This window comes from Actinoplanes sp. NPDC026670 (assembly GCF_040638175.1).
Taxonomy (GTDB): domain Bacteria; phylum Actinomycetota; class Actinomycetes; order Mycobacteriales; family Micromonosporaceae; genus Actinoplanes.
On record NZ_JBEZXU010000063.1, the window covers coordinates 1 to 55,967 of the forward strand.

General features: G+C 70.5%; 52 protein-coding genes (1 of these 52 running past the window's edge). 22 read left to right on the plus strand and 30 right to left on the minus strand.

From position 1 onward, the window contains the following. Window positions 1-544 precede the first annotated feature (544 nt). The 12 genes from AB0E94_RS40715 to AB0E94_RS40770 all read right to left on the minus strand — a co-directional run bounded on the left by AB0E94_RS40715 (window position 545) and on the right by AB0E94_RS40770 (window position 13,970). A complete protein-coding gene (locus tag AB0E94_RS40715; RefSeq protein WP_360337675.1) occupies window positions 545-1,234 on the minus strand; it encodes a class I SAM-dependent methyltransferase in 690 nt (229 codons plus the stop codon). A gap of 276 nt (window positions 1,235-1,510) precedes the next feature. Then, entirely contained in the window at window positions 1,511-2,338 is an 828-nt protein-coding gene (locus tag AB0E94_RS40720; protein WP_360337678.1) for an intradiol ring-cleavage dioxygenase, read from the minus strand. Between the two features lie 105 nt (window positions 2,339-2,443). After that, complete coding sequence (locus tag AB0E94_RS40725; protein ID WP_360337681.1) at window positions 2,444-3,469, minus strand: GNAT family N-acetyltransferase; 1,026 nt, start codon at window positions 3,467-3,469, stop codon at window positions 2,444-2,446. A 14-nt stretch (window positions 3,470-3,483) separates the two neighbouring features. Next, complete coding sequence (locus tag AB0E94_RS40730) at window positions 3,484-4,716, minus strand: FAD-dependent monooxygenase (protein WP_360337684.1); 1,233 nt, start codon at window positions 4,714-4,716, stop codon at window positions 3,484-3,486. 10 nt (window positions 4,717-4,726) lie between these two features. Next, on the minus strand, window positions 4,727-5,737 hold the full coding sequence (locus AB0E94_RS40735) for a GNAT family N-acetyltransferase (RefSeq protein ID WP_360337687.1): 1,011 nt from the start codon (window positions 5,735-5,737) through the stop codon (window positions 4,727-4,729). 22 nt (window positions 5,738-5,759) lie between these two features. Further along, a complete protein-coding gene (locus AB0E94_RS40740; protein WP_360337690.1) occupies window positions 5,760-6,896 on the minus strand; it encodes a hypothetical protein in 1,137 nt (378 codons plus the stop codon). After that, entirely contained in the window at window positions 6,893-8,065 is a 1,173-nt protein-coding gene (locus tag AB0E94_RS40745) for an O-antigen ligase family protein (RefSeq protein WP_360337693.1), read from the minus strand. Before AB0E94_RS40745 ends, AB0E94_RS40740 begins: the two co-directional genes overlap by 4 nt. Then, window positions 8,062-9,327, minus strand: a complete 1,266-nt coding sequence (locus AB0E94_RS40750) for an NAD(P)H-quinone oxidoreductase (RefSeq protein WP_360337696.1) — start codon at window positions 9,325-9,327, stop codon at window positions 8,062-8,064. Before AB0E94_RS40750 ends, AB0E94_RS40745 begins: the two co-directional genes overlap by 4 nt. Then, on the minus strand, window positions 9,320-10,849 hold the full coding sequence (locus AB0E94_RS40755; RefSeq protein WP_360337699.1) for a polysaccharide biosynthesis tyrosine autokinase: 1,530 nt from the start codon (window positions 10,847-10,849) through the stop codon (window positions 9,320-9,322). The genes AB0E94_RS40750 and AB0E94_RS40755 overlap by 8 nt, the downstream gene beginning before the upstream one ends. 12 nt (window positions 10,850-10,861) lie before the next feature. Further along, a complete protein-coding gene (locus AB0E94_RS40760; protein WP_360337701.1) occupies window positions 10,862-12,088 on the minus strand; it encodes a glycosyltransferase family 4 protein in 1,227 nt (408 codons plus the stop codon). Window positions 12,089-12,094: 6 nt separating this feature from the next. Further along, a complete protein-coding gene (locus AB0E94_RS40765; protein WP_360337704.1) occupies window positions 12,095-13,213 on the minus strand; it encodes an aminotransferase class I/II-fold pyridoxal phosphate-dependent enzyme in 1,119 nt (372 codons plus the stop codon). Further along, window positions 13,206-13,970, minus strand: a complete 765-nt coding sequence (locus tag AB0E94_RS40770; RefSeq protein WP_360337707.1) for a polysaccharide deacetylase family protein — start codon at window positions 13,968-13,970, stop codon at window positions 13,206-13,208. The genes AB0E94_RS40765 and AB0E94_RS40770 overlap by 8 nt, the downstream gene beginning before the upstream one ends. 229 nt (window positions 13,971-14,199) lie before the next feature. On the opposite strand from AB0E94_RS40770, the gene AB0E94_RS40775 reads away from it, so the two are divergent. Both AB0E94_RS40775 and AB0E94_RS40780 read left to right on the plus strand, forming a co-directional pair. Then, the gene (locus AB0E94_RS40775) at window positions 14,200-15,207 is read left to right on the plus strand and encodes a GNAT family N-acetyltransferase (RefSeq protein ID WP_360337710.1); all 1,008 of its coding nucleotides are present in this window, start codon (window positions 14,200-14,202) and stop codon (window positions 15,205-15,207) included. A 213-nt stretch (window positions 15,208-15,420) separates the two neighbouring features. Then, window positions 15,421-16,149: an ATP-binding protein gene (locus tag AB0E94_RS40780; protein ID WP_360337713.1), complete on the plus strand. Its 729-nt coding sequence runs from the start codon at window positions 15,421-15,423 to the stop codon at window positions 16,147-16,149. On the opposite strand, the gene AB0E94_RS40785 is transcribed toward AB0E94_RS40780, so the two are convergent. From AB0E94_RS40785 to AB0E94_RS40795, 3 genes are all read right to left on the minus strand, one after another. Then, window positions 16,139-17,167 (minus strand): LuxR C-terminal-related transcriptional regulator, encoded by a 1,029-nt coding sequence (locus AB0E94_RS40785; protein WP_360337716.1) that lies wholly within the window; start codon window positions 17,165-17,167, stop codon window positions 16,139-16,141. The genes AB0E94_RS40780 and AB0E94_RS40785 overlap by 11 nt on opposite strands. A gap of 298 nt (window positions 17,168-17,465) precedes the next feature. Continuing rightward, window positions 17,466-17,813 (minus strand): STAS domain-containing protein, encoded by a 348-nt coding sequence (locus AB0E94_RS40790; protein ID WP_360337719.1) that lies wholly within the window; start codon window positions 17,811-17,813, stop codon window positions 17,466-17,468. Window positions 17,814-17,939: 126 nt separating this feature from the next. Beyond that, complete coding sequence (locus AB0E94_RS40795; RefSeq protein ID WP_360337722.1) at window positions 17,940-18,602, minus strand: NAD(P)-binding domain-containing protein; 663 nt, start codon at window positions 18,600-18,602, stop codon at window positions 17,940-17,942. Window positions 18,603-18,768: 166 nt separating this feature from the next. Between AB0E94_RS40795 and AB0E94_RS40800 the strand changes: the two genes are divergently transcribed. Next, window positions 18,769-18,954 carry a zinc-ribbon domain-containing protein gene (locus AB0E94_RS40800; RefSeq protein ID WP_360337725.1) on the plus strand — a complete coding sequence of 62 codons (186 nt, stop codon included), beginning with the start codon at window positions 18,769-18,771 and terminating at the stop codon, window positions 18,952-18,954. Window positions 18,955-19,821: 867 nt separating this feature from the next. Beyond that, a complete protein-coding gene (locus AB0E94_RS40805) occupies window positions 19,822-20,064 on the plus strand; it encodes a hypothetical protein (RefSeq protein ID WP_360337728.1) in 243 nt (80 codons plus the stop codon). Between the two features lie 218 nt (window positions 20,065-20,282). Here the strand turns inward: AB0E94_RS40805 and glpK (AB0E94_RS40810) are convergent, their stop codons facing one another. After that, on the minus strand, window positions 20,283-21,776 hold the full coding sequence (glpK, locus tag AB0E94_RS40810) for a glycerol kinase GlpK (protein WP_360337731.1): 1,494 nt from the start codon (window positions 21,774-21,776) through the stop codon (window positions 20,283-20,285). Window positions 21,777-21,825: 49 nt separating this feature from the next. After that, window positions 21,826-22,578 carry an IclR family transcriptional regulator gene (locus AB0E94_RS40815; protein WP_360337734.1) on the minus strand — a complete coding sequence of 251 codons (753 nt, stop codon included), beginning with the start codon at window positions 22,576-22,578 and terminating at the stop codon, window positions 21,826-21,828. A gap of 124 nt (window positions 22,579-22,702) precedes the next feature. Between AB0E94_RS40815 and AB0E94_RS40820 the strand changes: the two genes are divergently transcribed. From AB0E94_RS40820 to AB0E94_RS40835, 4 genes are all read left to right on the plus strand, one after another. Continuing rightward, window positions 22,703-23,545 carry an MIP family channel protein gene (locus tag AB0E94_RS40820; RefSeq protein WP_360337737.1) on the plus strand — a complete coding sequence of 281 codons (843 nt, stop codon included), beginning with the start codon at window positions 22,703-22,705 and terminating at the stop codon, window positions 23,543-23,545. Beyond that, the gene (gene glpK, locus AB0E94_RS40825) at window positions 23,538-25,040 is read left to right on the plus strand and encodes a glycerol kinase GlpK (protein ID WP_360337740.1); all 1,503 of its coding nucleotides are present in this window, start codon (window positions 23,538-23,540) and stop codon (window positions 25,038-25,040) included. The genes AB0E94_RS40820 and glpK (AB0E94_RS40825) overlap by 8 nt, the downstream gene beginning before the upstream one ends. Window positions 25,041-25,042: 2 nt before the next feature. Further along, window positions 25,043-26,740 (plus strand): glycerol-3-phosphate dehydrogenase/oxidase, encoded by a 1,698-nt coding sequence (locus AB0E94_RS40830; RefSeq protein ID WP_360337743.1) that lies wholly within the window; start codon window positions 25,043-25,045, stop codon window positions 26,738-26,740. Between the two features lie 83 nt (window positions 26,741-26,823). Continuing rightward, the gene (locus AB0E94_RS40835; protein WP_360337746.1) at window positions 26,824-27,483 is read left to right on the plus strand and encodes a hypothetical protein; all 660 of its coding nucleotides are present in this window, start codon (window positions 26,824-26,826) and stop codon (window positions 27,481-27,483) included. A 9-nt stretch (window positions 27,484-27,492) separates the two neighbouring features. Here AB0E94_RS40835 and AB0E94_RS40840 read toward each other — a convergent pair whose 3' ends face one another. From AB0E94_RS40840 to AB0E94_RS40865, 6 genes are all read right to left on the minus strand, one after another. Beyond that, a complete protein-coding gene (locus AB0E94_RS40840; protein ID WP_360337749.1) occupies window positions 27,493-27,816 on the minus strand; it encodes a hypothetical protein in 324 nt (107 codons plus the stop codon). 108 nt (window positions 27,817-27,924) lie between these two features. Beyond that, window positions 27,925-30,126 carry a carbohydrate-binding module family 20 domain-containing protein gene (locus AB0E94_RS40845; protein WP_360337752.1) on the minus strand — a complete coding sequence of 734 codons (2,202 nt, stop codon included), beginning with the start codon at window positions 30,124-30,126 and terminating at the stop codon, window positions 27,925-27,927. A gap of 161 nt (window positions 30,127-30,287) precedes the next feature. Continuing rightward, entirely contained in the window at window positions 30,288-31,136 is an 849-nt protein-coding gene (locus tag AB0E94_RS40850) for a CDP-alcohol phosphatidyltransferase family protein (protein ID WP_360337755.1), read from the minus strand. Between the two features lie 155 nt (window positions 31,137-31,291). Next, complete coding sequence (locus AB0E94_RS40855; protein ID WP_360337758.1) at window positions 31,292-31,849, minus strand: hypothetical protein; 558 nt, start codon at window positions 31,847-31,849, stop codon at window positions 31,292-31,294. Then, window positions 31,822-32,601 carry a hypothetical protein gene (locus AB0E94_RS40860; RefSeq protein WP_360337761.1) on the minus strand — a complete coding sequence of 260 codons (780 nt, stop codon included), beginning with the start codon at window positions 32,599-32,601 and terminating at the stop codon, window positions 31,822-31,824. The genes AB0E94_RS40855 and AB0E94_RS40860 overlap by 28 nt, the downstream gene beginning before the upstream one ends. After that, window positions 32,598-33,308, minus strand: a complete 711-nt coding sequence (locus AB0E94_RS40865; protein WP_360337764.1) for an ATP-binding cassette domain-containing protein — start codon at window positions 33,306-33,308, stop codon at window positions 32,598-32,600. The genes AB0E94_RS40860 and AB0E94_RS40865 overlap by 4 nt, the downstream gene beginning before the upstream one ends. 340 nt (window positions 33,309-33,648) lie before the next feature. Here AB0E94_RS40865 and AB0E94_RS40870 point away from each other — a divergent pair, with 340 nt between their 5' ends. Continuing rightward, on the plus strand, window positions 33,649-34,497 hold the full coding sequence (locus AB0E94_RS40870; RefSeq protein ID WP_360337767.1) for a histidine kinase: 849 nt from the start codon (window positions 33,649-33,651) through the stop codon (window positions 34,495-34,497). Between the two features lie 134 nt (window positions 34,498-34,631). Then, window positions 34,632-35,285, plus strand: a complete 654-nt coding sequence (locus AB0E94_RS40875) for a response regulator transcription factor (protein ID WP_360337853.1) — start codon at window positions 34,632-34,634, stop codon at window positions 35,283-35,285. A gap of 3 nt (window positions 35,286-35,288) precedes the next feature. On the opposite strand, the gene AB0E94_RS40880 is transcribed toward AB0E94_RS40875, so the two are convergent. Further along, complete coding sequence (locus AB0E94_RS40880; protein ID WP_360337770.1) at window positions 35,289-35,921, minus strand: DUF4360 domain-containing protein; 633 nt, start codon at window positions 35,919-35,921, stop codon at window positions 35,289-35,291. Window positions 35,922-36,203: 282 nt separating this feature from the next. On the opposite strand from AB0E94_RS40880, the gene AB0E94_RS40885 reads away from it, so the two are divergent. From AB0E94_RS40885 to tuf, 4 genes are all read left to right on the plus strand, one after another. Continuing rightward, entirely contained in the window at window positions 36,204-36,551 is a 348-nt protein-coding gene (locus AB0E94_RS40885) for a nuclear transport factor 2 family protein (RefSeq protein ID WP_360337772.1), read from the plus strand. Between the two features lie 91 nt (window positions 36,552-36,642). Further along, window positions 36,643-37,230 carry a redoxin domain-containing protein gene (locus tag AB0E94_RS40890; protein ID WP_360337775.1) on the plus strand — a complete coding sequence of 196 codons (588 nt, stop codon included), beginning with the start codon at window positions 36,643-36,645 and terminating at the stop codon, window positions 37,228-37,230. A gap of 32 nt (window positions 37,231-37,262) precedes the next feature. Next, window positions 37,263-38,411 carry an alpha/beta hydrolase-fold protein gene (locus AB0E94_RS40895; RefSeq protein ID WP_360337777.1) on the plus strand — a complete coding sequence of 383 codons (1,149 nt, stop codon included), beginning with the start codon at window positions 37,263-37,265 and terminating at the stop codon, window positions 38,409-38,411. Window positions 38,412-38,630: 219 nt separating this feature from the next. Then, window positions 38,631-39,821: an elongation factor Tu gene (gene tuf / locus AB0E94_RS40900; RefSeq protein ID WP_360337780.1), complete on the plus strand. Its 1,191-nt coding sequence runs from the start codon at window positions 38,631-38,633 to the stop codon at window positions 39,819-39,821. A gap of 31 nt (window positions 39,822-39,852) precedes the next feature. Here tuf and AB0E94_RS40905 read toward each other — a convergent pair whose 3' ends face one another. After that, window positions 39,853-40,314 carry a sigma factor-like helix-turn-helix DNA-binding protein gene (locus tag AB0E94_RS40905; protein WP_360337783.1) on the minus strand — a complete coding sequence of 154 codons (462 nt, stop codon included), beginning with the start codon at window positions 40,312-40,314 and terminating at the stop codon, window positions 39,853-39,855. A gap of 127 nt (window positions 40,315-40,441) precedes the next feature. Between AB0E94_RS40905 and AB0E94_RS40910 the strand changes: the two genes are divergently transcribed. Beyond that, a complete protein-coding gene (locus tag AB0E94_RS40910; protein ID WP_360337786.1) occupies window positions 40,442-42,781 on the plus strand; it encodes a LuxR C-terminal-related transcriptional regulator in 2,340 nt (779 codons plus the stop codon). A 126-nt stretch (window positions 42,782-42,907) separates the two neighbouring features. Here AB0E94_RS40910 and AB0E94_RS40915 read toward each other — a convergent pair whose 3' ends face one another. Genes AB0E94_RS40915 through AB0E94_RS40925 form a run of 3 tightly spaced genes read right to left on the minus strand, consistent with a single transcriptional unit; the run spans window position 42,908 to window position 46,266 of the window. Next, entirely contained in the window at window positions 42,908-45,121 is a 2,214-nt protein-coding gene (locus AB0E94_RS40915) for a heavy metal translocating P-type ATPase (RefSeq protein WP_360337789.1), read from the minus strand. Continuing rightward, entirely contained in the window at window positions 45,114-46,013 is a 900-nt protein-coding gene (locus tag AB0E94_RS40920; RefSeq protein ID WP_360337792.1) for a hypothetical protein, read from the minus strand. The genes AB0E94_RS40915 and AB0E94_RS40920 overlap by 8 nt, the downstream gene beginning before the upstream one ends. 40 nt (window positions 46,014-46,053) lie before the next feature. Further along, the gene (locus tag AB0E94_RS40925) at window positions 46,054-46,266 is read right to left on the minus strand and encodes a heavy-metal-associated domain-containing protein (protein WP_360337795.1); all 213 of its coding nucleotides are present in this window, start codon (window positions 46,264-46,266) and stop codon (window positions 46,054-46,056) included. Window positions 46,267-46,395: 129 nt separating this feature from the next. On the opposite strand from AB0E94_RS40925, the gene AB0E94_RS40930 reads away from it, so the two are divergent. Both AB0E94_RS40930 and AB0E94_RS40935 read left to right on the plus strand, forming a co-directional pair. Further along, the gene (locus tag AB0E94_RS40930) at window positions 46,396-46,692 is read left to right on the plus strand and encodes a metal-sensitive transcriptional regulator (RefSeq protein ID WP_106325209.1); all 297 of its coding nucleotides are present in this window, start codon (window positions 46,396-46,398) and stop codon (window positions 46,690-46,692) included. An 83-nt stretch (window positions 46,693-46,775) separates the two neighbouring features. Further along, window positions 46,776-47,708 carry an alpha/beta hydrolase gene (locus AB0E94_RS40935; protein ID WP_360337799.1) on the plus strand — a complete coding sequence of 311 codons (933 nt, stop codon included), beginning with the start codon at window positions 46,776-46,778 and terminating at the stop codon, window positions 47,706-47,708. A gap of 59 nt (window positions 47,709-47,767) precedes the next feature. Here the strand turns inward: AB0E94_RS40935 and AB0E94_RS40940 are convergent, their stop codons facing one another. Further along, entirely contained in the window at window positions 47,768-48,940 is a 1,173-nt protein-coding gene (locus AB0E94_RS40940) for an RNA-guided endonuclease TnpB family protein (RefSeq protein WP_360337802.1), read from the minus strand. Between the two features lie 158 nt (window positions 48,941-49,098). Between AB0E94_RS40940 and AB0E94_RS40945 the strand changes: the two genes are divergently transcribed. Beyond that, on the plus strand, window positions 49,099-50,016 hold the full coding sequence (locus AB0E94_RS40945) for an aminoglycoside phosphotransferase family protein (RefSeq protein WP_360337805.1): 918 nt from the start codon (window positions 49,099-49,101) through the stop codon (window positions 50,014-50,016). Between the two features lie 76 nt (window positions 50,017-50,092). On the opposite strand, the gene AB0E94_RS40950 is transcribed toward AB0E94_RS40945, so the two are convergent. Next, window positions 50,093-51,145, minus strand: a complete 1,053-nt coding sequence (locus AB0E94_RS40950; RefSeq protein ID WP_360337808.1) for an XdhC/CoxI family protein — start codon at window positions 51,143-51,145, stop codon at window positions 50,093-50,095. A gap of 121 nt (window positions 51,146-51,266) precedes the next feature. Here AB0E94_RS40950 and AB0E94_RS40955 point away from each other — a divergent pair, with 121 nt between their 5' ends. The 4 genes in view from AB0E94_RS40955 to AB0E94_RS40970 are tightly spaced (at most 17 nt apart) and all read left to right on the plus strand, a layout consistent with a single transcriptional unit that may run on beyond the window. After that, a complete protein-coding gene (locus AB0E94_RS40955; protein ID WP_360337811.1) occupies window positions 51,267-52,142 on the plus strand; it encodes a xanthine dehydrogenase family protein subunit M in 876 nt (291 codons plus the stop codon). A 2-nt stretch (window positions 52,143-52,144) separates the two neighbouring features. Continuing rightward, complete coding sequence (locus tag AB0E94_RS40960) at window positions 52,145-52,639, plus strand: (2Fe-2S)-binding protein (protein ID WP_360337814.1); 495 nt, start codon at window positions 52,145-52,147, stop codon at window positions 52,637-52,639. After that, complete coding sequence (locus AB0E94_RS40965) at window positions 52,636-55,038, plus strand: aerobic carbon-monoxide dehydrogenase large subunit (protein ID WP_360337817.1); 2,403 nt, start codon at window positions 52,636-52,638, stop codon at window positions 55,036-55,038. Before AB0E94_RS40960 ends, AB0E94_RS40965 begins: the two co-directional genes overlap by 4 nt. 17 nt (window positions 55,039-55,055) lie before the next feature. Then, a protein-coding gene (locus tag AB0E94_RS40970; protein ID WP_360337820.1) for an XdhC family protein crosses the window boundary here: on the plus strand, window positions 55,056-55,967 show its 5' portion. Its footprint extends 81 nt past the window's final position; the window shows 912 of its 993 coding nt (coding positions 1-912); the start codon lies at window positions 55,056-55,058; its stop codon lies beyond the right edge, outside the window.

Genomic DNA, 55,967 nt, shown 5'->3' on the forward strand with positions numbered 1-55,967 from the left:
CAGACCCACTTTCAACGCCACCCACCGGACCAACCGGGATGCTCATGCAACCCCAGGACACCGGACTGATCAAGTACCGGAGTTCCTTACATGACCCGCCCCCCACTCCCCGCCCGTCACCGAGCACGGGCCACCGCCGAGCCCACCCGATCACCGGCGCTCCCGAAGTCACCCGGTACCCGGCCGTCGTTCGGTGCGGCGCAACAGCCGCCCCGGCCGGCTGGAGGTCCCAGCGCGTTGCCGGAGACCGTTCGCAACCTGTCAGTCAGGGCCAAGACCGCCAGCCGTCGCTGAGCGCTGGATTGTGGGCGGTTTGGGCGTGGTGAGCGACGGCTGAGGCCGCGAGCCGTCGCTGGGCGCTGGAATGTGGGCGGTTTGGGCGTGGTGGGCGACGGCTGGGACCGTGAGCCGTCGCTGGGCGCTGGAATGTGGGTGGTTTGGGCGTGGTGGGCGACGGCTGAGGCCGTGAGCCGTCGCTGGGCGCTGGAATGTGGGCGGTTTCAGCGTGGTGAGCGACGGCTGGCGGTCGATGCGGTTGGCGGGATCAGGGGAGACGGTGGGCGATCACGTAGGCGTGGGGGCGGCCGGGGCGTGACGGCGGCTCGTAGACGCTGGTCAGCATCGTGCGGAAGCCGGCCTCGGTCAGCAGATTCGTGACCGTCTCCGGGCGGCGGCGGTGGATGGTCAGGTTCACGTCGTGGTCCCAGGCGTGGGTGAAGTGTTTCGGCTCGTCGCCGGCCTGGAACGCCAGCAGCAGCGGCGCTCCCGGTTTCAGGACCCGGTGGAACTCGCGGTAGACGGCCGGCAGTTCCGGGGTCGGGAAGTGGATCGTGGAGTAGAAGGCGACCAGGCCGGACAGGCTCTCCGCGGGGTGGTCGAGATCGGTCATCGAGCCGACTTCGAAGTGGAGTTCCGGGTAGGTGGCGCCGGCCTGGGCGATCATGCCAGGGGACAGGTCCACGCCGAAGACGTCGAGACCACGGCCGCGCAGGAAGGCGGCTACGTGTCCAGGTCCGCAGCCGACGTCGGCGACCCGTCCGGGCCCGGCCGGAGTGAGCCCGGAGCCGTCGTCGGCGAAGACGTTGCCGGGCGCGGTCACCAGGTCCGCGAAGAGCGTCAGGACACTCCGCAGCATCGGCTCGTCGGCGAGTTCGTCGTTGAAGAGGGTGGCGTAGTGGGCGGCGACATGGTCGTAGGACGACCGGACCGCATCGAGGTAACCGGGATCGCGCACGCGCCGGAGCCTATCGGCAGCGCCCATCCCCGAGTTCCGCCGACCGTTCCCGCAGAGCAGCGGCGCGGGGGGCGAGAGGGCGAGTGGGCGAGTGGGGGTGGGCGACCGGGTGCGCGTGAGAGGGCGAGGGCGAGTGGGCGAGTGGGCGTGGGTGACCGGGTGCGCGTGAGAGGGGGAGGGCGAGAGGGTGAGGGGCGGGCTGGCGGGCGAGGCGGGGTGAGCGGCCGCCACCGAGAGAGGAGGAAGGCGGCGGCCGCTCGGCAATCAACCCGGAGGCTACGGGACTGTGATCGTCAGGTTCGCCACGTAGCCGGCCGAGACCGAACCGGTGACGGTGGCCATCTGGGTGGCGGCCAGGTCGTCGCCGAACACCATGTCGCTGGCCAGGGTGATCCGGCTCAGGTTGGTGACGCTCTGCGAGTACCCGGTGGCGCTGGCGTAGACGGTCCGGGAGACCGACTCGGGCAGCGCGATCTGTGACGTCTTCTTGATCAGCCCGGATGCGCTGGTGGCCGCGGCCAGCGACGAGTACACCTCGAAGTGGATGTGCGGCCACCGGCCCGCGTAGCAGCCGGGGTAGATGCTGGTGAACGTCACCGTGCCGGACGAGTTGGTCACCTGGATGCCGCGCAGGTAGTTCTGGTTCGTCACGCCCGACGAGTACAGCGAGTAGCGCCCGGCCCGGTCACAGTGCCACGCGTAGATCGCCGCGCCCACCGTCGGTGTGCACGCCGAGTTGAGCACGGTCAGCGAGAACTGGAGCGGGACGCCGGGCGCGGTGGTCGTCGACGTGCCGAACGACGACCTGATGTCGCTGCGCACGATGCCGGAGAGCACACGTACGTTCGGCCCGTTCGAGCCGTCCGCCGGGTACGGTCCGGCGGTCTCCGAGTCGACCTCGGCCGCACAGGCCGCGAGTGCCGGGTCGGCCGAGCCGCCGAGCAGGGCGCCGCCTGCCACGGCCAGCGCCCCGGCACCGCCGACCGCGGTCAGCATCCGCCGCCGGGTCATCACCGGAAGGTCGTAGGCGAGACCTTTGTCGTGCACCTCGCGCACGAACGCGTCGTTGTCCGACTGGATGGGGTCCTCGATGGGGTCCTGCATGATGGCTCCTCCTTCTGCCGTTGGGGGAGCCCGCAGCAAAACATCGAAGTCTATGAATGACCTGTGGTTGATCTACCCGACGTCATACCGGGTGGGTCATCGCGCCTACCGATAGGGCGGGAAGCGGCCCGACATCATCGCGTCGGTGGGCACCCCGCACAGCTTCTCGACGGCCAGTGGATCGGTGACCACCCGCCAGGTGTGGAAGTCCTGCCGGCCGGCCGCGAACGCCGCCTTGTAGCGGAACAGCGAGTCGTCCGCCCCGCCCACCCCGCCACCGATGTGGTGGACCAGGTGTCCCCGGTCCCGGCCCCACAGCCGTACCTCGTGGTAGAGCAGCTTGTCGGCCCACCAGATCTGGCCGTCCCGGGTGGACTGGAGATGAGTCTGCATGATCCCTTGATGGGCGAAGAACAGGTTTCCGCCCAGCACCTCACCGTCCCGGACGGCCGCCGCCAGATGGATCTGATCGGGCAGGAGTGAGCGCATCCGCTGGAAGTGGTCCAGCCCGAAGAAGTAGAACTCGGTCGCCCCGACCCGGCGCATCGTCGCGTGATAGGTCGCCACCCACGACTCCAGCAGATCCCAGTCGTCGACGACGACCCGTACCCCGGCCCGTTTCGCCTTGTTGATCTGGTTGCGATGGGTGCGGTGCGTGTCCTGCCACAGTTGCTCGGGGGTGAGCGTCAGGTCGGCCGACACCGTCTCGCCGTGCCGCACCACCGCCCCGGCGCCGGGAAGTGCCGTGGCCAGGGCCGCGACCGGCGCCGGGAGCAGCGGGTGCAGCCGGGCGAAGACGGTGATCACGTCATGGGTGCGCAGCAGCGCCGCCATGTGCCGGGCGGCCCGCGTCCAGAAGCCGGTGTCCGACGGTGGCACGTCACTGACCGGGCCCGGGTAGCCGTAGGGGGAGACCGCGTCCCGCAGCCCGGTGCCGGGGACCGGCCGCAGCACCAGTGGCAGCAGCAGGACCTGGCCCATCTCGTCGTACCGGAACGCGACCGGGTCGCCCCCGGCCAGGCGGGCGTCGAGAGTCACGTACCCGGGCAGGTGGTAGACGTCGTGGTGGACGCGCCGCAACGCGTCCGCCCACGCCGGGTCGCCGGGTTCCAGCAGGGCGCCTTCGGCCATCGGCCTTCCTCTTCTCAGGCGGTGTTGGGCAGGATCGCGTGCCCGTGGGTGACCTGACCGCCGTCGGTCCGGCGGCGGGCCCGGCTCCACCGGCGGGCGCTCAGCGTCCACCGCAGCAGGGTGCGCGGGATCGACGTCTGTGTCGCCATGTGCAGCAGGTAACGCCAGGTCGGGTATTCGCCGCGGCGGTTCGACAGGGCGTACGAGAACCGGCCGGCCGGCAGGTGGGCGTACTCCGGCATCTTCTCGAACCAGGCGCTGCTCGCCCGCGCCGCACGCTGCAACGGCGCCATCGCGGCCTTGCGCCGGTGCTCGTACCGTTCCAGGGCCACCGCCAGATCGTCGCCGGAGGCGACCGCGTCGGCCAGAGCCATCGCGTCCTGCATGGCCAGTTTCGTGCCGGACCCGATCGCGAAGTGGGTGGTGTGCGCGGAGTCGCCCATCAGCACCAGGTTGCCGTGGTCCCAGCGGTGCGCGGTGACCCGCCGGAAACTCTGCCAGCCGGTGCGCCCGACCTCGGCCCGGTGGTCGATCAGCTCGGCGCCGTCCAGATGGGACGCGAAGATCTGCCGCAGCCGCGCGGTGCCGTCCCGCGCGTCGAGGGTGTCGAAGCCCAGCTCGGACCAGGTCTGCGGGGTGCACTCGACGATGAACGTGGAGGTCTTGGCGTCGAACGGGTAGGCGTGGAACCAGATCCAGCCGGCCGGGGTCTGCTCGAACCCGAACGTGAACGTGTCGAACACCTTGGGCGTGCCCAGCCAGATGTACTTGTTGCGGGCCACCTCCACCTCGGCGCCGAAGTGCTCGGCGTGCGCCTCCCGGATCCGGCTGCGCGCCCCGTCGCACGCCACCACCAGGTCGGACGGTGGCAGGTCGGCCAGGTCGGTCAGCTCATCGGACCAGGTGATGTTCACCCCCAGCTCGACCGCCCGCTCGGAGAGGATCTCGAGCAGCTTGTGCCGGCCCAGGCTGAAGCCGTACCCGGGCAGGTGGCTGGTGGGTTTGCCGGTCGCCCGGACCTCGTACTCGTCCCACTTGTAGGCGGCCTCCCAGATCCGGTCGGCGCTGACCGGGTCGTACCGGAACAGGTCGTCGAGCAGGTCGTCCCAGAACACCACCCCCCAGCCCCAGGTGACGCCGGCCGGGTTCCGCTCCACCACGGTGACCTCGTTGCCGGGGTCGGCGAGCTTCGCCAGCGTCGCGAAGTACAGTCCGGCCGGCCCTCCGCCGACACAGGTGATCCGCATGACGGGGCTCCTAACGGTAGGCCGGGAAGGTGGCGGTCAGGTCGGCCGGATCGGCGTCCGGGCGGCGGTCGTGGACCAGCCGCTGGTAGGCGCCCGGGTCGGTGATCACCCGCCAGGTGTGGAACGCGTTCCGGCTGGGCGAGAACCCGGCCTTGTACGAGAAGAGCGAGTCGTTCGCCCCGCCCTTGCCGCCGCCCAGGTGGAACACCTTGTCGCCGCGGGACTTGCACCAGCGGCGCACCGAGTCGTAGAGCAGCTCGTCGGCGTACCGTTTCGGGGCACGGCGGGTCGACGACACGTAACCGGTGGCGATCCCGTCGTACGAGAAGAAGGTGTTGCCCCCGACGACCTCGCCGTCCTCCAGCGCCACCACCAGGTGCATCTTGTCGCCCACCGCGTCGTGCAGCGCCGACAGGTGCTCACGGGTGAAGAAGTAGTACGAGGTGGCGCCGACCCGCCGCATGTTGTCGTGGTAGACCTCGACCCACTCGCCGAGCCGGTCCCAGTCGTCGAACACGATCTCGGTGCCGGCCCGTTTGGCCCGGTTGATGTGGTTGCGATGGTCGGCGCGGGTCTGTTTCCACATCTCGTCCTCGGAGACGGTCAGATCCATCGACACGGTCTCGCCGTGGTACACCAGTTTCCCGTGGTCGGCGAGGACCGGGGTGGGCAGGAGCGGGTGCAGGCGGACGAAGGCCGAGACGACTTCCGAGCCGGACAGCACGTCGATGAAGGCCGAGCAGGCGGCGTCCCAGAACGCGGGATCGTCAGTGGTGCCGACGGGGCCCGGGTAGCCGTACGGTGAGATCGCGTCCTTGAGGCCGGTGCCCGGGATGTCCCGCAGGATGAGCGGAATGAGCAACCGCCGCCCATCCTGTTCGAAGTGGAACGCGGCGGGCACGCCGCCGTAGAGCCGGGCGTCCAGGACCACGTAGTCGGGCACGTGATACATGTCGTGGCTGACCTGCTGGAGCGTCTCCTTCCACTCGCGTGCCGCCGGTTCCAGCAGCGATGCCGTCATCTCGTCTTTTCCCTTCCGGTGCTCAGGCCCGCAGCAGGCGGGCGTTGAGCGCCATGTTCGCGGCGAACTGATCGTTCACCACCTGGTGTTTCTCCAGCCGCAGTTGCACGGCCGGGTCGTAGCGGCCCAGCTTCACGAAGCCGTCGGACCACCAGCCGTTGTCGGTGCCGGTGCCGTCCACATAGGCGTGATACGTCGTCCCGCCCGGCCAGATCACCTTGGTGAGCAGCGACGAGAAGGCGGCCAGGTCGGCGGCCGACCAGCCCTGGTTCCGGTCCCGGGCCTCGACCACGTACGTGACCACGCCGTTGCCGTGGCCGACGTCCTGGCCCGGCCGTTTCGCCGAGTCCCACACGTCGCTCCAGAACCAGGCGGTCGGCTCGGCCGGGTTACGGCGCAGCTGCTGGCGCAACTGGGTGCTGATCTGGTCAACGACCGTGTTGCATCGGGCCTTGCGTGACTGGTCGGCGGTGAGGTGGGCGATGTTCATCGCGATCATCGCCCAGTGCGCGGCCATGTGGGTGCGCTCGCGGTAGATGTAGCTCTTCGGGCCGCGGGTGTACCACTTGTCGAAGACGTCGACCTCGGCGAACCCCAGCAGCCGCTGGTAGCGGGCCTTGTACCCGGCGTCGGTGAGGTCCTTCATGGCGACCAGCAGGTTGGTGCCGTACCGCCACAGATACGACTCGTAGAGCGGCACCTCGTCGCCGCCACCGCCGGCCCGGCTCGACCCCCAGCCCTGGAACCGGTCGGCGAACGAGCTCTTCGCCAGCGACGCCGACGGCGCGGCGGCGGCGACCACGTTCTCCATCCAGATCAGCGCCCGGTCCAGGTAGCGGCGCTGGCCGGTGGCCCGGTACATCGCGGTGCACGCGTCGACGTCGTACGCCAGGTCGTAGTGGTCGCGGCTGTCCTTGGACCGGCTCAGCGGGGTCGCGTTGCCGTACGCGAACTCCCAGCTCTTCATGAAGATCCCGGTCCAGTACGCGACCGGCTTGATCTTCGCCACCTGCTCCACCGCGGGCGGCCCGGCCGGCATCGGATCCCGCACCTCGGGGACGTCGTCCTCGGCGCCGGCCCCACGGACCAGGTGCAGCCCGGTCGCGCCGGCGGCGAGCGCCCCGCCCAGCCCGGCGGCCAGGATCGTGCGCCGCTTCATCGGGCCATCACCGGTATCCGGTTCTCCGCGGGCACCAGGGCCGCGGCCGCCGCCAGCCCGGCGAACATCCAGGCCAGCCGGGAGTCGTAGTAGTCGCCGGAGAACAGGCCGGACAGCGCCACGAAGACGGTCGCCGCCACGGTCAGGCCGGTCAGCTGAGGGCGGGCGCCGCCACCGCGGACGATCCGGGTCCACAGCAGAACCGAGGCGGTGAGCAGCCCGAGCCCGGCCAGCCCGCCCTCGGCGGCGACCGCCAGCACGTAGTTGTGCGGATACTCGACGGCCTGGTTGACGCCGATCAGCCCGTAGAAGCCGTCCACGCCGGAGCCGGCTATCGGGTAGTCGATGAACATGTCAGCGGCGGCCATCCAGATGTCGGTCCGCCCGGAGAGATATTGTTCCTGCACGGTCTGTTCAACGAACCGTTCCTGGAACAGATCGGTGAACTCGGGTGGGGCGAAAGCCCAGATGGCGCCTACGGCGACCACCGCCACCAGCCCGGCCGCGGCGATCGCCGAGCCGCGCAGCCGGTGCCGCAGCTTGAGCAGCGCGGCGAAACCGACCACCCCACCGGCGACGAGCGTGCCCCGCGACCCGGACAGCACCGTGGCCAGCAGGAACAGCGGGATCACCAGCAACGGCAGGATCCGGCCGGTCAGCATGAACAGGGCGACCGCGCTGATCACCCCGAGCACCTCGATCCGGGCGAACACGTTCGGCCCGCCCCCGAACGCCGAGTAGCGGCCCTGCTCGCCGGGACCGCTGATGAAGATGGCGGCCAGCGCGTAGACGATCGCGGCCACGAAGAACAGCTGGAACGTCAACCGGGCGACCATCTCCGGATCGGCGAGCGAATACCGGTAGAAGGCCAGCACCAGCACGCCCAGCAGCACCAGGTCCAGGACCTGCGGGCCGACCCGGGCGGCCGGCGGCGCCCACAGCGCCGACGCGATCTGGAACAGGAAGAACAACAGGGCGGCGAGCAGCCAGCCCTCTCTGGTGACGGTCGGGTGCTTTCCGAGCCCGGTGTGGATCCCCAGCGCCACCAGCGCCATGATCAGGCCGATCACCCGCAGGTCGACCCAGGCCAGCTCCAGCAGGCCGGCCCGGTCCAGGGTGTAGCGGCCGCCGATCGCGACGAGGATCAGCAGGACACCGGGCGTTCTCAACGTCGGCCCACGATCCGGCTCGCCGCCATCGCGAACACCAGGCAGGCGCCGTAGCCGGCGAGCGAGCCGTAAGCCGCGCCGAGGATGCCGAGCTTGGGGATCAGCAGCAGGTAGGCGGCGAAACTCACCACGAACCCGGCGATCTCGGCGGCCGACACGAGACCGCCGTGTCCCTTGGCGATCAGCAGGCCCAGGCTGATCCGGGACACCGCGTACAGGCCGGCCGCCGCCACCAGCGGCAGCACGATCACCTTGGCGTCGGCGTACTCGTGCCCGAACAGCGGCTCGATCAGCAGATACAGGCCACCGGCCACCAGCGGCACCACCACCAGCACGTAGACGGCCGCGGCGGCCACGATCGGCGCCGCACGCAGGCCGCCCTCGTTGTGCGAGGCCCGCCATTTGCCGAGCCGCGAGTCGGCGTACGCCCGGATCGGCCAGGCCAGCAGCTCGGTCATCGTCGCCACCGACGTGTAGTGGCCGAGCGCCGCGGTCGACGCCAGCGCCGGGATGACCAGCCGGTCCACCCGCAGCATGGCCATGTTCGACAGGGCGGCCGGGAACAGCGACAGCCCCTCCCGCCGTACCTGCCGGTTCTGCTCCGGACGGACCGGGCCGGCGTCGGCGACCACCGGCAGCCGCAGCCAGATCGCCAGGTAGACGATGGTCGGTGTGGCCCCGGCGATCAGGTAGGCCAGGAACCACCACTCCGGGTGGCTGGCGTGCCCCACATAGAGCCCGACCAGCATGGTGAACAGCAGCAACGCCTCGATCACCCGGGCCAGCAGGAAGTCCCGGACCCGGCCCACCGCGATGGCGATCGACCGGGTGGCCAGGCTGGTCGCCTCGATCAGAGCGAACCAGGCGAGCATCGCGACGATCAACGGGCCCGGCGTGAGATGCGCGGGCGCGGCGATCTGCCAGATCACCGCACCCCCGAGAAACAGCAGGCATGGTACGGCGAGCAGCCGCGCATACGCACGGACGGCGGGAGCGGGCGACACGTTGTGGTACGCCGCCACGAAACTGCGCTCGGTGCCGAGCAGCAACAGCTGGGTGGCGAGATAGACCACCTGGAGCAGCAGCGCCACCTCGCCCCGGTTGGCCGGGCTCAGCGACCGGACCATCAGGATGTTCGCCGCCATCGCCACCGCGCCGGTCAGCACCTGCGACGCGAGCAGCTGGACGGATGGCTCCCGCAGCACCTTTCCGGCGAGGGCGATCGGGCCGGCCTCCCGGATCCCGATCCGTAGGTCACTCACTGCGCTGTTGCTCCTCGTCGGCGTCGTCGTCGGCGCCGCTGCGCTGGGCCGGCACATCAGGGGCTTGGTCGTTCTCTGCGTCGGCCACCTTCGCCCGGCCCCGGGCGGTCCCGACGACCGGCAGCGACACGAACGTGTCGTCGAGCCGTGGCGACTGCGTCGGGTCCAGCCCGAAGACCAGGTCGGGGCTGTCCACCCCGGTGCTCACCTCGGCCGGGCCGTGCCAGGAGCCGTTCTCCGGCAGCCTGCGCGGCAACGCGTTGAGCACCGCGCCGGCGAGTTTCGCGCCGACCCGCTGGAGCAGGTCGATCGACTTCTCCACGTCCGCGGTCCGGGTCCGCCCGGCCCGCACCACCAGCAGCGCGCTGTCGGTGACCTGCCCGATCACCGTGGCGTCGGCGACGCCCTGCAACGCCGGGCCGTCGACCAGCACGATGTCGTAGCGTTCGGTCAGCGTGCGCACGGTCGCGCCCAGCCGGGGCGAGGCCAGCAGCTCACCCGGATCGGGCGCGTGCTCCCCGGCCGGCAGCACGGTCACCCGGCCGCCGAGCGAGTCCTGGAGCACGTCGGGCATCCGGGCGGTGCCGGCCAGCACCTCGGCGAGGCCGGGCGCGGCGTCCAGCGACAGATAGCGCCCGATCCCCGGCGTCCGCATGTTGGCGTCGACGAGCACCACCCGCGCCCCCGTTTCGGCCATCGCTATGGCCAGGCCGCAGGTGACGGCCGTGGTGCCCTCTTTGCGGCTCGCGCCGGTGAGCAGCAGCGAACGGCCGCGTGCCGGGACCGCCGGGGCCGGGTGCTCGGCCAGCACCGGCAGCAGGCTGCGCAGCCGGCGGAACGCCTCGGCGAGCGCCTGATCCGGATGATTGTCCCGGGAGCGGCTGCCGATCGAGATGGTCCCGACCGCGTCCAGGCCGAGCCGCCGCAGGTCGTCCTCCTCGGCGACGGTACGGCCGGTGGCCTCCTTCACGGCGACCGCGGAGGCCCCGATCAGCAGGCCCAGCGCCGCGGCGAACCCGGCGTTGCGGGCCAGGTCGTCCGGCTCCTCGACGGTGACCGCGTCCTGCACGATCGACACCTGGGCAGCCGGCCCGGCGTCCGGGTCGGCCGGCGCGCCGATCTGCCGGGCCAGCCCGACCAGCACCGACGCGGCGGTCGTGACGATCTGCTTGCTCTGGTCGGCGTCCTGGGCGACGGCGGCGATCTCCAGCAGGTCGGTGCCCTCACGGATCTGCGCCGACAGGCTCTTCTGCACCTGCTCGACGGTGATCTCCGGGCCCATCCGGTCGACCACGGCCTGCGCCACCCGGGGGCCGGTCAGCAGTGCGATGTACGAGTTGAGCCGCCGCGCCCCCGAGTCCGGGTCGGAGTTGCCCGAACTGACGTACAGCACCATCGACGACTTGTGGCCCGGCGCGCCGGCCATGGTCAGCCCGGCCGCGATGCCGGCGGCGACCAGCACCGGCACCAGCAGCCAGAGCCATCGGCGCCGGCAGGCCCGGACGTACGCACGCAGTTCCACTGTTCCCCCGAATCAGGTGTTGGCGGGTTCGAGCTGTGCCGACCGGTTCAGCACCGCCTCGAACTTCTCGAAGAGCAGGTCACGGGAGAACTGCTCCACGGCCAGCCGGTGTGCGGCGTCCCGGGCCTGCTTCAGCCACGACTCGTCGCGCAGGTGCCGGGCCAGCTCGGCGCCGGCGGACTCGGTGTCGACCGGGTCCAGCACCAGGCCGGCCCCGGTCTGCCGGAGCAGGTCGGCCTGCCAGCCGCCGTAGTTGATGGCGATCGGCCGGGACGCGGCGAGCGCGTCGAAGAACTTGTTCGCCGAGTTGTTCCAGAGACCGGGGATCGGCCGGACCGTGCTGCTGGACATGGTGGCCGCGCCGAGGATCACCGGCAGTTGCGACTTCGGCACCTTCTCCCACATGTGCACGACCCGGTCCAGCAGGCCCAGTTCGGCGGCGAGCGCTTTGGTCGGCTCCCACTCCTTGCCGTGCCCGACGATCAGGAACCGCAGCTCGGGATCCACCTTGGTGGCCGTGTGCATGGCCCGGACCAGGTACTCCACGCCGTTCACCGCCCCCAGCGCGCCGGTGTAGACGATCAGCGGACGGTCGCCCAGCCAGTCGTGGGCGGCACGGAACCGCCGTACCTCCTCCGGGTCGACCCGGAACAGATCGAGGTCGGCGGCGTTCGGGATGACGGTCGTCGGGGTGCCCGGCCGGCGGGCCACCACACCGTCGGCCATGCCGGGGGAGAGGGCGATCACCTCGGACGCGTTGCGGTAGGCGAAGTCGGCCAGCCCGCCGGCCACCTTCCGCAGCACCGGGTTGCGCAGCGCGCCCATCTCGATCGGCACCTCGGGCCACAGGTCGCGGACCTCGAACACGAACGGCACCCGGCGCAGCTTCGCGGCGATCACCCCGGGCACCGCCACGGTCAGTGGCGTGCTGGTGGCGAACACCAGGTCGGCGCGCAGCTTCGCCGCCTTCGCGGCGGCCAGCACCATGAACTCGGCGAAGGCCCGCAGGCGGCGGGCATACGACATGTCGTTGTTGTACGGAACCTTGAACCAGTGGACCGTCACGCCGTCCTCGACGGTCGTGGTCCAGCCGGCCTGCCGTGCCCCCGGGGTGATGTCGGTGGTGATCACGTCGACCGTGTGCCCGCGCGCGACCAGCCGGCGGGCCTGCTCGTACGAGCGGATCCCCCCGGCCATCTGCGGGTTGCAGTAGTACTGGTGGATGTAGACGATGTGCATGGCGTCTCAGCCCTCCCGAACCGCGTCGACGACGCGTCCCCGGTCGTGGTCGGTCAGAGCGGAACCACTGGGCAGGCACACCCCGCGGCGGAACAGATCGGCGCACACCCCGCCACCGCGCGTGACGCAGTCCTGGAAGACCGGCTGCAGATGCATCGGCTTCCACGCCGGCCGGGCCTCGATGTCGCGGCCGTTGAGCGCGGCCAGCAGCCGGTCCCGGTGCTTCTCGTCGCCGGCCAGCACACAGGTCAGCCAGTAGTTGGGTTCGCCGTAACCGGCGATCGGCATGAAGGTGAGGTCCGGCATCTCGGCGCGGTAGAAGTCGAACGTCGCCTTCCGGGCCGCGATCATCTGCTCCAGGCGCTGCATCTGGCCCCGGCCCACCGCGGCGAGCAGGTTGCTGAGCCGGTAGTTGTAGCCGACCGCCCGGTGCTCGTAGTGCGCGACCGGCTCACGGGCCTGGGTGGACAGGTGCCGGGCCTGCTTGGCGACCCGGCTGTCGTCGGTGACGAGCATCCCGCCACCACCGGTGGTGATGATCTTGTTGCCGTTGAAGGACAGCACCCCGGCCAGCCCGAACGACCCGGCCGCCCGGCCGCGATAGGTGGCGCCGAGGGCTTCCGCGGCGTCCTCGATCAGCGGTACGCCGTACCTGTCGCACGCTTCGAGAAGCGGGTCGTAGTCGGCGCACTGGCCGTACATGTCGACCGCGATCACCGCCCGGGGCAGGCTCCCGCGCTCGGCCCGGACCCGCAGCTCCTCGGCCACCAGCTCCGGGTCGACGTTCCAGCTGTCCGGGGTGGAGTCCACGAAGACCGGCCGGGCGCCCAGGTAGACCACGGCGTTCGCGGTCGCGGCGAACGTGAACGACGGCACCAGCACGGTGTCGCCGCGCCGCACCCCGGCCGCGATCAGGGCCAGGTGCAGCGCGGCCGTGCCACTGCTCAGCGCCACCGCGTGCCGCACGCCGACCCGCTCGGCCACCTGCTCCTCGAAGGCGTCCAGGTCCGGGCCGACCGGGGCCACCCAGTTCGAGTCGAACGCGTCCAGCAGCAGCTTGCGTTCCAGGTCGGTGACGTCGGGTGGGGACAGGTAGATGCGGGCGCCGGTTCGGGTGTCAGTCATGGACGCGGGTCCTCACGGCCAGGATCGGCCAGGCCGGGTGCAGACCCTGCCGGCGGATACACATCGGGGAGTCGCCGGCGTGCATGGCCGGGCGCAGGGTGCTGGAGAAGCTGCGGTACCCGGCCTCCCGGGCGACCGTCACGTCCCGTTCGCGGAAGTCGACCGCCGGGTGGCCGTACGGCGCCGCGAAGTCCCGGACCTCGACGCCGAGCTCGTCCTCGATCTCGCGTTTCGAGTCGATGATCTCCCGGGCCGCGGTCTCGTCGTCCTGATCGGACAGCCGGTGGTGGGTGACCGTGTGCGAGCCGAAGTCGAACCCGGACGCCACCAGGCCGCGGCAGTCGTTCCAGCTCAGGTTCCCGGGCCGGCCGACCATGCCGGAGGTCAGGAAGAACATCGCCGGGACCTTCATCTCCAGCAGCACCGGCGCGGCCACGTCACGCCAGGTCAGGTGGGCGTCGTCGAAGGACAGGCAGAACACCGGCCCGGTCAGCGGCTGCGCGCCGGACAGGATGCGCAACGCCTCGTCCCAGGCCACCATCGGGCCGATCCGCTGCAGAGCGCGCAGGTGGTTGCGCAGGTCCCGGGCGTACTCGGCGGGCACGTCGTGATAGAAGGGGAAGTAGAGGCCTGGCGCGCTGGGCAGCCGGCGCCGCAGTCCGGCCGGGGCCAGGATCCGTCCCTGCAGCCGGGGCCGGGCCCGCAGGCGACTGCGTAGCCCCAGCTCGTTCAGGCGTCGTCTGATCGCCGTCTGCATGCGATCGGCACCCTCCCGCTCGTTCGACAGGTCGCGGCCACGGGGTGTCACCCCGCGGCTCCCACCAACCTTCGCAAATACGTACGGGGGAGCATCAGTAGCAATTGTCATAAGGAACGCGAGTATTATTCGCGTCAATTGTGAATAGCCCGATCGGCTTCTTGCGGAATGGACTTATGGTTGAGCATCATCAGGCCCGCCGGACAATGATTCGAATCGGGGACCCCTCATGTTGCGACTGCACCGGGTGCAGCCTGACGCCGCCCTCTGGGCTGACCGTGCGACCTACCCGGATCGGCTGATCTTCCACACTCCGGAGTGGCTCCGGTTCGTCGCCGAGTGCCAGAACGCCGAGCCGCTGCTCGCCACGGTCACCGCCGACGGTCAGCCGGTCGGGCACTTCACCGGGCTCCTGAGCAGGCGTTTCGGCATGCGAATCCTGGGCAGCCCGATGGCCGGATGGACCACGTCGTACCTCGGATTCAACCTGCGGCCGGGCGTCTCCCGCCGGGCCGCGCTCAGCGCCCTGATGCCGTTCGCCTTCGGTGAGGCGGGCGCCGCCCACCTGGAGATCCGCGACCGGGGCCTGACGCCGGCCGATCTGGGCGGGCTCGGCCTGCGCTGGGACGAGGCGCCCACCGCGGTGATCGATTTGAATCCGGCTGAGGACGCGTTGTTCGGCGCGATGGCGAGCGCATGTCGCAGAAACATCCGCAAGGCCGAGAAGTCGGGCGTCACGATCGAGGAGGTGGATGCCGATCCCGCATTCGCCGACGAATTCTACGATCAATTGCGGGACGTATTCGCCAAACAGAATCTGGTACCGACCTATTCGGTGGAAAGAGTTCGGTCGTTGATCCGTCACCTCGGGCCGGCCGGACGGGTGCTGCTGCTGCGCGCCCGGGACGCCGAAGGGCGGGGGATCGCCACCGCCGTGCTCCCGTGGCATCACCGGGCCATGTACTTCTGGGGTGGCGCCAGCTACCGCAGCGGGCAGCACCTGCGGCCCAACGAGGCGCTGATCTGGCACGCGCTGCGGTGGGCCAAGGCGCGGGGGGTCACCGAGTTCGACTTCGTCGGGGGCAACGCCTACAAGCAGAAGTACGGGACCACCGAGGTCGCCGTCCCGTGGGCCCGCCGGTCCCGGTCGCCGCTGGTCGCCCACCTCCGTGACGCCGCGAAGCAGGGGTTCGCCCTGAAGCAGCGCACCGTCGCCCGGCTGACCGTGGCCCGCTGAGACCGCCGGCCGTCGCTCACGACGGTTTCCCGGCGCCGGAAGGCGCGGTGAGCGACGGCCGGCGGTCTCTGAGACCGGCATGGCAGGTGCCCTCCGCCAAGGGGCCGTGCCATGCCTCATCGAGCGATTGGCGTCTCGCCGCAGGCTTCGTTAGTTTCCTGGAAAGGTTCCGGAGAGTGGGACGAGGGGATGTCCGGCCCATCGGTCACAGCCATGGTGGACGACGAGACCTGGGTCGTCGAGTTCACCGTGCGCGGGGTCTGGGAACGCACTCTCTGGCTGGCCACCTTCGGGCTGCTCAACAAATGCTTGTCACATCACCCGGCCGGGCTGCTGCTCGACCTGCGCGGCCTGCACGACCCGGGTGCGATCAGCGCTCCACTGTGGCTGACCGCCGCGACCCACGGCGAGCGGATGGAACCCGTCGTCCGGGTCGCCGCGTGCCTTCCGGACCGTACCGACCTGTCGGCCCGGCTCGGCAGCGTGGTCGCCAGCCGTCTGGTGCCGGCGTTCCCCTCGGTGCGCCTGGCCCGATCCTTCCTGACCAGCAGCCGCCCGCGGATGGACCAGGTCCGGCTGCACCTGCCGCCGGATTCGGACGCCGCCGCCCGGGCCCGCCACATGGTGACCGCCGCCTGCGAGGAGTGGGGCATGGAAACCCTCGTCACCCGGGCCCGGCTGGTCGTCTCCGAGCTGGTGGTGAACGCGGCCGAGCACGCCGCCACCCCGATCGACGTGCTGATCTCCCGCCGTGACGCGGGCGCCCTTCTGCACCTCGCGGTGGTGGACGGCTCGCCGGTGCTGCCGTCGATCCGGCTGGAGATGGAGAATCCTTTGACCGAGCGGGGGTACGGCCTGCGCATCGTCGACGCGGCGGTGAACGGCTGGGGCGCGCTGCCCACCCGGGCCGGGAAGATCGTGTGGGCGCTCCTCAGATCCTGATCGTGAGAAGGCCGGCGGGTACGTAGAGGCCTTGCCGGTCGGCCCGCACCGCTGCCGCGGTCCGCGACTCGGCCCCCAGTTTCAGCATGATGTGCTCCAGATGCCCGACCGCGGTGCGTGAGGTGATGTGCAGGGCGCTGGCGATCGCCGCGTTGCTGCGCCCCTCCACCAGCAGCCCGAGCACCTGCAGCTCGCGCGGGGTCAGGCCGTGCGTGTCCGGTGGCGGCCCGAACAGCACCATCGCCCGGTGGTGGCCCGGCGGCTCCGGCGGGCAGGCCAGCGCCGTCACCTGAAGCAGCGTGCCCTGCCCCGGCGGATACTCACCCGGCACCAGGAACCGCGACCACGTCCGGCCCGGCGTCAGCAGCGTCCCGACCAGGCCCAGCACCGCCGGAGTCACCCCGAGATCCCGGGCGCCGGGCATCCCCGGCAGTTCCTCGGCCCGTCCGGACCGGGTCAGCACCACCCCGGCGTGTGCGTCCCGGACCATCCCGGCCAGCGTGGTCAGGGTCCGCAGCGGATCGACCACGTGCGCCATCAACGGCGTGAGCATGACCAGCAGGTCCAGGGCCTCGTCGCCGAGCGGCTCCGGCGCCTCGGTGTGCGCGCCGAGCAGCCCCAGATAGCGGCCGTCCGCGGTGACCAGCGGAATCGACACGCCCTCGGACAGCCCGGCGGGCGCGAAGAAGTCGTTCCACACCGGCAGTTCGGTGACCGGCACCGGCGAGTCGAACACCCGGATCGGCCGGCGCTGCTGATGCATGCCGACCCGCATCACGTCGGCCATGAACGCCGTGCTCGCCAGATGCCGCAACAGCCGTGGCTGGTGGCCGGGCGCCGCGACCGGCTCCTGCACCCAGCGTTCCGGGTCGAGCAGGCTGAGCCAGGCCGCGTCGTGCCGCAGCACCGGGCGAAGCACGTCGATCAGCGCCTCCGCCCGCTGCCGGACGCCGGACGGCATCGCCGCGATCCGCAGGATCTCGGCCGTGATCCGTCCACTGCCGGGAGGAAGCCCCACACCTCCATCATGGGCCGTGCCGCGAGCGGCGCACAGGCACCGGGCGGGTAGCGCCTTTTTTCGCGCGCTTCGCGCAGAGCCCTTTTTGGTACGTCTTGCGCCGCACTCTCACGCAACTGGCGGCTGTGTCCTGCGTCGCGTTTCTTGCGTGGCCGGCCGGTTGCGTCTTGCGTCGTGTTTCTTGTGTGGCCGGTCAGCTGGGTTCCGTCGTGTTTCTTGTGTGGCCGGTCAGCTGGGTTCCGTCGTGTTTCTTGTGTGGCTGGTCAGCTGTGTTTCGTCGTGTTTCTTGAACGGCCGGTCAGCTTGTGCAGGCGGCCGCGCCCGCCACGTGTCCCAGGAACGTCCGGAGCCCGCACAGCCGCAGGATCATGTCGACCGACGGATGGGCGGCGACGATGCACACCCGCCCCGCCCCGGCCGTCATCCCCAGCGTGTTCAGCGCCCGCAGCCCGGCATGGTCGCAGAACTCGACCCCGGACAGATCCAGCCGGATCAGCTCGAGACTGTCGTCGCCGACCAGCCCGCCGAGCGCCCCGAGCATCGGCGAGACGGTCCGGATGTCCAGCTCACCGGACACCCGGGCCACCACCTCGCCGGGACCCGTCCGCTCCACGGAGACGGTGAGGTCCACCTGTTGGTCTTGCACGCGCCCTCCCCACCCGATCGACGCCGCTGCCCGCGACGCTACCGAGCCGGGCCGGTCCAGGACATCGGAAGAAACTCCCACCCGGCCCGGGTCGAGACGGCGGGACCGGACGCCATCAGTACGAGTTCACGCGGCGTTCACCAGGTCGAGGATGGTCTTCGCGGCGGCCGGCGTGCCCGCCTTGTCGCCGTACGCGCCGTACGGCACCACATAGACCGGGGTGTCCCGCTGGGTACGCCGGTTCTCGGCGAGCGGCCCGAGGTCGACCGTGTCGTACCCGATGCTGTCCAGCAGATCGGCGACCGCCTTCCGGGCCCCCGCGTCGTCCCCGGCGATCGGCAGCGCCGACCGGTCCGCAGCTCCGGCCGGCCGGGCCAGCGACCGCAGGTGCTCGAACCAGATGTTGTTGAAGGCCTTCACCACGTGCGAGCCGGGAAGGTGGCCCTGAAGCAGCTCGCCGGTGGTGGTGGAGCCGTTCTCCAGCTCCTCGAAGGTGCCGTCGCGCTCCGGGTAGTAGTTGTTGGTGTCGATGACCACCTTGCCGGCCAGCGCCTCCACCGGCACGTCCCGGTAGGCCCGCAGCGGCACCGTCACCACCACGATGCCGGCCGCCGCGGCTGCCTCGGCCGGGGTCGCCGCCCGGGCCTTCGGGCCCAGCTCGCCGACCAGTTCCTGCAGCGTCTCCGGCCCGCGGGAGTTGCTCAGCACCACATCGTGCCCGGCCGCCACGGCCAGTCGCGCCACGGTGCCACCGATGTTCCCGCTGCCGATGAGTCCGATCGTCGTCATGTCTGTCGCGAACTCCGGACCCGCCCACCCGATTCCGGCGAACCCGGTTTTCGTGACGGTCGGCACGTATCGCTTGCCCGTGGGTATGACGATGGGATACGCACACCGGCGAGCGAGGAGAAGTCAGTTGTTCCTGTTGTTCGGATTGCGAAGCAAGGACCACCCGATGGGCGCGCGAGTGGCCAACTGCGAGATCTGCGGCTGGCAGGCCCCCCAGCACCTGCTGCGCCGGACCACCAGGTTCACCCTGTTCTTCATCCCGCTGTTCCCGGTCAAGCCGGCCAGCTACTACGTGGTCTGCGGCCACTGCCAGGGCTTCCGCAGGGCCGACCCCCGACTGATCGCAGCCTAGTCCGACCCCCACCGACCCCGGAAGCCCGCCCACCAGCCGCCCCGAAACCCCGAGAACACCCATCTGGCGCTCGGCTCCAAGGCCCGCGTCGCGCGGCGCCCAGTTTCGGCGGCGCCCAGCTTCGGTGTTGGGTTCGGGTAGCGCCGGGCTTCGATGATTGGGTTCGGGTGCGCCCGGCTTCTGCACTCGGGCTCGGGCCGTGCCCGGCTTGGATGGTAATCGGCGGCTGGCGACGCATTGAGGGAGACCATTCCGCGCGCCCACTCCAGAACGGTTCAGGGAGTCCCGCCGCTCGTCCCCACCGCGGCATCCGGAATTTTCGCGGCCGGTCGATAATAAGTAAATACTGGTGCGGGCGAGTCTGGGCAGGGTATGAGCTTGGGTGCACCGATATCGGCCAACAGGAGAAGGTGGCAGGATTATGAAGGATCGATATCGAATAGAAAATGATCTGACGTCAACCGCCGCTCGGTGACCGCGAGTGAAACCGCGCCCTCTGGGACCACCTCGTCGGGTCGACGACCACCCCGGCTGATGACCTGGTCCCATCCTCGACGGCACAAAGAATGCGGCCGACCGAGGACGCCGATGCGGTGAACCAGGCGACCCGCCGGACGGGGCCGTCGATGTCTCTGATGCCGTCGGAGGCGCGGCCACGGCTGGGAATGCCCCCGAACGTCGAATCTGCGGGTTGGTGCAGGCTGTGACGGGTGCCTTGGTTTCCGGACGTGTTGTCGTGTGCGGGCTGGTGGCCTCGACGACAGGTGTGGTGTGTGCGGGGACTGGTTGCCGGGCCGGTGTCTCGGGGCTCATGCACCGTGAGGCAGGCGCCGGCTCGCTCCCGTGGAGCCGTCGAAGCTTCACGGCATGGCGCTGCCGCAGGCCCCACGCTCGGTGCCGCTCGTGCTCGCGGCGGAACTCCTCGGCGGCTGGAGAATGTTTCCGAGACCGGGTCCGATCCCGCATCGACGCAATTTCCGACCGGCTGAACAGCGACCCTTGTCCCATGCATTAATTCTCCCCGATCCCGCAACGGAAATGTCAGAATTCGATCATGCCAATCTGGTCTTCGGGGTTTCCTGTGCAGTTCTTGACAGGATCTTCAACTGAATTGAGGTGAGGATGTGATCGGCTTCATGCAAGGCCCGGTTTCTTTCCGGAACTGTCATCAGGCCACCAAGCGGGACCTGCAGTCTGCGAGCCGGCCGCTCCCGGGTCGTGGCTGAGTTCGCGCCGGGCCGGGGCGTCGAAGCAGATGCCGATTCGGGTGAATCCCGGAGGGGGCGAAGGGGAAGGGGCGGCGTGGGCGGAGGGAGAGGGGCGAAGGTCTAGGGCTGGATCCAGTCGAAGGTGCGTTCTACGGCTCGGCGCCAGTTGGTGTACTCCACGTTGCGGACGCCCGGGTCCATGGCCGGCATCCACTGGCCGGCGATGTGCCAGTTGCGGCGCAGGCCGTCCAGGTCGGGCCAGTAACCGACGGCCAGGCCGGCCGCGTATGCCGCGCCCAGCGACACCGTTTCCACGGCGAGCGGGCGGACCAGGGGCACGTCCAGCACGTCGGCGATCATCTGCATCAGGAGGTTGTCGGCGGTCATCCCGCCGTCCACCTTGAGGGTGGTCAGGGTGAGACCTGAGTTGGCGTTCATCGCGTCGACCACCTCCCGGGTCTGCCAGGCGGTCGCCTCCAGCACCGCACGGGCCAGATGACCTTTGGTGATGTACGAGGTCAGGCCCACGATCACCCCACGCGCCTCGCTGCGCCAGTAGGGCGCGTAGAGACCGGAGAACGCCGGCACGATGTAGCAGCCGCCGTTGTCGGCGACGGTCCGGGCCAGGGTCTCGATCTCGGGCGCGCTGGAGATGAGCTCCAACTGGTCGCGGAACCACTGGACCAGCGAGCCGGTGATCGCGATCGAACCCTCCAGCGCGTAGACGGCCGGGCCGCCGGCGATCTGGTAGGCGACCGTGCTGAGCAGCCCGTTGTCCGAGCGGACCAGGTCGGTGCCGGTGTTCAGGAGCAGGAAACTGCCGGTGCCGTACGTGCACTTGGCCTCGCCCGGGGTGAAGCACGTCTGCCCGAACAGGGCCGCCTGCTGGTCGCCGAGCGCGGCGCCGATCCGTACCCCGGGGAATCCCTCCGACGCGGTGCCGAAGCCGCCGATCGACGGCCGCACCGCCGGAAGCATCGCGCGGGGGATGCCGAAGAAGTCGAGCGCACGCGGGGACCAGTCCAGGGACCGCACGTCGAGGAGCATGGTGCGGCTGGCGTTCGTCACGTCGGTGACGTGCTGCGCGCGGCCGGTCAGGTTCCAGATCAGCCAGGTCTCCATCGTGCCGCAGAGGACCTCGCCGCGTTCGGCGCGTTCCCGCAGGCCGGGCGTGTGATCGAGCATCCACCGCAGCCGGGGGCCGGAGAAGTAGGTCGCCAACGGCAAACCCGAAATTTCGGAAATGTCCGAAGCTAGCGGCGATGAGGCGAGCGTGTGGACGAGTGGGGAGGTCCGGGTGTCCTGCCAGATGATGGCCCGCCCGACCGGGGCGCCGGTCAGCCGGTCCCAGATGACTGTCGTCTCCCGCTGATTGGCGATGCCCACCGCGGCCACCTGGTCGAGACGGATTCCCGCGCGGGAGAGGACCCGGGGCGCGAGGCGTTCCACATTGCGCCAGATCTCCATGGCGTCGTGCTCCACCCAGCCGGGCCGGGGGAAGTACTGCTTGTGCTCCTGCTGGGCGAGCGACACCAGCTGCCCGCGCCGGTCGAAGACGATGCACCGGGTCGAGGTGGTGCCCTGATCGATGGCGACCACATATCTGTCGGTCATGGCGCCACCCCCGGGCGAAGGAAGGACGAGCCGGAAAGGCGATAGGAGATCATCGGGTAGCCCCCAGATCTCGGGAGATGGCGCGGGCGGCGTCGCGGACGAAGCCGACCAGGTGGGCGCGTGGCCGGTAGCGGCTGTCACAGACCCGGTCGACCGGGCCGGAGATGCCGATCGCGCCGACCACCAGCCCGCCGTAGCCACGGATCGGCGCCGCCACGGCCGCCTGCCCGAGCAGGAACTCCTCGACTTCACTGGCCCAGCCGGCGTCGCGTACCGCCTCCAATGCGGTGGTGAGCGCACGCGGATCGGTGAGGGTGAGCCGGGTGAAGGTCTCGAGTTCGGGAACCGGGCCACCGGCCCGGTAGGCCAGCAGCACCTTGCCGAGGGCGGTGGCGTGCAGCGGCAGCAGCGTGCCCACGTCGAGGGTCTGGAACGTGTCGTCGGGCCGGAACACGTGATGGACGACGAGAGCCCGGCCTTCCAGGACGGTGCCGATCCGGACCGACTCGCCGCTGCGGGCGGCAAGCGGGTCGGCCCAGTTGATCGACCGGGACCGCAGCTCGTTGATGTCCAGATAGCTGGTGCCCAGGTGGAGCAGCGCCCCGCCGAGCTGGTACTGCCCGGAGACCCGGTCCTGTTCGACGAACCCGACCAGTTGCAGGGTGCGCAGGATGCCGTGGGTGGTGCCCTTGGCCAGGTCCAGGGTGCGGGCGATCTCGGTGAGCCCGAGGCGGCCCGGACCACCGGCGAGCGTCCGCAGAATCGCGGCCGCTCGTTCGATGGACTGCACCGTCCCGGGCATGTTTCGGACTCTATGCCACCGTGTGACGACTCGCAGTTATGGATGTTCGACAATGCCGACCGGCGTTCATTGCCCCCTTCCGGACCCCTTCATAACGTCCGAGGCATCTAGCAGGGGAGGGAGCATGGCTACACGATTCAAGACTCCAGGACTCGCCGGGGAGCTCGCGGCGGAGTTCGCCGGCACCATGATTCTCATTCTGTTCGGCGTGGGGGTGGTGGCGCAGGTCGCCGCGGCCGGCATCGGGGACCACGACAGCATCGCCTGGGCCTGGGGCCTGGGCGTCACTCTCGGCGTCTACGTCGCGGCCCGGGTCAGCGGCGCGCATCTCAACCCGGCGGTGACCATCGCGCTCGCCGTCTTCAAGGGCTTCTCCTGGCGGAAGGTGGCCCCCTATTCGCTGGCGCAGACTCTCGGGGCGTTCGTCGCGGCGCTCATCGTGCGCTGGAACTACACCGAGGTCCTGCACGCCGCCGACCCCGGCCTGACGATCAAGACGCAGGGCGTCTTCTCCACACTTCCCGGCAACGGGACGCTCCCGGTGAGCGAATGGGGCGCTTTCCGGGACCAGATCATCGGTACGGCCATCCTGCTCTTCGTCATCCTGGCGCTGACCGACATGGCCAACACCGCACCGGCGGCCAACCTGGGCCCGGTCGTGATCGGCCTGCTCGTGGTCGCGATCGGGATGGCCTGGGGCACCAACGCCGGCTACGCGATCAACCCGGCCCGTGACTTCGGCCCGCGACTCGCCAGTTTCCTGACCGGCTACGGGGGCGCGTTCCGCGACCAGACGGGGTATCTCTACTTCTGGATACCGATCGTCGGGCCGGTCATCGGTGGGATCGTGGGCGCCGGGCTGTACCAGACTCTGATCGGGCGTTTCCTGCCGTCGGCCGAGGAGCCGGAGGTGGGGCGCGTCCCGACCCCGAGAGACGAGGCAGAAGTGGAGGCGACCCGTGGCTGACTTCGTGGGCGCAGTGGACCAGGGCACCACCAGCACGCGGTTCATGATCTTCGACCATGGCGGCAACGAGGTGGCCCGGCACCAGCTGGAGCACGAGCAGATCCTGCCGCAGGCCGGCTGGGTCGAGCACAACCCGATCGAGATCTGGGACCGGACCGTCACCGTCGTGCGGACCGCCATGCAGAAGGCGAACCTGAGCGCGTCCGACCTGGCCGCGGTCGGGATCACCAACCAGCGCGAGACCACGGTGGTGTGGGACCGGCACACCGGGCGGCCGTACTACAACGCGATCGTGTGGCAGGACACCCGTACCGATCGCATCGCCTCTGCCCTTGATCGCGATGGTCGTGGCGATGTGATCCGGCGCAAGGCGGGGCTGCCGCCGGCCACCTACTTCTCCGGCGGCAAGATCCAGTGGATTCTGGAGAACGTCGACGGAGTGCGCGAGGCGGCCGAGCGCGGCGACGCGATCTTCGGCAACACCGACAGCTGGCTGTTGTGGAACATCACCGGCAACCACGTGACCGATGTGACCAATGCCAGCCGGACCATGCTGATGAACCTGGAGACCCTGGACTGGGACGACGAGCTGCTGTCGTTCTTCAATATCCCCCGGCAGATGCTCCCGGAGATCAGGCCGTCGTCCGACCCGACCGGGTTCGGCGTCGCGCGGGTCCCCGGCCCGCTCGGTGGCGAGGTGCCGATCACCGGTGACCTCGGCGACCAGCAGGCGGCCACCGTCGGGCAGGTCTGCTTCAGCCCGGGCGAGGCCAAGAACACCTACGGCACCGGCAACTTCATGCTGCTCAACACCGGCACCAACCTGGTCCGCTCGGAGAACGGGCTGCTCACCACGGTCTGCTACAAGTTCGGCGACGCCGCCCCGGTCTACGCCCTGGAGGGCTCGATCGCGGTCACCGGCTCGGCCGTCCAGTGGCTGCGCGACCAGCTGCACATCATCAAGTCGGCGGGCGACAGCGAAACGCTCGCGTCGCAGGTCCCGGACAGCGGCGGCGTCTACTTCGTCCCGGCGTTCTCCGGCCTGTTCGCGCCCTACTGGCGCTCCGACGCCCGCGGCGCGATCGTCGGGCTGTCCCGGTTCAACACCGACGCGCACATCGCCCGGGCCACCCTGGAGGCGATCTGCTACCAGACCCGGGACGTGGTCGACGCGATGGCCCAGGACTCCGGCGTCACCCTGGACGTGCTGAAGGTCGACGGCGGCATCACCGTCAACAACCTCTGCATGCAGATCCAGGCCGACGTGCTCGGCGTGCCGGTCAGCCGCCCGGTCGTCGCCGAGACCACCGCGCTGGGCGCCGCCTACGCGGCCGGGCTGGCGGTCGGTTTCTGGAAGAACACCGACGAGCTGCGGGAGAACTGGAACGAGTCGCAGCGCTGGCAGCCGGACTGGTCGGCGGAACAGCGTGACCAGGGCTTCGGCAGGTGGAAGAAGGCGGTGCAGCGAACCCTCGACTGGGTGGACGTGGACTGATCATGACTGCTCTCTCTCCTTCCAACCGGGACGCCGCCCTGGAGGCCCTGTCGGCGACCGAGGTCGACGTGCTGGTGATCGGCGGGGGAGTGGTGGGGGCGGGGTGCGCGCTCGACGCGGTCACACGGGGACTGACCGTGGGGCTCGTCGAGGCGCGCGACCTCGCCTCCGGCACGTCCAGCCGGTCCAGCAAACTCATCCACGGGGGTCTGCGCTACCTGGAGATGCTGGACTTCGGGCTGGTCCGCGAGGCGCTGCGGGAGCGAGGGCTGATCCTGCAACGCCTCGCGCCGCACCTGGCCCGGCCGGTCCGGTTCCTCTACCCGCTCAAGCACCGCGGCTGGGAGCGGGTCTACGCGGGCGCCGGAGTGACCCTCTACGACACGATGGCCCTGTCCGGGTCGCTTCCCCGCCACCGGCACCTGACCCGTCGCGGCGCCCTGCGCGCCTGCCCCGCGCTGCGCCGGGACTCGCTGGTCGGAGCGTTGCAGTACTACGACGCACAGGTGGACGACGCCCGGCACACCATGTTCCTGGCCAGGACCGCGGCCGCCCACGGGGCCCACGTCGCGACGCGGGCCGAGGTCGTCGGTTTCCTCCGGGAGGGCGAAAGAGTCACCGGGGTACGGGTACACGACCTCGAACACGACCGGACGTACGAGATCCGCGCCCACCAGGTGATCAACGCGACCGGGGTGTGGACCGACGACACCCAGTCCCTGGTCGGTGAGCGCGGCCAGTTCCACGTCCGGGCGTCGAAGGGCATCCACCTGGTGGTGCCCCGGGACCGCATCCACTCGTCGACCGGGTTGATCCTGCGGACCGCGAGCAGCGTGCTGTTCGTGATCCCGTGGGGGCGGCACTGGATCGTCGGCACCACCGACACCGACTGGTCCCTGGACAAGGCGCATCCGGCGGCCTCCGCGAAGGACATCGACTACCTGCTCACCGAGGTCAACAAGGTGCTGGCCCGGCCGTTGGAGCGGGCCGACGTGGAGGGCGTCTACGCGGGGCTGCGGCCGCTGCTGTCCGGCGAGTCCGAGTCGACGTCGCAGCTGTCCCGGGAGCATTCGGTGAGCAGCCCGGTCCCGGGGCTGGTGGTGGTGGCCGGCGGCAAGTACACCACGTACCGGGTGATGGCCAGGGATGCCGTCGACGCCTGCGTGCACAGCCTGGGCCGCAGTGTGCCGCGCTCGGTCACCGACCGGGTGCCGCTGCTCGGCGCGGACGGCTACCCGGCACTGTGGAACCGCCGGGGCCTGCTGGCCGCCGAGTCGGGCCTGCACGTGGCTCGGGTCGAGCACCTGCTCGGCCGGTACGGCTCACTCACCCACGAGCTGCTCGGCCTGATCCGCGACGACCCGGATCTGGGCCGGCCGATCGAGGGCGCCGACGACTACCTGCGGGCCGAGTTCGTCTACGCGGCCGCCGCCGAGGGCGCCCGTCACCTGGTGGACGTGCTGGCCCGGCGTACCCGGATCTCGATCGAGACCTTCGACCGGGGTGTGGTGGCGGCTCCGCACGCCGCCGAATTGATGGGCCGGGTTCTCGGCTGGAGCCCGTCCCAGCGCGAACGGGAGGTGGAGAACTACCGCCTGCGGGTGGAGGCGGAACGGGCCTCGCAGGAGCAGCAGGACGACGAGACCGCCGACGCCGCCCGGCTCGGGGCGCCGGACGTGGTGCCGGTCCGCGTCGTCTGACGTTTCGGGGTTGCCTCAACCGCGACCCCGGAGGGTCGATCACTGAGGGCGCAAGCGTGATCCCTACCACGGATGGGCCCGAGATGACGACTCAGTACGACCCCACCACGCCGTACCCGCAGCAGCCGATGGGTGCCTACCCGCCTCCGCCGCAGGGTGGTTACCCGTCGGTGCCGCAGTTCAAGGTGCCGGGTGTCGGGCCGGTCATCGCGTTCACCGCGATCTTCGGGGTCTTCGGCGCGATCTCGGCGGCCCGCCGCTCCAGCAAGGCCAAGAACGCCGGGTTCCCCACCAACAAGTACTGGGTGACGTTCGGCATCACGCTCGCGGTGGTGTGGGCGGTCGGCGGCATCATCGGGGCGATCAGCTCGATCGGCGCGGCGAAGTCCACCACCCCGGCGGTCACCAACGCGGTCGCCAGCGCGGCCCCGCCGGCGGCGGCGCCCGTGCAGTCGGCCGTGCCGGCCACCGAGGTGGTCGCCACCGAGGCCCCGGTCGAGCAGGTCGAGCTGGCCGACGACGCGTTCACCTCGGCCTGGCTCCAGGAGGAGGTCGTGGCGAACGGCGACTTCAAGACCCCGACCGGCGAGCCGGCCGAGGTCACCGGGGCCACCTGCTCGGCCGTCGACATCGACGAGATGGGCGTCGGCTCGTACCAGTGCGTCATCGACTTCACGTCGGGTCAGCGGCAGAGCCAGAACATCATCGTGGACGCCTCGGGCTCGTGGGTGACCAACGCCTGACCGGCGGTTTCAGGCCAGTAGCTGACGCACCGTGAGGCCACGCTCGCCGACCCAGTCGGCGAGCGTGCCGAGCGGTCCGGACAGGGCCTGGCCGGCGTGGTCGAGCGCGCCGGAGGCGGCCAGCACGAGCGCCAGGCGCTCCAGGGCGGCCCCGATCCGTCGCGGGTCCGGCTCGGGATAGAGCAGCAGGATCTCGGCCTCGCCCAGCTCGCTGTGCGCTGCCGCGACGGTCTTCTCGGGCAGCGGCAGGACGTCGAGGACCTGGCGGATCCGGTGCAGTTCGGCCACCAGCCAACCGGTGGCCCGGGTCTGCTGATTCGCGGCGTTGACCATGTTTCCCCTCATTTCGTCCATCCGGCCGATCCGTGCCGAGTCTATGGACAAAAAGGGCAAAAAAGCGGCCGTTCCCCGGGTTCCGGGGAACGGCCGCCGCCGTTCAGATCACTTCCAGGTGTCACTCACGGTGTACGCCGTGGCGGTGCCCGTCGTGTACGAGCGGTTGCTGCCCGACTCCCAGGTCACGTTCCCCGAGGCGTCCTTCTTGATGTACTTGTACTGGAACGTCGTGCCCTGCGGGACGACCACCGGCTTCGACCACGTCGGGTAGGCCGCCGACGAGAGCGGGATGGCGTTCGTGGTGTTCCAGGCGCCCAGCGCGTCGATCGAGCCGACCACGTAGACGTTGGTGCCGGTGGTGGTGGTCGCCGTCTCGTTGAAGGTGACCGTGGTGGCGCTGGCGTTCGCCACGTTCCAGCTGTTGGTGTAGGTGATCGCGGCGCTGCCGGTGCTGACCGCCCGGTTGGCGTTGCTCTCCCAGGTGACGTTTCCGGACGCGTCCTTCTTGATGTACTTGTACTCGAAACTCGAGTTGGACGGCACCGTGACCGCGGACGACCAGATCGGGTACCCGGCGGCCGACAGCTTGATCGCGTTCGCGGTGTTCCAGCTGCCCAGCGCCGCATTCGAGCCGACCACGTAGACGTCGGTGCCGGTCGAGGTCGTCGCGTAGACGTTGAAGGTCGCCTGGACCGTACCCACGCTGGTGGTGACGCTCGGTGAGGGGGTTGCGGAGCTGGACGTGCTCGCCGACGGTGAGGTGGTCGGCGACGAGGTGCTCGTTCCGGGCTTCGCGTTGACGTCGATCGCGACCGCGCTGTTGGCCGGGATGGTGACCGACGCGGTGCCGCCGGCGACGGTGATCGTGGTGCCGTTGCAGCCGGTGGAGCTGGCGCCGCCGGTGATCCGGTCACAGTAGGCGCCGTCGGCCAGGCCGGTGGTGTACGTGGCGGTCGACGCGCTGGACGAGTTGTTCAGGCCGAACCAGCCCAGCGAGCCGCGGCTGAAACCGATCACGTTTCCGCTGGTGGTGGTCCAGTTGGAGGCCGTGGTGACGGACTGGGTGGCGGTGCGCCAGCCGACCATGCCCTTGACCCCGGTGGACTGGGTGAGGCACTGCCACGCGCTGTTCGAGCAGTTGGTGTCGGTGACGAAACCGCTGGAGTCGGCGGGCGGCGACTGGCCGGTGCTCGACGTGGAGAAGGTGAAACCGTCGTAGACGAACGGCTGCCCGTACGGGTAGGCCAGCAGGAAGTAGTTCGCCAGGGTGTACTTGGTGCCGTCCTGGTAACGCAGCGTGGTGCCGTCGCGCTCCAGGTCGTGGTTGGTGACCATGGCCGCGGTCTGCGCGCTCGTCGCGTCCAGGCTCCACGACGGGATCGTCGACAGATTGCCCAGCGTCCCGTTGTTGAACTGGGTCTTCAGGCCCATCGCGTAGGAGAAGCCGAGCACGTCACCGTTGGAGGTGAACGCCGACGGCAGCAGCTCGCTGTTCGACGCCCCGGTGAAGATCTCCTGCGCGATGTACGGCTTCACCCCTTCGGCCGTGGTGTTGTTGAGCTTCGCGATGATCGCCGCGAAGTCGGCCTTGGCCACGTGCTTGGCCGCGTCCACCCGGAAGCCGTCGACACCCAGGCCGACCAGGTCGTTCAGGTAGGCGGCGATCTTCGTCTGGACGCCGCTGTCCTGCGTCTTCAGGTCGGACAGCGACAGCAGCATGCAGTTCTGGACCTCGGCGACGTTGTTCCAGTCGTCGATCACCGCGTCGTCGTCGGAGCAGTAGCCGTCGTTCGCGTGGTGGAAGTCGCTGTAGCTGTACGGCACGGCCGGGTAGGTGTAGCCGGACGGGCTGAACGTCGAGCCGCCGTACGTGGTGGTCAGTGAGTTGTTGGCGCCGGCCATGTGGTTGACCACGGCGTCCACGTACACCCGGACGCCGGCGTTGTGACAGGCCGTGACCATGCTGGAGAACTGGGCCCGGGTGCCGAACCGGCTGGTCAGGTTGTAGGAGACCGGCTGGTAGATCTCCCACCACGGGTGCACGCCGGAGTCGCTGGTGGCCAGGCTGACCGACTCGGCCGGCGGGGCGACCTGGACCGCGCCGTAGCCGGCCGGCCCGAGGTGGTTGGTGCAGGCCGCGGAGACCGAGTTCCAGTTCCACGACCACAGGTTCGCGGTGACGTCGCTGCTGTTCAGGCTGACGGCGGCCGAAGCGGTGCCGGCGACGGTCACGGCGGCGATGCCGGAGGCCAGGGCGGCAAGAGTGGTGACAGCTCCGACGAGGAGTCTGCGAGATCGCTGTCTCATGGGTGCCTTCTTCTGCGGGGGCGAGAGCGAAGGGGAACTTTGTTTGCAAGTTCTTGCAAGCAATTTCAGGAAGTTACCAAGCTGTGTCGAGTTGGTAAAGAGGTACACGCCTATGAAAAGAAGCCCCGGCGGAGACCGCCGGGGCTTCTGTGGACTGACTGTCAGAGTGAGGCAAGTCTCCTGTGGAACGTCCTGGTAGTGGTCCAGAGCTTGAAGACCAGCAGGGCCTCGAAGGCCAGCAGGAGCACACCGGACACGATGGTCACCACCACGATCTGGTTGATCAGCGGGCCGACGATGAAGACGAACATCATGAACTCGATGCCGCTGAACAGGTGTACGCGGATGCGCTGCCGTAGCAAGAAGTTGCGAACTTGCAGAAAGAGGCCGAACCGCTTGCGGAAGTCACCGTGCACGTCGACCCGGGCGGTCTCCTCGTCGCCCGGCTCCACCACCTCGTCGTCGGTCTCCTCGACGTAGTCGGTGGCGGCGATCCCGGTCGACTCCAGCAGCTTCTCCTTCATGCTCAGCTTGACCTTCTGCATCTGCAGCGCGTTCAGGTAGCGGAACATGTCCAGGAAGATCACCAGAGTGGCCAGCCACAGGTAGACCGTGTTGCCGGTCAGGTGCCACTGCCCGCCGAACAGGGCCAGCGAACACGTCACCACCCGCAGCCGGTCGAAGACGTAGTCCAGCCAGGTGCCGAAGATCGACCCGGTCCCGTTCAGCCGGGCGATCTTGCCGTCCATGCAGTCGAGCACGAAAGCCAGATGAAAGAGCAGAGCGCCGGCCAGCAACCAGGGGTACTCGCCCTGCCAGAAACAGGCCGCCGCACCCAGCCCCACGGCGAACGCCGACAGCGACAGGAAGTTCGGGGTCGCCCACTTCCACGGCGCCACCAGGCGAACCAGCGGGCCGGCCAGTGGATCGACAAGCCACACCGTCCACCAGGCGTCCCGGCGTTTATAGGTGCGCTCGCGGACTTCCGCGAGCGACGGGCGCTGCGCCATCGTTACAACTCCTCGAGGGGTGTACAGCGCGGGGCCGTGCAGGTGAATGAAACGTGCACATCAAGGGTCCCCGCCCTGACCGGCATTCAACTACGGAGCGTCAAGCGCCCGCCATCCCGCATCCCGGCCACTTTCCGGTCTCTTTCCGGCCTCGCTCAAGCGTCTCGCAGGCAGAAGGTCACCGCCGCGGTCGCGACGATCGCGGCCGCCCAGGCCGGTGCCGGCGGCAGCGCGACCGCCGGCAGCTGGGCGCGGATCAACGGCACGACGATCTGGTACGCCGTGAGCAGCACCGCCGTAGCGCCGACCGGATGCCGTACGACCGTGGCCACCCCCGCCGCCAGCAGCAGATCGAGCAGCAGGCCGCCCGTCGCGCCCGGCTCACCGGCGAGCAGCGCCGCCACCAGCACCGCCGGGCCGGCCGTCACCACCAGGGCCACCGGTTTCGCCACCGCCAGCAGCGGCCGCCGCGGCACCGCCAGCAGCGTGGCCCCGATCTGCCCCGGGTACTCGTGGCCGGCCGCCAGCACCCCCAGCACCAGCACGCCGACCCGGCAGTACTGCACCACCCCGCCGGGCGGGTCGGCCGGTCCCAGCAGCACGGTGACCGCCCAGGTCAGCGCCACGGTGAGCCGGATCGACGGCAGGGTGACCAGCTTGATCACCTCGGCCCCGGCCGCCGGGATCACGGGTCGCGCCGATCGAACAGCCACCCACCCAGGGTGAGCAGCGCGATCACCCAGGCGGTCATCACCACACCGGCGGTCGCCGGGGCGATCCGCACGTCACCGACCTGGTTCAGGAACATCTGCGGGCCGACGATGTCCGGCAGGTAGGCGGCCAGCGGCGTCACCTTCGTCAGCAGATAGGACACCGACACCACCGAGATGTTCACGATCAGCACGGTCAGCGTGACGATGCCGCTTTTGAAGATCAATGTCAGCGCGTACGCGAGAAGCCCCATCAGCACCCAGTAGAGGACCGCGGCGGCTGCCCGCCCCGGCGAGGGCGCCGGAACCAGGTCGCCGAGCACCATCCCGCTCAGCGCCAGTGTCGCCACCGCGGTGATCACGCCCTGCACCGCGACGATCAGGCTGAGCGCCACCGCCTTGGCGACGACGAGCCGCCCCCGGCGGGGCATCGCGGCGAGCGTGGCCTGAAGCTGCCGCGCCCCCGGTGAGTCCTCCCCGGTCGACGTGTGCTCGCTGCTGACCACCACCACCCCGAGGATCAGGGCCCCGAGCAGCCCGATCCCGAGCGGCTGGAACGCGGCGTCCGAAGCGTCCCGGATGAACCCCTCGGTGATCGCCTTCCGTGTCCCGCCGGCACTGAGGAACACCAGCGCGGGCGCCGCGACCAGCCCCAGCACCATCCCCACCCAGGCCGTCGGCAGGCTGAACAGCTTGAGCAACTCGGCCCGGACCAGCCCCATCCACATGTCCCTTTTGTTAGGTTCGGCGTTCACCAGGACGCTCCCTCGCCGGCGGTCCGGGCCAGGAACGCGTCCTCCAGCGTCGGGTGCTCGCCGACCACCTCGGCCAGCGTCCCGTTCGCCACCACCTCGCCGTGGTCGATGATCACCACGTCGTCGGCGGTCTCCGCCAGCTCACCCATCAGATGGCTGGACAGCAGCACGGTCCGCCCCTCGGCGGCGCTGTCCCGCAGGAACGCCCGCATCCACCGGATCCCCGCCGGGTCCAGCCCGTTGACCGGCTCGTCCAGGATCAGCACCGGCGGATCACCGAGCAGCGCGGCGGCCAGCCCCAGCCGGCGGCTCATCCCCAGCGAATACCGCCCGGCCCGCTTCCCGGCCTCCCCGGTCAGCCCGACGATCTCCAGAACCTCGTCCACCCGCTTCGCCGGCAGCCCGTTGCTCACCGCCATCCAGCGCAGATGCGCCCGCGCCGTCCGTGAACGGTGCGCCCCACTGCCGTCCAGCAGCGCCCCGGCCACGGTGAGCGGGCGAGCCAGCTCCACGTACCGCCGCCCGTCGATCAGGGCCCGCCCCGCCTGCGGCCGGTCCAGCCCGAGAAGCACCCGCAACGTGGACGTCTTGCCGGCCCCGTTGGGCCCGAGAAACCCGGTGACCCGCCCCGGCCGCGCCGTGAAACTGACCTCGTGCAGAACCCGGGAGCGGCCCCGGACCCGGCAAACACCCTCGACAGCAATCATGCCGCCAGTCAAACCGCGCCACTCGCCCTACACATCGGACCGTGCTCCGTACTTCCACCCGTCACCTACGACCCAGGTCCGACCCCACCCAGCCGGCCGACGTCCGGCTTGCGCCAGTGCCAGACCGCCGGCCGTCGCTGAGCGATGGAATCGCGCCTTCGAAACCGCGCTGACGTACGGCCGGGCCCGCCAGCCGTACCTCAGCGCGGGAATCGGGGCACCGAAAGGCGCCTGAGCGACGGCTCGCGGTCGGGGTCCGGGCTCAGCCGGCCCGTCGTGGGACGCCTCGGGCGGCTCTCACCGGGTCTACGACCGTGGTCTGAGAATTACAGTCGTAGTGGTGAGCGCGTTCGAGCGGCCGGCCTGGCGTAACCGTGCGGTTCCGGTCGTCCTGGTGGTCGCCGCTGTCCTGATCATGGCGATGTGCACGGTCGGGGCCGAGGGGCCGGCGGCCCGGGTGATCCCGGTGCTGATCTGTGGTGGGGCGGCGGCCGCGACGGCGTGGGCGGTTCGGCGGTGGCGGGCCGACCGGGCCGAGTACGAACGCCGCCTCACTGAGTGGGCGGCCACCGAAGCGGTTCTCGCGGAGCGCCTGCACCTTGCCCGTGACCTGCATGATCTGGTGTCGCACGGGCTCGGGCTGATCACGGTTCGGGTGGCGGCCACGCGCTATGAGCCGGAGCCGGCCCAGATGCGGGCGGCGCTCGACGACATCGAGGCGGCCAGCCGGGAGACGACCGCCGAACTGCGCCGGATGCTGACCGTTCTGCGTGATCCGGGCTCGCCCGGCCCGCGGGCGCCACTGGAGGGTCTCGAAGCGCTGCCGGAGATCGTCCGCGCCGCCCGGACCGCGGGGCTACGGGTCGAGTTGACCACCGGCGAACTGGGCGAGGTCTCGCCGGGTGTGCAGGTGGCGGTCTGCCGGACGGTCCGCGAAGGGCTCGCCAACACGGCCCGGCACGCGGGCCCTGCCGACGTCGCGGTGCGGGTGCGCCGGGACGGCCCGCACCTCGTGGTCAGTGTCTCCGACAGTGGCCCGGGCGTCGGCTGGCGGGCCACTCCGGGAGCGGGCCACGGCCTGGCCGGCCTCCGGGAGCGGGTCACCAGCCTGGCCGGCACGCTCACCACCGAACACGTCGACGGCGGCTTCCACCTGGTGGCCCGCATCCCCGACGAGCCCCCGCCATGACCGCCGAAGCCGGTGAGAGCCGACCGAGCGGGCACGAGTGGGCTGAGGCAGGGAAGGCGGGCGGGGTGGGGGAGAGCGGCAGCGGCGCAGCCGGGGGCGGGGTGATTGCGGGTGGGGGAGGTGTGGCCGTACCGCTGCGGGTTCTGCTTGTCGACGACCAGCCGCTGCTGCGGCGCAGTCTCGCGGTCGTAATCGGACATCAGCCTGATCTTGAAGTTGTCGGGCAGGCCGGGGACGGCGCTGAGGCGGTGTTGCGGGCGCGGGCCACCAGGCCGGATGTGGTGCTGATGGATGTTCGGATGCCCGGTCTGGACGGGCTGGAGGCGACCCGGCGGATCTGTGCCGATCCGGCGCTGGCCGGGACCCGGGTGCTGGTGCTGAGCATGTTCGAGCTCGACGAATATGTGTATGAAGCGCTACAAGCCGGGGCGTCCGGGTTTCTGCTGAAGGACGCGCAACCGGAGGACCTGGTCGACGCGGTTCGGCGGACGTGCCGTGGAGAGTCGCTGTTCGCGCCGTCGATCCTGACCCGGCTGGTCGCTCACTATGTGGCCGCGCCCCGGCCGGAACGTCCGGCCGGGGCGCTGCGACGGCTCACCCCGCGCGAGGTGGAGGTTCTCGCGCTGATCGGAAACGGTCTCGCTAATGACGAGATCGCTGCCGCCCTGGTCATCTCGGTGAAGACGGTGAAGACGCACATCACGCATCTGCTCGCGAAACTGCCGGCCCGCGATCGTGCGCAACTGGTGATCGCCGCCTTCAACGCCGGACTGGTCCGTCCTCGTTGAGGATCAGTGCGGGCATTCCATCCAGGCAACCCGGTAGATCGTGTCCAGGTTGAGATCGGACGAATCCATGGTGATGAAACTGGTGGTGGCCGGGTTGGACGATCCGCGATTGACCTTGAGTTCGGTATTGATGTTCAGATAACGCGAGGAGCCGCACGGCAGCCATGTGATCGCCTCCACCTCGACCTCGTCGGTGACCTGCCACGTGTCGTCCATGAATCCGTCGAAGTTGTACTTGCTGACGCCGGTCTTGGACATGCCCTGGAAGTAGTAGTACGCCGTCTCGGAAGCCCAGGAACCCTTCTCCAGACGGGCGTATCCGCGATAGTCGGCGCGCGCGATCCCGTAGGTGTAGCCGGTCGGGATGTCCACGTTCAGCGCGATCTGGCACTGCTTGCGGTAGTCGAGCGGGCCGGACTGCGGGCCGACCTCGGCGACGAATTTGCTGTACGAGACGGTGAACGCCTTGTTGTCCGGTGACACCTCGACGACGGCGCTGCCCTTGGGGCAGCCGGACCCGTTCGCGGACACGATTGAGATGGTCATCTCGTCGGGCGGTGCGACGGTATGCATTCCGGCGGCGGGCGCGCCGAGCGTGGAGAGCAGCATGGTTCCGGCGGCGATCGTGTTCAGCATCGGGTGCCTCCTGAAAGCTTTGTGGAAATGGGTACGGAAATGCGCGCTGTGGGCAGACTCCCGCCCGTGACATGCGCTTGAAGAAACGTACGATTCACCGGTTGGACAGCGCAGGAGATAGCGCTAGGGAAACGCCTGCCGGTGGGGGCCGGAAGGGGTAAATTGCCCATCCGGGCGCACGCGGCCCGGCCTTCTGGGCAGACTTTCGCAAAGCGGGCACGGATCGATCGGATCAATGCTAGGAACCTCGACAGCGGACCGTGCCGATGCCACGGTTGGGGCATGACTGACATCGACCCCGCTGAAGAGAACAAGAGACGGTTCCTCGATGCGTTCGGCCGGTTCGCGGCCGGGGAGATCGAGGTGCTCCGCGAGATCATCCGAGAGGATTTCGTGTCGCACACCGTCGGCGCCCCGCCCGGACGGGACGCCTGGATCGAGTTCATCGTCAACTCACCGATCGCGACCGCGGAGATCGAGATCCAGCACGTCATCGCGGACGCCGAGTTCGTGGTGGCGCACTACACCCTGATTCCCGCCGAGGGGCCGAACGAGGATGTGGTCGACATCTGGCGGTTCGAGGACGGCCTGATCGTCGAGCACTGGGACGTGAGCCGGCCGGTCGCCTGAGATGTGACGGGTCTCAAGCGGGACCCGTCACCCATATCTCCTATGTGTTTGATATGTTATGCTGGTCGTGTCCTTGACGACTGGAGACATCATGACGACCGTGCATGACCTGCGACGGGTCGACGACGAGGCGTTCCGGCGGCTGCTCGACCGCAACGCGATCTGGAAGCGGATGGTGGCGGTGGGCGACCGGCTGCCGGCCCAGCCGCTCTACGAGGTCGACCTCGGCCCGATCCACCTCGACCGGCTCCTCGACACCGGCCCCCTCGTGCTGGTGTTCATCCGCTACGCCGGCTCGCCCTGGTGCGAGGACCTGCTCCGGTCCTACGCCACCGGGCTGGAGCCGGCCCTCACCGATCTCGGCGCGCACCTGGTCGCGGTCAGCCCGCAGGCCCCCGGCCGCCTCGCCGGTCTCAAGCACCGCGACGACCTGCCGTTCCTCGTCGCCTCCGACCCGCGGCACGTGCTCATCGACGCCCTGCGGATCGGCTTCTCCAGCCCTGGCGCCGACAAACCGCTCGGCACCGGCCGCTCGGTGCTGCCGTTCGCGTCGGTCGTGGTCGCCGACCGCGCCGGCCTGGTCCGGTTCGCCGACGTCCGGCCCAACTGGCTCGATCCGATGCCGGCCGGCCGGCTCGTCGAAGCGGTTCGCGCCCTCGGGGCTCCATCGATGTCTTGACATGTCCCGGGCCTGCTGAAACGCTCGCCGAGGTGGGAATCATCGATCGGCTCGCGGCCGACCCGAGTCTCTGGAAAGAGGTCACCGCCGGGGGCACGCCGGTGGTCGAGCCGTGGGACGACGACCATGTCCTGGTCACGTTCCTGTGGCGCGGCGACGCCGCCCGGACCCGGATCTGCTGGGGCGTCTGGGACGATCTGGCCCGCCTGCCCGGCACCGACATCTGGCACCTGTCCAAGGTGATGCCGGCCGCCACCCGGACCGTCTACTACCTGGCCCACGGCGACGGCGACGCGATGCCCCGTGACCGGTCCGGCGGCGGGGCCGCGCACGTCGACCCGGGCAACCCGCGACACCAGCACTTCCCGGCCGACCCGCTGGACCCGACCGACGAGGACGTGTGGGCGTCGGTGCTGGAGCTGCCGGACGCCCCGCCCGAGCAGTGGACCGGCCGGCGCCCGGGCGTCACCCCCGGTCACCAGGAGACCCACACCATCCACAGCGCGGCGTTCGGCGGGGACCGGCACATCGTCCTGCACCGGCCGGCCGGTGTCCCCGAGAGCGGGCTGCCCGCCCTCGTCGTCTTCGACGGCTACAACTCGCGCGAGGTGCTGCGGGTGCCGGAGACCCTCGACAACCTGGTCGCCGCCGGGCGGATCCCGCCGCACCTCGCGATCTTCGTGCACCTCCCGGACGCGACGCGCGACGACGAGCTCGGCGCTGTCCCGGCGCTGCGTGACTTCCTCCGGTCCGAAGTGGCGCCGTTCGCGCGTACCAGATGGGGAATGCCTGCCACCGGAGGCCGCAACATCGTCGCCGGCGCCTCCCGCGGTGGCCTCGCCGCCGCCTATCTGGCGCTCGAACTGCCGGAGCTGTTCGGCGCGGCGATCTGCCAGTCCGGCAGCTTCTGGTGGGGGCCGGACGGCGAGCCGGAATGGCTCACCGCGCAGGTGGCCGCCCGGCCGCGGGCCGGCGTGCGGTTCTATCTGGACGTCGGCGCCGACGAGACCCGGCCCGACCCGAACGGGCTGACCCAGGTCGCCGTCAACCGGCGGATGCGCGACGCGCTGCTGGCCCGCGGATACGACCTGCACTACACCGAGTACGCCGGATCACACGACTACGTGAACTGGCGGCGCACCTTCGCCGACGGGCTGCTGGCGGTAATTCGGTCGCGATAGGAAAGACCGGCGATTACCGTGCTGTTCATGTTCACGCCCGGTCTGCAGCTGCCCCTCGCGGTGGCTCCCGTGCGTGCCGATTCGCGAATCTGACCCCTTCCCGCCAGCAGCAGAACCCAGGGAAGGGGTCGCTGCTCCATGCGTGGTTCTGGCGCGACCCGGCTGGCATCGGGCCCGCGCGTCACCCAACTGCCTCGCATCCAGTGAGGAAAATCCACCATGGCCAAGAGCCAGTTCGTCCGAAACAAGCCGCACCTGAACATCGGCACGATGGGTCACGTCGACCACGGCAAGACGACCCTGACCGCCGCGATCACCAAGGTCCTCGCCGACCGCGACCCGGCCTCCAACCGGTACGTCGCGTTCGAGGGGATCGACAAGGCCCCGGAGGAGGCCGCGCGCGGCATCACCATCACGATCGCCCACGTCGAGTACGAGACCGCGTCCCGTCACTACGCCCACGTCGACATGCCCGGCCACGCCGACTACGTGAAGAACATGATCACCGGCGCGGCGCAGGTGGACGGCGCGATCCTGGTCGTGTCGGCCCAGGACGGGTCGATGCCGCAGACCCGGGAGCACGTGCTGCTGGCCCGGCGGGTCGGTGTGCCGTACCTGGTGGTGGCGCTCAACAAGAGCGACGCCGTCGACGACCCGGAGCTGCTCGACCTGGTCGAGCTGGAGGTTCGTGAGCTGCTGTCGGCCTACGGTTTCCCCGGCGACGAGGTGCCGGTGGTGCGGGTCAGCGCGCTCAAGGCCCTCGACGGCGACCCGCGCTGGGTGGCGTCGGTGGTCGAGCTCCTCGACGCGGTCGACTCGTACGTGCCGATCCCGCCGCGGGAGCTGGGCGAGCCGTTCCTGATGCCGATCGAGAACGTGCTGTCGATCAGCGGCCGGGGCACCGTCGTCACCGGCAAGGTGGAGCGCGGCATGCTGCGCGCCGGCGAGCCGGTCGAGGTCGTCGGCCTCGGCCCGACCGTCGCGAGTGTGGCGACCGGGCTGGAGACGTTCGGCAAGGTGCTCGAGTCGGCGCAGGCCGGCGACAACGCCGCCGTCCTGCTCCGCGGGGTCAAGCGCGAGCAGGTGCAGCGCGGCCAGGTCCTTGCCGCGCCGTCCAGCGTGCGGCCCCACCAGGTCTTCAAGGCGCGGATGTACGCGCTGACGAGCGCCGAGGGCGGCCGGCACACGCCGTTCGCGGCCGACTACCGGCCCCAGTTCTACTTCCACACGACCGACGTGTCGGGTGGGATGGACCTGGGCGGGCTCGACCTGGTGATGCCGGGCGACACCCTGGACGAGGTGACCGTCACCCTGGGCAAGCCGATCGCCCTGGAGGCGGGCATGGGTTTCGCGGTCCGTGAGGGCAACCGCACGGTCGCCGCCGGCACGGTCACCGCCGTGCTGGACTGACCCGACAGCACGACCGGCACGGGATCGCCGTTCAGCGGACCCCGTGCCGGTCCGTCACCTGCTGGTCCAGCACGGCCCGCACGGCGTGCATCGCGAAGAACAGGTCCGACTTGATCCGGGCGATCGGCACTCCCCGGTCGGACGCCAGGTCCTCCAGGGAGGCGCCGCCGTAGAAGGTCTGCATGATGATCTCCCGGTTCGCCGGGGTGAGCTCCTGCATCGCCGCGACGATCGTGGTGGGCGGCGCCGGGGGCCGGCCCGCGTCGCCGCGGAGCACGTTGCGGGCGGTCAGCAGCAGCCACGGCCGGACCAGACGGTTCCGCCGCGGCTCCCGCGCGGCCCGGAACAGCGTCTCCTCGAGGACCCGGCCGGTGATCGTCTCGTCACCGCCGGTGTTGCGCAGCACGTAGGCGTGCAACGCCGGCAGGTGCGGCGCGACCATCCGCTCGAACTCGTCCGCCGCTCGGTTCGGCGCGGCGGCGTGGCGGCCCATGCCGGACTCCTTTCCGATCGAGGACGCATGCAGCCGCCCATGGTGCTCGGCCGGGCCCGGCTTGAACACGGGGAAACTACCCGGATCACTACGCGGATCCGGCCCGCCGACCCACTACCGTGCCTCTATGGGTACCGCCACGTCCGCGCGCGGCACGGCCGGAAACCTCCCCGCCGAACTGACCAGCTTCGTCGGCCGGCGGCAGGAGGTCACCGGGATCCGGCGCATGCTGTCCACCAGCCGGCTGGTGACGCTGACCGGCCCCGGCGGAGTCGGCAAGACCCGGCTCGCCCAGCGGGTCGGCGCCGACCTGCGACGCGCCTTCCCGGACGGGATCTGGTTCGTCGGGCTGGCCGAGCTGCACGACCCGGACCTGGTCGCGGTCACCGTCGGCGAGACCCTGGGCCTGCACGAGGACATGACCGGCCTGGACCCGGCCGGGCTCGCCCGTTTCCTGGCCGACCGGCAGATGCTGCTGATCCTGGACAACTGCGAGCACCTGGTCGCCGCCTGCGCCCAGCTGGCCGAGACGCTGCTGCGGTCCTGCCCCGACCTGCGGGTGCTGGCCACCAGCCGGGAGGCGCTGCGCGTCGACGGCGAGACCGTCCTCTCCGTGCAGCCCCTGTCGGTGCCCGGACCCACCGAGGCCTGCAATCCCGGCGACCTGCAAAAATACGAGTCGGCGGGACTCTTCGTGGATCGGGCCACCGCGGTCCTGCCGGACTTCCGGGTCACCGAGGACAACTGCGCCACGATCGTACGGCTGTGCCGCGCCCTGGAAGGTGTGCCGCTGGCGATCGAACTGGCCGTGGCCCGTCTCCGGGTGCTCTCCCTGGAACAGATCCTGGACCGCCTGACCGACAGGTACCGGCTGCTCACCACCGGCGCCCGGACCGCGCCGCCACGACAGCAGACGCTGCGTGCGCTGATCGACTGGAGCTGGGACCTCTGCTCCGAACCCGAGCGCATCCTCTGGTCCCGGGTGTCGGTCTTCTCCGGCGGCTTCGAGCTGGACGCGGTCGAGGCGGTCTGCGCCGACGGCCGGCTGCCGGTCGAGACGGTCCTCGACGTGCTCGGCTCCCTGGTCGAGAAGTCGGTGCTGATCCGGTCCGGGAACGGCGCCGCCCGCTACCAGATCCTCGAGGTGACCCGGGAGTACGGCGCGGCCGAGCTGGCCACCGCCGGGGAGCACGACGAGATGGCCCGCCGGCACTGCCGATGGTTCGCCGACCTGGCCGCGCACGCCGACCGGATCTGGGTCGGCCCGCAGCAGACCGCCGTGATGGAACGGCTGCGCCACGAGCGCGCCAACCTGAGGGTGGCCCTGGAACACGCGACCACCCAGGGCCCGCCGGAGACCGCCCTGCGGTTCGCCGCCGACCTGCAGAACCACTGGTTCGTCCGGGGCTACTTCTCCGAGGGCCGGCACTGGCTCGACCGGGCCCTGGCGATGCCGGCGCCCCGGCACTGGACCCGGGTGAAAGCCCTGCGGGTGGCCGCGTGGATCGCCGGCATCCAGGGTGACGCCGAGCGGGCCGGGCCGCTGCTCGCCGACGCGGTGGCACTGGCCGCCACACTGCCGGAGTCGCCCGAGCGGGCGTACCTGCCGCTGATCGAGGGCGTCTTCAAACTGTGGCCCGGCGACTACGCGCAGGCGCTGCCGCTGCTGGAACGGGCCCTCACCGCGTTCCGTGAGCTGAACATCCGCAACGGCGAACTGTGGACACTCATCGTCCTCGGGCTGTGCCGTGGCCTCGCCGGCCGGCCGTCCAGCGGCTACCCGGATCTGATCGCGGCGAAGGATCTGGGCGCGGCCACCGGCGAGGTGTGGTGGCAGTCGTTCGGCCTGTGGGCGCTGAGCGTGCTGCGCTGGCGCGACGGTGACTACGCCGGCGCCACCGCGGCGGCCAAGGAGTGCCTGGCGGTCGGCAAGGCGGTCGACGGCGAACAGTTCGCCGTCGGGCTCGGTGTCGAGTCGCTGGCCTGGATCGCCGCCCACCAGCACCGGGACCAGCGGGCCGCCACGCTGCTCGGGGTGTCCCGGCGGATGTGGCAGGAGATGCACACGTCACTGGCGCCGTTCCGGGTCCTGCAGAGCTGGCACGAGGAAGTGGTGGAGCAGGTGCGGTCGCGGCTCGGCGCGCCCGCGTTCTCGGCCGCCGCCCGGCGCGGCTCCGAGCTCTCCACCGCCGACGCGATCGTGATGGCGGTGGAGGGGCGAGCCCCGGCCCGGACGCCGGCGCCGGAGACCGACGTCGCCGCCGGGCTCCGGCTGACCAGGCGGGAGCGCGAGGTCGCCGCGCTGATCGCCGAAGGGCTGAGCAACCGGGACATCGCGACCCGCCTGGTGGTGGCGCAGCGCACCGCCGAAGGGCACGTGGAGAACCTGCTGAGCAAGCTCGGGTTCACCTCACGGACGCAGGTGGCCGGGTGGCTGGCCGGCCAGCGACAGCCACCCCCGGACTGACACCCGGACCGCGAGCCGTCGCTGACGCCGCCTGTCGCGTACCGATCACCCGGCTCAGCGACGGCCGGCGGGTCCGAAGACCGCGAGCCGTCGCTGACGGCGGTCATCGCCGGGCGAATACCGGGCTCAGCGACGGCCGGCGGTCCGGGCGGGCTGGAAACGGCGCAGGCGGAGGCTGTTGGCCACCACGAAGACCGAGGAGAAGGCCATCGCAGCGCCGGCGATCATCGGGTTGAGCAGGCCGGCCGCGGCCAGCGGAAGAGCCGCCACGTTGTAGGCGAACGCCCAGAACAGGTTGCTCCGGATGATCCGCAACGTCCGGCGGGACAGCCGGATCGCGTCGACCGCGGCGGTCAGGTCACCCCGGACCAGGGTCAGGTCGGACGCCTCGATCGCCACGTCGGCGCCGGTGCCCATGGCCAGTCCGAGGTCGGCCTGGGCCAGGGCGGCGGCGTCGTTCACCCCGTCGCCGACCATCGCGACCACCCGGCCCTGCCCCTGGAGACGCTTCACCTCGGCGACCTTGCCGGCCGGCAGCACCCCGGCGATCACCTCGGTGATGCCCACCTCGGCGGCGACGGCCCGGGCCACGGTCTCGTTGTCGCCGGTCAGCAGGACCGGGGTCAGGCCGAGGCGCGTCAACCCGGCGACGGCGTCGGCGCTCGTCGGCTTGACCGTGTCGGCGACCGACAGGACACCCCTGGCCACGCCGTCCCAGCCGGCGACGACCACGGTCCGCCCGGCCTGTTCCTGCGTTTCGATGATCGCGGTCAGTTCGGGGGAGACGGTCAGGCCTTCACGTTCCAGGAGGGCGGCCCGCCCGGCCGTGACGTCCCGGGTGGACACGGTTCCGCGTACGCCCAGGCCCTCGAAGCTGGTGAAATCGCGAACCGGGAGATGATCGCCGGCCGCTGCGGCGATCGCCTGGGCGATCGGGTGTTCCGACGCGGCCTCCAGCGACGCGGTGAGCCGCAGCAACTCGTCGTCACCGGCCGGGAAGACGTCGACCAGCGTCATCGCGCCGGAGGTCACCGTGCCGGTCTTGTCGAGGACGACGGTGTCCACGCGACGGGTCGATTCGAGCGCCTCCGGCCCCTTGATCAGGATGCCGAGCTGGGCGCCCCGGCCGGTCCCGACCAGCAGCGCGGTCGGGGTAGCCAGGCCGAGCGCACACGGGCAGGCGATGATCAGCACGGCGACGGCGGCGGTGAACGCGGCGGTCCAGCCGGCGCCGGTGCCCCACCACCAGCCGAGGGTGGCGATCGCGAGGGCGATCACGATCGGCACGAACACACCGGAGATCCGGTCGGCGAGGCGCTGCACCTCGGCCTTGCCGGTCTGCGCCTGTTCGACCAGGCGGGCCATCTGCGCCAGCTGCGTGCCGGCGCCGACCCGGGTCGCACGGACCACCAGCCGCCCGCCCGCGTTGACCGTGCCGCCGGTGACGTCGCCGCCCGGGCCGACCTCGACCGGGACGCTCTCACCGGTCAGCAGCGAACGGTCGACCGCCGACGAGCCCTCCTCGACGACACCGTCGGTGGCGATCTTCTCGCCCGGCCGGACCGTGAACCGGTCGCCGACGGCCAGCTGGTCGACCGGGACGCGCAGCTCCCGGCCGTCACGCAGGACCGCCACGTCCTTGGCGCCGAGCTCCAGCAGCGCGCGCAGAGCGTCACCGGCGCGGCGCTTGGACCGGGCCTCGAAGTAGCGCCCGGCCAGGAGGAACATCGTCACCCCGGCGGCCGCCTCCAGGTAGATGGCGCCGGACCCGTCGGTGCGGCTGATCTCCAGGGTGAACGGGTGGGTCATGCCCGGAACGCCCGCGGTGCCGAGGAACAGCGCCCACAGCGACCAGCCGAACGCCGCGATCGTCCCGAGCGAGACCAGGGTGTCCATGGTGGCGGCGCCGTGCCGCAGGTTGACCGCGGCGGCCCGGTGGAACGGCCAGCCACCGTAGACGACGACCGGGGCGGCCAGGGCCAGCGACGCCCACTGCCAGTAGGTGAACTGCCAGGCCGGCACCATGGCGAGGAGGATGACCGGGACGCTGAGGACGACGCTCGTGATGAGCCTGGTCCGCAGCGGGTCACTCACCACGACCTCCGGCTCCGGCGTCCGGTCCGGAAGCCTGGCGGTGTAGCCGGTCTTCTCGACGGTCGCGATCAGGTCGGCCGCGGTCACCCCGCCGCCGACCGTGGCCGTCGCCTTCTCGGTGGCGTAGTTGACGGTCGCCGTCACGCCGTCCATGCGGTTGAGCTTCTTCTCGATCCGCGAGGCGCACGACGCGCAGGTCATGCCGCCGATCTCCAGCTCGATCCGCTGGGGTGCGATGTCAATCATGGGTATGCCCATCGGCGTCGTGCCCGGTCGGGGCAGCCGGCAGCGAGACCCCGGCGGTGGTGAGAGTGAACTCGGCGGTGCGCACCTTTCCAGCGTGCTGGAAGTCCAGGTAGAGACGGTAGGCCCCAGGCGACGGGACCTCGGCCGCGAAGGCCAGCGCGGTCTCGCTGGTCGGATGCACGTGCAGGTAGGCGAGGTCACCCTCGCGCAGCACCACGAGATGCCCGCGGGCCCCGAGGTAGGGCTCCAGGTCGGTGACCGGCTGCCCGCCCCGGCTCACCGAGAACCCGAGAGCGCCACTCGCCAGGTCGCCGTCGAGCATCACCGTGTACCCGTCCACCGAAGCAGTGGCCGCCGGCTGCGGCAGCGCCACCGGCTGATAGTCGCCGGGCGCCGGCACGTCGACCCCCAGCGTCAGCGACGAGGCGGCGCCGCCCGGCTGGAAATCGGCGAGCACCCGATACTGCCCGGGGGTCTCCACCCGCAGCGGAACCTCCCAGGTCCCGTCCGCGCCGAGCACCGGATGCACATGCTGATATCCGGACATGTCCCGCCGGACCACGATCAGATGCAGGTCCTTCTCGTGGTTCTCGGTGTACTCGGTGACGGCCGTCCCGTCCGCCGCCAGCACCTGGAACCGGAACGGCTGCGCGCCGCCGGTCGACAGCCGCGTGGTCACCGTGCTCAGCCGGAAGCCGTCCTGCGCGATCTGCAACCCACCCGGCACGCGCTGCCGGCCACTCTCGGCGGCGGGCTCGGCGTGGGCCTCGCCGTGTGCGGACGCCGGCGCAGGCGTCTGGTCCGGGCCGATGACGCGACCCGCGCCGGCTGCCACGCCGAAGATCAAGACCAATCCGATGCCGTACGCCGTGAGCCTGCCAGTGGTGTTCATGACGCATCCACCTCGCCGAGTGGTGAAGCGCCGGGCGCTGTCACGACGCGTCACCCAGCTCGTACCCCGCCTCGTCCACGGCGGCCCGGACGGCCTCCCGGTCGACCGGCTCGGCCGAGCTGAAGGTGACCGTGCCGCCCGCGAGGTCGACCGTGACGTCGCTGACGCCCGGGATGGCGGAGACCTCGGTGGTGACCGAGGTCGCGCAGTGCCCGCAGGTCATGCCGGTGACGGGGTAGGTCGTGGTCTGCATGGCGTCTCCCTCCGTTCGCGTGGTGACGTGTGGCCCGAATCGAGCCACCGGTCGCCACGCTGGTTCGCTTTCCCCCACCATACACATACCCGGTAGGGGTACCCGTCGGGCGGTAGTAGCATGGGCGTCATGACCAACCCCGCCCCGACCCGCGGATACACGGCGACCAAGGACAATCTGCAGTCGCGGCTGCGCCGCATCGAGGGCCAGGTGCGCGGCATCGAGCGGATGGTCGACGAGGACCGCTACTGCATCGACATCCTCACCCAGATCTCGGCGATCCAGGCCGCCCTCGACAAGGTGGCGCTCGGCCTGATGGACGGCCATGCCCGGCACTGCATGCACGAGGGCGCCAAGGAGGGCCGCGCCGACGAGATGGCCTCCGAGCTGATGGCCGCGGTCGGCCGCCTCATGAAACGCGGGTGATCTGCGCCATATCCCCTTGGCGGGCCTCCTCTCCGGCCCGAAGAGTGCTGTCTACCGGCCGGTGATCACAGCTGAGGATCGATATGTCGCAGCCTGCCCCACTCGTCCTTGTGTCGTCCGCGATGGGCATCGGCTCCCGGTACTACCGGCCGCTCGTCGAGGCGTTCGAGGCCCGCGGCTGGTCGGCCCGGGCGCTGCCGCGGCGCGGGTTCGAGCCCGATCAGCCGGCCGCCTCCCGTGGACACGACTGGTCCTACCATGACGAGATCGAGGTCATCGCCGAGGCGGTCGCCGTCGCCCGCGCCGAGTCCCCGGACCGCCCGGTGATCCTGCTCGGCCACAGCCTCGGGGCGCAGCTCTCCGCCGGGCACCAGCTCAACCACCCGCCCGCCGACGGCCTGGTCTCGGTCGGTGGCGCCCTGCCCCATCACCGGGACTACCCGCTGGCCGGGCTGCCGCTCCTGATCCAGGCCGGCGTGATCATCCCGGCGCTGACCGCCCTCTGCGGGTTCCTGCCGAAACCCGCTTTCGGCGGCCCCGGCGCCCGCACCCAGATGCGCGAGTGGGCCCGGATGGCCCTGACCGGCCGCACCCCGTTCCCGTCCCCGGCCCGGTCCGGTGGCGCTCCGGCCCGGTCCGGCGGTACTCCGGCCCGGTCCAGCGGTACTCCGGCCCGGTCCAGCGGTACTCCGGCCCGGCCTGGTGGCGCTCCGGCTCGGTCCGGTGGCGCCTCGCCGGTTCCGTCGCCGGCGCCGATCCGTACCCCGGCGCTGGTCGTCGCCCTCGAAGGGGACCGGCTAGCTCCGGAGAAGCCGGTCCGCAGTTTCGCGGCGCGCCTGTTCGCCGTGGAGGCGGTGACGCTCTGGCACTACCGGCACACCGACGTGCCCGCCGGGGCCAGCAACGACCACATCGGCTGGGCCCGCCGCCCCGGCCCGGTGGTGGACCGGATCGTCAGCTGGTGGGCGGCGAACAGGTTTGACGAGGTGCCCACTCCGGACACGTTGCGGGGTTGACATCTCCCTGCCATGAAGGGACGGGGATTCCACTGGGTCGCCCCAGAGTGTTTCCTGTTTCATCGCCGACTGCCCGCCCGGGAGGTGGTTCCCCGTTGAGGTCCTCTGTCAGCTCCACAGGCCGTGACCGCCAGCCCGGCGGCCAAAATATTGTGGGCCGCGTTCACGTCCCGGTCATGCTGCGTCCCACAGCCGGTGCAGGTCCACTCCCGGACCGACAGGCTCATCTTTTCCGCCCGCACCCCACACGCCGAACACAACCGGGTCGACGGATACCAGCGTGGCACCGCGATCAGCGTCCGCCCGTACTCGCGCGCCTTGTATTCGAGCAGGGTGCGGAACATGCGCCAGGACGCGTCGCTGATCGCCCGCGCCAGCCGCCGGTTCTTGAGCATGTTGTTCACGGCGAGGTCCTCGATCACGAGCACTTGATTTTCGCGCACGAGCCGAGTCGTCACCTGATGCCACACATCCCTGCGCCGGTCAGCAACCCGGGCGTGCACCCGCGCCACCCTCACCCGGGCCTTCTCCCGATTCCGGGAGTCTTTCTCCTTGCGCGCCAGGCTCCGCTGCGCCCGCGCCAGGGCGGCACGCTCCCGGTGCTCCTGCCGGGGGTTGTCGACCGGATCGCCGTCGGACAGGGTCAGCAGCCGGTTGATGCCGGCGTCGATCCCGACCATCTTCGTGGTGGGCGGGGCGGTGGCGACGGGTGCTTCGATACGCAGGGACACGAACCAGCGGCCGGCCCGGTCCTGCGACACCGTCGCTGTCTTCGGCACCGCGCCGTCGGGCAACGGCCGCGACCACACCACCGCCAGCGGTGTCTCCATCAGCTTCGCCAGCCGCAACTCACCATCACGAAACGTGAAAGCACTGCTGGTGAACTCCGCCGACCGCCGCGACCGCTTCCGCGACTTGAACCGCGGAAACCGCGCCTCACCGTTGAAAAACTTGCTGTAGGCGGTGTCGAGATGCCGCAAGGTCTGCTGCAACGGCACACACGACACCTCGTTCAAAAACGCGAACTCAGGCGTCTTCTTCCAGCCGGTCAACAGGGCCGACGTCGCCGGGTAGCCGAGTGTCTCCTGCCGCTGCTCCCAGGCGTCACGGCGGGCCTGCAACCCCAGGTTGTAGACCAGCCGCACACACCCGAACGTCTTCGTCAGCAGCTCAGCCTGGGTGCGGGTGGGATAGAAGCGGTACCGGTACCCCCGCTCCATCGTCGCAACCATCCACAGAGGATAGAACACCCGTACGAGCGCCTGCCCGCCGGGGTCGCTGCCCTGCCGGCGGTCCGCCTGGACGGCGAACCGGCTATCCCTGCCCTGCTCCGCAGGGCATTCCGTTTCCTCCCCGGCCTGAAGGCCGAAGTATCCACGGAAGGAATCGGATGACCTTCGCGGACGGGCGCGCCGGAATCGACGCGGCGCTGGTGAGACGGCTGATCGAGGCACAGTTCCCGGAGTGGGCCGGGCTCCCGGTGACCCCGGTCGAGGTGGACGGGTGGGACAACCGCACCTACCGGCTCGGCGACGACATGACCGTCCGGCTGCCGACGGCGCCCGGCTACGTGCCCGCGGTCGCCAAGGAGAACACCTGGCTGCCCCGGCTGGCGCCGCACCTGCCGGTCCCGGTGCCGCCGATCCTGGCCTCCGGAGAACCCGGGGGCGGGTATCCGTACCCCTGGTCGGTCCGGGGTTGGCTGCCGGGAGAGACCGCCCTCCGGGCGCCGATCGCGGACCTGGACCGATTTGCGGCGTCGGTGGCCGGATTCATCCGGGCGCTGCAGCGCTGCGACACCGGCGGCGGCCCGGCCGCCGGCGACCACAGCTGGCACCGGGGCGCCCCGCCGGTCTTCTACGACGACGAGACCCGCCACTGCCTGCGGCTGCTCGACGGCCGGATCGACACCGCCCGCGCGGCCGAGGCGTGGGGCGCCGCGCTCGTGCTGGAGCACCGCGGCGACCCGGTGTGGTTCCACGGCGACATCGCGGCCGGAAACCTGCTGGTCGTCGACGGTGAACTGGCCGCGGTGCTCGACTTCGGCACGTCCGGCGTCGGCGATCCGGCCTGTGACCTGGTGATCGCGTGGACCATGTTCCACGGTCCGGCCCGCGCGGAGTTCCGGCGGGCGGTCGATCAGGACGAGGGGACGTGGGCCCGCGCCCGTGGCTGGGCGCTGTGGAAGGCGATGCTGGTCCTGGTCGGCGCGATCGAGAAGGACGACCGGGCCGGCGCCGCCGAGCAGGAGCGGGTGATCAACGAGATCCTCGCCGACCACGACCGCCGGGGGCCGTGGGCCGCTTGATTCAGCCGCGGCCGTGGGCCGTCTGATCCGGCCGGGGCCGTGTCCGCCCGGCTCCGCCGCGGCCGTCTCGTCGCCGTCAGGCCGTTCCGTGGATCGGCGCGGTCAGGTCGGTGAGCGGGGCGCCCGAGCCGCCCCAGGACAGCGCGACGATCTCGGCCGCGATGGCCACCGCGGTCTCCTCCGGGGTGCGGGCGCCCAGGTCCAGCCCGATCGGCGCGCGCAGCCGGGACAGCGCCTCCTCGCCGACACCCGCCTCGCGGAGCCGGCTGATCCGGTCCTCGCAGGTGCGGCGGCTGCCCATCGCGCCGATGTAGCGGGCCGGCGTCCGCAGGGCCACCTCGAGCAGCGGGATGTCGAACTTCGGGTCGTGGGTGAGCACGCACAGTACGGTCCGCTCGTCGACAACCGTCGAGGAGAGGTAGCGATGCGGCCACTCGACCACCACCTCGTCCGCCTCCGGGAACCGGGCCGGCGTGGCGAAGACCCCGCGCGCGTCGCAGACGGTCACCTGGTAGCCGAGGAACTTCCCGATCCGGGCGACGGCGGCCGCGAAGTCGATCGCCCCGAACACGATCATGCGGGCCGGGGCGGCCCAGGACTGCACGAACACCTCACGCTCGCAGGCGGTGACGATCGCGCTGCGGCCGTGCGCGAGCAGCCCGCGGGCCTGCTCGCCGGCGATCCGGTCCAGTTCGTCGTCGCCGAGGGTGCCCTCGATCCGGTCCGGCCAGACGACGAGCTGCGCATCCGGCAGGGAGACGGTGGCGACCGGGCGGCCCGCCGAGATGTCCGAGAGCACGCGATCGATCAGCGGCAGGTCCGACGACGGCCGGACCATGATCTCGATGGTTCCGCCGCAGGTCAGGCCGACTTCGAGCGCATCGCCGTCGCTCACCCCGTACGTATGTGTCTGGGCCTTGCCGGTTTGGATCACCTCCTGCGCGGCCGCATAGACGGCGCCTTCGACGCAGCCGCCGGAGACACTGCCGATGACCTCGCCGTGCTCGTTGACGGCCATCGCCGCGCCCGGCCGGCGAGGCGCCGAACGCCAGGTGTGCACCACCGTCGCCACGGCGAAGGGGATGCCGGCGGCGCGCCAGGCCAGCAGGCCGTCCACGATCTCGCGCATCCCAGCACCATCCGTGATCAGCATCGGGATCGTCAACGGTGAGTTAAGACATCGCTTAGGTCGCTGTTGACATTGGATGCCGACGGCGGGAGGGTCTGCGCGACTTCACGGGAGGTGCAGGATGCAGGTGCCGGCTCCGTTCGAGTACGAACGTGCCACGAGCGTGGATCAAGCCATCGGACTGTTGGAGCGTCTGGGCAGCTCAGCGCGGTTGGTGGCCGGTGGCCACAGCCTGCTGCCGATGATGAAGCTCCGGCTCGCCAATTTCGAATATCTCATCGACATCAACGATCTGCACGCCGAGCTCGGCTACATCAGGCTCAGCGACGACGAGGTGCGGATCGGGGCCATGACCCGGCATCGGGAACTTCTCGAGTCGGACGTCCTGGCCGGAGTGTTCCCGATCTTCCGGGACGCCGAGAAGGTGATCGCCGACCCGATCGTGCGCAACCGTGGCACGCTGGGCGGCTCGCTCTGCCAGGCGGACCCGTCGGAAGACCTGTCGGCGGTGTGCACGACCCTCGACGCGAGCTGCGTCATCCGCGGCCCGGGCGGCTCGGAGCGGGTCGTCACCATGGAGGAGTTCCACGTCGGGCCGTACGAGACGGCCGTCGAGGACAACGAGATCCTCACCGAGATCCGGATTCCCCGGAAGAGCTTCAAGGCCGGCAGCGCGTACGCCAAGGTCGAGCGCCGGGCCGGCGACTGGGCCGTGGTGTCCGCGGGCGCCGCGGTGTGGCTGGACCAGGGCCGGATCGTCGACGCCCGGGTGGGCCTGGCCGCGGTCGGCCCCAACACCACAGGCATCCCGGAGATCTCGGCGGCGCTGCGCGGGCACGAGCCCGACGAGAGCCTGTACGAGCTGGCCGGCGCGATCGCGGCACGCAGCTGCGACCCGGCCACCGACACCCGCGGCAGCGCGGACTACAAGCGCCACCTGGCGGACGAGCTGACCCGGCGCACGCTTCGCCGGGCCGTGGAACGGGCGAGGGGCTGACCATGCAGGTCACCATGACGGTGAACGGGACCGAGTACACCCGTGAAATCGAAGGCCGCATGCTGCTCGTGCACTTCCTGCGGGACGTGCTCGGCCTGACCGGCACCCACTGGGGCTGCGACACCAGCAACTGCGGCGTGTGTGTGGTGTGGCTGGACGGCGAGCCCGTCAAGTCGTGCACCGTGCTGGCCGCCATGGCGGGGGGCCACGAGGTCCGTACCGTCGAAGGCCTCGCCAACGGCGCCGAACTGGACCCCATCCAGGAGGGCTTCCGGCAGTGCCACGGCCTGCAGTGCGGGTTCTGCACGCCGGGCATGCTGATGACCTGCCGGGCGCTGCTCGACAAGAACCCGGACCCGACCGAGGGCGAGATCCGCGAGGCCATCTCCGGCCAGATCTGCCGTTGCACGGGCTACTCCTCGATCATCCGCTCGGTCCGCTGGGCCGCGGTGCACGAGGCCTCCGCTGTCGCTACCGAAGAGGCGGTACAGGCATGACCACCGTCCACGAGCCTTCACAGGCGAAGCTCACCGAGTTCGAGGACAACGACCAGAAGCCGGTCGGGTTCGGCCGGATGCTGCGCAAGGAGGACGCGCGCCTGCTCCGCGGCCGGGGCCGGTTCGTCGACGACGTGCAGCTGCCGGGCATGCTGCACCTGGCGATCCTGCGCTCGCCGTTCGCGCACGCCAACATCGTCAGCATCGACACCAGCGCGGCCGAGGCGTCGCCCGGGGTGAAGGCGGTCGTCACCGGCGAGACCCTCAAGGGACTCGGCCTGGCCTGGATGCCGACGCTCTCCAACGACGTGCAGGCCGTGCTGGCCACCGACAAGGTGCGCTTCCAGGGCCAGGAGGTGGCGTTCGTCGTCGCCGAGGACCGCTACCAGGCCCGCGACGCCCTCGAACTGATCGATGTCGAGTACGACGTCCTCGACCCGGTCGTCGACGTGCGCAAGGCTCTCGACCCGGACGCCCCGGTCATCCGTACCGACCTCGAAGGCAAGACGAACAACCACGTCTTCGACTGGGAGACCGGTGACGAGGAGGAGACCAACCGGGTCTTCGCCTCGGCGGACGTGATCGTCAAGGAGGACATCGTCTACCCGCGGGTCCACCCGGCCCCGATGGAGACGTGCGGCTCGGTCGCCGACTTCGACCCGGTCGAGGGCAAACTGCGGCTCTGGTCCACCACCCAGGCCCCGCACGCGCACCGCACCCTCTACGCGATCGTCGCCGGCCTGCCCGAACACAAGATCCAGGTGATCGCGCCGGACATCGGCGGCGGCTTCGGCAACAAGGTGCCGATCTACCCCGGTTACGTCCACTCGATCGTCGGCTCCATCGTCACCGGCAAACCGGTGAAGTGGATGGAGGACCGGTCGGAGAACCTGATCAGCACCGGTTTCGCGCGTGACTACATCATGCGTGCGGAGATCGCCGCGACGAGCGAGGGCAAGATCCTCGCCATCCGTACGAACGTGCTGGCCGACCACGGCGCCTTCAACGGCACGGCCGCCCCGGTGAAGTACCCGGCCGGCTTCTTCGGCGTGTTCACCGGCAGTTACGACCTCCAGGCGGCGCACTGCAAGATGACCGCCGTCTACACCAACAAGGCGCCCGGCGGTGTCGCGTACGCCTGCTCGTTCCGTATCACCGAGGCCGTCTACCTGGTCGAGCGGATCGTCGACGCGCTCGCCTACGAGCTGCGGATGGACCCGGCCGAGCTGCGGCTGAAGAACTTCATCCAGCCCGAGCAGTTCCCGTACACCACCAAGACCGGCTGGGTGTACGACTCCGGCGACTACGAGCCCACCATGCGCCTCGCCATGGAGATGGCCGGCTACGAGGAACTGCGCAAGGAGCAGGAACTCAAGCGGGCCAAGGGCGAGCTGATGGGCATCGGCATCGCGTTCTTCACCGAGGCGGTCGGCGCCGGCCCGCGGAAGAACATGGACATCCTCGGCCTGGGCATGGCCGACGGCTGCGAGCTGCGGGTCCACCCGACCGGCAAGGCCGTCGTACGGCTCTCGGTGAAGACCCAGGGGCAGGGCCATGAGACCACGTTCGCGCAGATCATCGCCGAGGAGCTGGGCATTCCGCCGGCCGACATCGACGTTCTGCACGGCGACACCGACAACACGCCGTTCGGTCTGGGTACCTACGGGAGCCGGTCCACACCGGTCTCCGGTGCGGCTGCCGCTCTGGTCGCCCGAAAGGTGCGCGACAAGGCCCGACTGATCGCCTCGGGCATGCTCGAGGTGTCGGTCGCCGACCTCGACTGGGTCAAGGGCGCCTTCCAGGTCAAGGGCGACCCCGGCCGTTCGGTGACGATCCAGGAGATCGCGTTCCGGGCACACGGCGCGGGCGACCTGCCGGACGGCGTCGAAGGTGGCCTCGAAGCGCAGATCTGCTACAACCCGTCGAACCTGACCTACCCGCACGGGGCGTACATCTGCGTCGTCGACATCGACCCGGGCACCGCCGAGGTCAAGGTCCGCCGCTTCATCGCGGTCGACGACTGCGGCACCCGGATCAACCCGATGATCATCGAGGGGCAGGTGCACGGCGGCCTCACCGACGGCGTCGGCATGGCCCTGATGGAGATGATCTCCTTCGACGAGGACGGCAACTGCCTCGGCGCCTCGCTGATGGACTACCTGATCCCCACCGCGCTGGAGGTGCCCGACTGGGAGACCGGCTACACGGTCACCCCGTCGCCGCACCACCCGATCGGCGCCAAGGGCATCGGCGAATCCGCGACCGTCGGCTCCCCGCCGGCGATCGTCAACGCGGTCGTCGACGCGCTCAAGCCGTTCGGGATCCGGCACGCCGACATGCCACTCACCCCCAGCCGGGTGTGGGACGCCATGCGCGGCCAGGCCACCCCGCCGATCTGAACCAACGGGAGCACAAGATGACGACGAGCACCGCCGAGCGGGCGCGCGAACTCACCGCCGCGCGTTGCCCCTTCGTGCACGCCACCGTGGTCCGGGCGCAGGAACCCACCTCCGCCCGGGCCGGCGACGACGCGGTCATCCTCGCCGACGGGTCCATCGAGGGCTTCGTCGGCGGGGTCTGCGCCGAGACGTCGGTGCGTGCCGCCGCCATGGAGACGCTGCGTGACGGCAACTCCATGCTGCTGCGGGTGCTGCCCGAGGACTCCGCGGAGTTCCCCGAGACGCCCGGCGCGCTCGTCGTCGTCAACCCCTGCCACTCCGGCGGGGCGATCGAGATCTTCCTCCGGCCGGTGCTGCCGAAACCCCTCGTGGCGGTCGCGGGGGAGAGCCCGATCGCCCGGGCCGTGGCCGACCTCGCCGGGTTCCTCGACTTCGAGGTGATCTCCGCCTCGTCACCCGAAGGGGTCACGGCGGTCGTCGTGGCAGGGCTCGGCCGGGACGAGGAACGTGCCATCCGGACCGCGCTCGACACCGGGGTCGGCCTGATCGCCTTGGTCGCCAGCCACACGCGCTCGGCCATCCTGCTCGACGCCATGGGCCTGACCGTGGACGAGCGCGCCCGGATACGCCCGCACGCCGGGATCGACATCGGTGCCCGTACCCCCAAGGAGATCGCTCTGTCGGTCCTGGCGGAGATCGTCCGCGAGATGCGGACCGCATCGCTGAAGGCCGCACCCGCCGCCTCCTCTCCGGCTTCGGTCCCGGTCTCGTCGCCGTCCTCGCATGCCGAGGCCGCGGCCTTCGCCCAGGCCGAACCAGAGTTCGTGGCCGGCCCGACCCTGCCCGTCGGGCCGGCCACGTTCACGCCCGCCGCCACCGCGATCGACCCGATCTGCGGCATGACCGTCGTCATCGGCGCCGACACCCAC

What these genes read in the sequence shown, in the direction of transcription:
- AB0E94_RS40955 (WP_360337811.1), top strand. Translation starts at nt 51,267, where the DNA reads ATGCAGGTGCCGGCTCCGTTCGAGTACGAACGTGCCACGAGCGTGGAT.
- AB0E94_RS40960 (WP_360337814.1), top strand. Translation starts at nt 52,145, where the DNA reads ATGCAGGTCACCATGACGGTGAACGGGACCGAGTACACCCGTGAAATC.
- AB0E94_RS40820 (WP_360337737.1), top strand. Translation starts at nt 22,703, where the DNA reads ATGGCTACACGATTCAAGACTCCAGGACTCGCCGGGGAGCTCGCGGCG.
- AB0E94_RS40780 (WP_360337713.1), top strand. Translation starts at nt 15,421, where the DNA reads ATGGTGGACGACGAGACCTGGGTCGTCGAGTTCACCGTGCGCGGGGTC.
- AB0E94_RS40940 (WP_360337802.1), bottom strand. Translation starts at nt 48,940, where the DNA reads ATGGTTGCGACGATGGAGCGGGGGTACCGGTACCGCTTCTATCCCACC.
- AB0E94_RS40735 (WP_360337687.1), bottom strand. Translation starts at nt 5,737, where the DNA reads ATGACGGCATCGCTGCTGGAACCGGCGGCACGCGAGTGGAAGGAGACG.
- AB0E94_RS40930 (WP_106325209.1), top strand. Translation starts at nt 46,396, where the DNA reads ATGACCAACCCCGCCCCGACCCGCGGATACACGGCGACCAAGGACAAT.
- AB0E94_RS40730 (WP_360337684.1), bottom strand. Translation starts at nt 4,716, where the DNA reads ATGCGGATCACCTGTGTCGGCGGAGGGCCGGCCGGACTGTACTTCGCG.
- AB0E94_RS40890 (WP_360337775.1), top strand. Translation starts at nt 36,643, where the DNA reads ATGACGACCGTGCATGACCTGCGACGGGTCGACGACGAGGCGTTCCGG.
- AB0E94_RS40915 (WP_360337789.1), bottom strand. Translation starts at nt 45,121, where the DNA reads ATGATTGACATCGCACCCCAGCGGATCGAGCTGGAGATCGGCGGCATG.
- AB0E94_RS40765 (WP_360337704.1), bottom strand. Translation starts at nt 13,213, where the DNA reads ATGACTGACACCCGAACCGGCGCCCGCATCTACCTGTCCCCACCCGAC.
- AB0E94_RS40815 (WP_360337734.1), bottom strand. Translation starts at nt 22,578, where the DNA reads ATGCCCGGGACGGTGCAGTCCATCGAACGAGCGGCCGCGATTCTGCGG.
- AB0E94_RS40910 (WP_360337786.1), top strand. Translation starts at nt 40,442, where the DNA reads ATGGGTACCGCCACGTCCGCGCGCGGCACGGCCGGAAACCTCCCCGCC.
- AB0E94_RS40740 (WP_360337690.1), bottom strand. Translation starts at nt 6,896, where the DNA reads ATGAAGCGGCGCACGATCCTGGCCGCCGGGCTGGGCGGGGCGCTCGCC.
- AB0E94_RS40920 (WP_360337792.1), bottom strand. Translation starts at nt 46,013, where the DNA reads ATGAACACCACTGGCAGGCTCACGGCGTACGGCATCGGATTGGTCTTG.
- glpK (WP_360337731.1), bottom strand. Translation starts at nt 21,776, where the DNA reads ATGACCGACAGATATGTGGTCGCCATCGATCAGGGCACCACCTCGACC.
- AB0E94_RS40935 (WP_360337799.1), top strand. Translation starts at nt 46,776, where the DNA reads ATGTCGCAGCCTGCCCCACTCGTCCTTGTGTCGTCCGCGATGGGCATC.
- AB0E94_RS40770 (WP_360337707.1), bottom strand. Translation starts at nt 13,970, where the DNA reads ATGCAGACGGCGATCAGACGACGCCTGAACGAGCTGGGGCTACGCAGT.
- AB0E94_RS40725 (WP_360337681.1), bottom strand. Translation starts at nt 3,469, where the DNA reads ATGGCCGAAGGCGCCCTGCTGGAACCCGGCGACCCGGCGTGGGCGGAC.
- AB0E94_RS40945 (WP_360337805.1), top strand. Translation starts at nt 49,099, where the DNA reads ATGACCTTCGCGGACGGGCGCGCCGGAATCGACGCGGCGCTGGTGAGA.
- AB0E94_RS40835 (WP_360337746.1), top strand. Translation starts at nt 26,824, where the DNA reads ATGACGACTCAGTACGACCCCACCACGCCGTACCCGCAGCAGCCGATG.
- AB0E94_RS40950 (WP_360337808.1), bottom strand. Translation starts at nt 51,145, where the DNA reads ATGCGCGAGATCGTGGACGGCCTGCTGGCCTGGCGCGCCGCCGGCATC.
- AB0E94_RS40800 (WP_360337725.1), top strand. Translation starts at nt 18,769, where the DNA reads ATGGGCGCGCGAGTGGCCAACTGCGAGATCTGCGGCTGGCAGGCCCCC.
- AB0E94_RS40830 (WP_360337743.1), top strand. Translation starts at nt 25,043, where the DNA reads ATGACTGCTCTCTCTCCTTCCAACCGGGACGCCGCCCTGGAGGCCCTG.
- AB0E94_RS40845 (WP_360337752.1), bottom strand. Translation starts at nt 30,126, where the DNA reads ATGAGACAGCGATCTCGCAGACTCCTCGTCGGAGCTGTCACCACTCTT.
- AB0E94_RS40925 (WP_360337795.1), bottom strand. Translation starts at nt 46,266, where the DNA reads ATGCAGACCACGACCTACCCCGTCACCGGCATGACCTGCGGGCACTGC.
- AB0E94_RS40840 (WP_360337749.1), bottom strand. Translation starts at nt 27,816, where the DNA reads ATGGTCAACGCCGCGAATCAGCAGACCCGGGCCACCGGTTGGCTGGTG.
- AB0E94_RS40850 (WP_360337755.1), bottom strand. Translation starts at nt 31,136, where the DNA reads ATGGCGCAGCGCCCGTCGCTCGCGGAAGTCCGCGAGCGCACCTATAAA.
- AB0E94_RS40795 (WP_360337722.1), bottom strand. Translation starts at nt 18,602, where the DNA reads ATGACGACGATCGGACTCATCGGCAGCGGGAACATCGGTGGCACCGTG.
- AB0E94_RS40805 (WP_360337728.1), top strand. Translation starts at nt 19,822, where the DNA reads ATGGCGCTGCCGCAGGCCCCACGCTCGGTGCCGCTCGTGCTCGCGGCG.
- AB0E94_RS40775 (WP_360337710.1), top strand. Translation starts at nt 14,200, where the DNA reads ATGTTGCGACTGCACCGGGTGCAGCCTGACGCCGCCCTCTGGGCTGAC.
- AB0E94_RS40760 (WP_360337701.1), bottom strand. Translation starts at nt 12,088, where the DNA reads ATGCACATCGTCTACATCCACCAGTACTACTGCAACCCGCAGATGGCC.
- AB0E94_RS40865 (WP_360337764.1), bottom strand. Translation starts at nt 33,308, where the DNA reads ATGATTGCTGTCGAGGGTGTTTGCCGGGTCCGGGGCCGCTCCCGGGTT.
- tuf (WP_360337780.1), top strand. Translation starts at nt 38,631, where the DNA reads ATGGCCAAGAGCCAGTTCGTCCGAAACAAGCCGCACCTGAACATCGGC.
- AB0E94_RS40885 (WP_360337772.1), top strand. Translation starts at nt 36,204, where the DNA reads ATGACTGACATCGACCCCGCTGAAGAGAACAAGAGACGGTTCCTCGAT.
- AB0E94_RS40905 (WP_360337783.1), bottom strand. Translation starts at nt 40,314, where the DNA reads ATGGGCCGCCACGCCGCCGCGCCGAACCGAGCGGCGGACGAGTTCGAG.
- AB0E94_RS40880 (WP_360337770.1), bottom strand. Translation starts at nt 35,921, where the DNA reads ATGCTGAACACGATCGCCGCCGGAACCATGCTGCTCTCCACGCTCGGC.
- AB0E94_RS40720 (WP_360337678.1), bottom strand. Translation starts at nt 2,338, where the DNA reads ATGCAGGACCCCATCGAGGACCCCATCCAGTCGGACAACGACGCGTTC.
- AB0E94_RS40965 (WP_360337817.1), top strand. Translation starts at nt 52,636, where the DNA reads ATGACCACCGTCCACGAGCCTTCACAGGCGAAGCTCACCGAGTTCGAG.